This window comes from Mycolicibacterium sp. P4_G11, assembly GCF_056555145.1.
Genome location: NZ_JBFUJW010000016.1, coordinates 56,564 through 102,650, shown reverse-complemented (window position 1 = coordinate 102,650; position 46,087 = coordinate 56,564). Strand labels below are relative to the sequence as shown.

The following is a 46,087-nucleotide window of genomic DNA, read 5'->3' as shown; positions in this document are numbered from 1 at the left end:
CCGTGGCGTGATACCGCCACCCCTGCTCGAACAACGCGACAACCGCACCACGCTGCCCCTCGGTCAACGAACTACGAGGATGCAAAAAAGTACTCCCCAGAACAAGGAACTGAACTTCTCAGTCCAACTTCTGGGGAGCACTTCAAACCGTGCGGTTCAGGGGGTTTTGACGTCTGCTCACCCAATACTTGGGCACGCAACCGTGACGGTCCGATAACGCCACCACCGAACATCGACCGCGAGTCGTACCGTCAGTTCATGACGACTCAACTGGACGCCCGGCTCACCGCGCAGTCCCCCGCTGTCATCAGCTTGTTCCGCGTCGTCATGGGGTTCCTCCTGACGATCCACGGCGCGCAGAAACTGTTCGCCTGGCCGGTCGGCATGCCGAACAAGGCCGGTGAGCTCGTCGGCGCCGCGGTCCCGGTGGGCACCTGGCCGTTCTGGTACGGCGGCCTCATCGAGTTCGTCGTCGGTCTGCTGATCCTGACGGGCTTGTTCACCCGGATCGCCGCCTTCGTCGCGTCGGGCGAGATGGCCTTCGCGTACTTCACCCAGCACCAGCCCAAGGGCCTGCTGCCCATCGAGAACGGCGGCGAGCTTGCGGTGCTCTACTGCTTCGCGTTCTTCCTGCTGGTGTTCATCGGCGGGGGTGCCTACGCGCTCGACGCGATGCGCCGAAAAGGCTGACGCACATCTGTGCCATGTCTCGCTGCCCCTTAGGATCGAGCAATGGCTCAGACTGACATCGAATCCCGGCTCGACGCTGTCGCCCCACTCGTACTGTCCGTTTTCCGGATCGTCATCGGTTTCCTGTTCACGGTGCACGGTGTCACCACGTTGTTCAAGTGGCCTGTCGACACCAATCCCGGTGTGGCCGCACCGGCATTCGGCAGTTTCCCGGGCTGGTATGCCGGCGCGATCGAGCTGATCGTCGGGGTCCTGCTCGTCACGGGCCTGGCCACCCGCATCGCCGCCTTCATCGGTTCCGGCGAGATGGCTTTCGCCTACTTCATGGCTCACCAGCCGCAGGGTCTGCTACCCATCGCAAACGGCGGCGAGCCCGCCGTGCTCTACTGCTTCTCGCTGTTCCTGCTGGTGTTCACCGGCGGTGGTGCCATCGGCCTCGACGCGCTACGCAAACGCTAGCTAGAGGCCCAGGTCCGCGCGAAAGCGCTTGAGTCCGTCGATCTTCTCGGCCAGTGTGGCCGACGGACCGCTGTAGAACATCCACGGCATCGTGATGTTGCCGGTGATGCCGGCCTGCTCGGCGCGCGCGAAATGCTCCGGCAGGTAGGCGTCGGCCAGCGGCGTCAGGATCTCGAAACCTTCAAGCGGCAAGCCGTTTTCGGCGCGTATCTCGCGCACCCGCGTCGCCGCGGTGATGGCTTGGTCAGTGGTGATCAGGTCGCCGATCCAGCCGTCGTTGCGCGCCGCGCGGCGCAGCGCGATCTCGCTGAGTCCGCCGACGTAGATGGGCACCCGCGGCGGCGTCGGCTCCATTTCCAGCCGCGGCACCTGGTAGAACTCGCCGTCGAACGACGTCCACCCCGGCTGCCACAGCTGCCGGATCAACTCCAGCATCTCGTCGGTGCGCTTGCCGCGGCGCTCGAAAGCCTGCCCCATCAAGGCGAATTCGTCGGCGCACCAGCCCACGCCGACACCGAATTCGACGCGGCCGCCCGACAGACAGGCCGCGGTCCCGACCGATTTCGCCACCGAGAACGGGTCGCGCATGCCGGGGATGTACACCGTCGTCACGAATTTCACCCGGCTCGTCACCTGCGCCAGCGCGCCGACCAGCACCCACGGGTCCGGCCAGTGCGTGAACGGCTGCCAGCGCCGCTGCCCGTCGGGCGTGTACGGGTAGGGCGTGCTCAGCGTCTCCAGGTTCACCACGTGGTCCGGGATCGCGATGCCGTCGTAGCCGAGTTCGTCCGCGGCCCGGGCGATCTCGACCAGCTCACCGACATCCAAAAAGGCCAGGCTGACGTAGAACTTCACTCGCGCGCCCAGGACGGCCGGATGAAGATACCGTCGGCCTCGACGCTGACGCCGTCGACATCGGACAGCGTGCCGCGGGCGAATGTCTTGACGCCGTCGACGCGGTCGATCCAGGCCTCGGCCCGTACCGGCCCCTGTTTGGTGCCCCGCACGTAGCGCAGCGTGATGGTTCCGGTGAAGTGGGGCTTCGTCAGCCCGTCACTGGCCGCTTCGCCGAGAATGTGGTCGAGCACCAGGGCGCAGATGCCACCGTGCACCAGGCCGGGTGGTCCTTCATAGGGTAGGCCGAGTTCGAACTCGGCCCAGCACCGCCGGCCTTCCCCTTCGCCATCTTCGTGGATGATCTCCATCGGCGGCGAGATCGCATTACGCACGCCCACAGCAGGATTCGTGTAGGCCAGCGGGCGTCCCGTTTCCTCGTGCCGCAACGTCGAGGTGGTGACGCGTTGCACCGCGGTGAGCCGCTCGGTGACCGCTTCGATCGCGGCCTGCGCCTCGGCGATGGTGGCCTCGTCGACACCGGTCCGGATGCCCGCGTCGATCAACTTGCGCACCGCTTCGGTGAATGGCCGGTACATCGCCAGCTGTCGCTCGTATTCCGCACCGCTGATCGAGTCGACCGGGAAATCACTCACGTTGCTTACTCCCCAAACACCTTGCGTACCACCGTTTTGGCACGACGAGTCACCCGCAGGTAGTTGTCCAGGAATTCGCTGCCATCGCCGCTCGGCCACCCGGCGGCCACCGCGACGGCGTTGAGCTGACGGCCCGGCCCGGGCAACTGGTCGGTCGGCTTGCCGCGGACCAGCACCAGCGCGTTGCGCGCGCGGGTGGCGGTCAGCCAGGCCTGGCGCAGTGTGTCCGCTTCGTCGCCCTCGATCAGCTGCGCCGCCTCGATGGCATCGAGCGCTTCCAGCGTCGAGGTGTTGTGCAGAGTGGGAACCTTGTGCGCGTAACGCAATTGGAGCAGCTGCACGGTCCACTCCACGTCGGCCAGGCCACCGCGGCCCAACTTGGTGTGGGTGTTCGGGTCCGCGCCGCGGGGCAGCCGCTCGGCGTCGACCCGGGCCTTGATGCGGCGGATTTCGCGCACCGTATCCGCCGACACACCATCGGCCGGGTACCGCGTGCGGTCGACCATCAGCAGGAAGCGCTCGCCGAGTTCCAGATCCCCGGCCACCCGGTGTGCCCGCAGCAGGGCCTGAATCTCCCACGGCTGCGCCCACTGCGCGTAGTACTGCTCGTACGACGCCAAAGTCCGTACCAGAGAGCCATTTCGGCCTTCCGGACGCAATCCCGCGTCAACCTCGAGCGGTGGATCGCTACTGGGCTGCCCCAACAAGGTCCGCACCTGTTCGGCCACCCCGATTGCCCAACGGACCGCAGCGGACTCATCGGCTGCGCCCGCGCCTTCCGTGGGTTCACACACGAACATCACGTCCGCGTCGGACCCGTAGCCCAGTTCGCCACCGCCGAGCCGGCCCATCCCGATGACGGCGATGCGCGCCAACGGACCGTCGGTGCTCGAGTTCGCGCGGATCACCACTTCCAGCGCGGCCTGCAGCACCGCAACCCACACCGAGGTCAGCGCCCGGCAGACGTCGACCACCGGGAGCAGGCCCAGCAGGTCAGCCGAGGCGACCCGCGCCAGTTCCCGGCGGCGCAGGGTGCGCGCCGCGGCGATGGCCCGGGCGGGGTCTGGATGCCGGCCGGCCGAGGCGACCAGCGCGCGGAACACCGCATCCGGTTCCACGTCAAGCAGTTTCGGACCCTGCGGACCGTCGGCGTATTGCCGGATGACCTCCGGCGCCCGCAGCAGCAGATCGGGCACATAGGCCGAAGTGCCGAGCACCCGCATCAGCCGCTTGGCGACGGCGCCCTCGTCGCGCAGCGTGGACAGGAACCAGCGCTGGTCCCCCAGTTCCTCGCTGATGCGCCGGTACGCCAGCAGGCCCGCGTCCGGGTCCGGGGTGTCCGACAGCCAGTCCAGCAGCGTCGGCAGCAGCACCTGCTGCACGGTGCCGCGGCGACCGCTGGAACTGGTCAGCGCGGCCAGGTGGGTCAGCGCGCTCTGCGGTCCTTCGTAACCGAGTGCGGCCAACTGTCTTTCGGCCGCGGCGGTGGTCAGCCCCGGGCCGAACTGGTTGCCCACTTCCAGCAGTGGCTGATAGAAGAGCTTCGCGTGCAGACGGGACACCCGCGTGTTCTGCCGCCTCAGGTCCTCGCGCAGGACCCCGAGTGCGTCGTGCTGTCCGTCGGGCCGGATGTGCGCCGCCCGTGCCAGCCAGCGCCACGCCTCGTCGTCCCCCTCCTCGGGCAACAGGTGGGTGCGCTTGAGCCGCTGCAGTTGCAGCCGGTGCTCCAGCAGCCGCAGAAATTCATAGGACGCAGTGAGATTCGCGGTGTCGTCGCGGCCGATGTAACCGCCGGAGCCGAGTGCCGCCAACGCGTCTACGGTCGAGGCGACGTGCAGCGAATCATCGTTGCGGCCGTGCACCAGTTGCAGCAGCTGGACCGCGAACTCGACGTCCCGCAGACCGCCTTTGCCCAGTTTCAGTTCCCGCGTACGCACCCCGGCGGGCACCAGTTCCTCGACGCGGCGGCGCATGGCCTGCACGTCGGGCACGAAATCCTCACGGTCACAAGCGGTCCAAACCATCGGCATCAGTGCGTCGATGTACTGCTCACCCAGCTCCGGGTCGCCCACCGCAGCCCTGGCCTTCAAAAGTGCCTGGAATTCCCAGGTTTTCGCCCACCGCTGGTAGTAGGCGACATGCGACTCCAGGGTGCGGACCAGCTGACCAGCTTTACCCTCGGGTCGCAGTGCCGCGTCGACCTCGAAGAAGGTCTCGCCGGCGAACCGCATCATCTCGCCGGCCACCCTGGTGGTCATCGAGTCGGCCGCCTCGGCCACGAAGATGACGTCGACGTCGCTGACGTAATTCAGTTCGCGCGCACCGCATTTGCCCATCGCGATGACTGCGAGCCGCGGACCGGGATCGTCGCCGCACACGGTTCGGGTCGCGACGACCAGCGCCGCGCCGAGCGCCGCGTCGGCGAGGTCCGACAGGTGCTCCCCCACGGTGACGTACGGCAGCACCGGTTCGTTCTCGACCGTGGGCGCGACGTCCAGCGCCGCCAACACGAGGATCCGGTCGCGGTAGTAGGTCCGCAGCACGTGCGAAGCCCCTGCGGTACCGGCGACTTCGGCCGCCAACCGCTCGAAGTCGTCCAGCAGTTCGGCGCGGGACGGGAGCGTGACGTCGCCGTGCAGCAGGCGCCACGAAAGGGGGTGCGCCACCAGGTGATCGCCCAGGGCCAGCGATGACCCCAGCACGGCGAACAGCCGGCCCCGCAGGGACGTGTCGGTCACCAGTAGTGCGCTCAGCTCGGCCCAGTCGGCTTCGAGGGCGTCGGCAATGCGCACCATGGCGCGCAGCGCGCTGTCGGCGTCCGGGGCGCGCGACAGCGACCACAACAACGCCACGTGTGCGTCGGTGTTCCAGCCGAGCCGATCCAGGTCCGCCCGGGCTGTCGGCGCCACCAACCCGAGCCGGCCGACGCTGGGCTGCGTGGGGCGCTGCGTCGAGGGGTTGGGCACTACCCGACGTTAGCGCACTGTCATGCCGTTACAGCGACAGGTATTCCTTGAGTTCGAACGGTGTCACGTGGCTGCGGTAGGTCTCCCACTCCGCGCGCTTGTTGCGCAGGAAGTAGTCGAAGACGTGCTCTCCCAACGCCTCGGCGACGAGTTCGGACTTCTCCATCTCCGCCAGCGCCACACCCAGGCTGCCGGGCAGTTCCTTGTAGCCCATCGCGCGACGTTCCTCGGACGTCAGGTTCCAGACGTTGTCCTCTGCCTGCGGCCCGAGCTCGTAGCCCTTCTCGATGCCGCGCAGGCCGGCGGCCAGCAGCACCGCGAAGGCCAGGTACGGGTTGCATGCCGAGTCGGGGCTGCGCACCTCGATGCGGCGCGACGAGGCCTTGCGCGGCGTGTACATCGGAACTCGGACCAGCGCCGAGCGGTTGGCCGCACCCCACGAAGCGGCGGTCGGGGCCTCGCCGCCGTGCACCAGCCGCTTGTAGGAGTTCACCCACTGGTTGGTGACGGCGCTGATCTCGCTGGCGTGCGTCAGGATGCCGGCGATGAAGGACTTGGCGACGTCCGACAGCTGCAGCGGATCGTCGGCGCTGTGGAAGGCGTTGGTCTCGCCCTCGAACAGGCTCATGTGGGTGTGCATCGCCGAGCCGGGGTACTGGCTGAACGGCTTGGGCATGAAGGTGGCGCGCACGCCTTCGTTGAGCGCGACTTCCTTGACCAGGTAGCGGAAGGTCATGACGTTGTCGGCCATCGACAGGGCGTCGGCGTAGCGCAGGTCGATCTCCTGCTGGCCGGGTGCGCCCTCGTGGTGGCTGAACTCCACCGAGATGCCCATCGACTCCAGCGCGTCGATGGCGTGCCGGCGGAAGTTGGGCGCCGAATCGTGCACGGCCTGGTCGAAGTAGCCGCTGTTGTCGGCCGGCACCGGCACCGAGCCGTCATTGGGGCCGGGCTGCAGCAGGAAGAACTCGATCTCCGGGTGCACGTAGCAGGAGAAGCCCAGATCGCCGGCCTTGGACAGCTGACGACGCAGCACATGGCGCGAATCCGCCCAGGACGGCGAACCGTCGGGCATGGTGATGTCGCAGAACATGCGAGCCGAGTAGTGCTTGCCGGCGCTCTTGGTGGTCCACGGCAGCACCTGGAAAGTGGACGGATCAGGACGCGCCACCATGTCGGCTTCCGAGACCCGGGCAAAGCCCTCGATCGCGGATCCGTCGAAGCCGATGCCCTCCTCGAAGGCGCCTTCCAGCTCGGCCGGCGCGATCGCCACGGACTTGAGGTATCCGAGCACGTCCGTGAACCACAGCCGGACAAAACGGATGTCGCGTTCCTCCAGCGTGCGCAGCACGAATTCCTTCTGGCGATCCATGTCCGCAGCGTAGGCAGCGGCTGTTAAATCCGTGTTACCAAGTGGACTCTGTTCGGCATGTATCACCGGTGAGACGCTGTGGTCAGCACCGCAATCCCGCCGCCGGCAGCACCGACTGGGTCAGGAACGCCACCACGGCCGTGTCTACGCACCGGTCGCCGTTGAACACCACGGTGTGCTGGGTGCCCTCATAACTGATCAGCGAGGCGCCGAGTTCGCGCGCCAGGTTCACGCCGGCCTGGTACGGCGTGGCCGGGTCATGCGTGGTGGATACGACGATGACCTTGCCCGGACCGGGCGACGCCGGCGCGTGCGGACGGGACGTCGCGGGCACCGGCCACATGGTGCACACGTCGCGCGGCGCGTAGCCGGTGAATTGGCCGTAGCTCATGAACGGTGCCAGCTGGCGCGCCCGTTGGTCGGCTGCCGCCCACGTCGCGGAATCGGTCGGGAACGGCGCGTCGACGCACCGGATCGCGGTGAACGCGTCCTGCAGCGGCGCGTAGTGACCGTTCTGATCACGGTGCTGATAATCGTCGGCCAGCAGCAGCAGGTCGCCGGCGTCGCCGCCGCGCTGCAGGCCGAGCAGCCCGCTGGTCAGGAACTTCCAGTACTTCTTCGTGTAGAGCGCGTTGATGGTGCCGGTGATCGCGTCGGAGTAGCTCAGGCCACGCGGATCGGACGTCAAGCCCGGGCGCACGGCGAGCGGATTGACCAACTGCTGGTACCGCGCCACGAACTGCGTCGGGTCGGTGCCCAGCGGGCAGCCGGGCGCCTGCGCGCAGTCCGCCGCATAGTCGTTGAAAGCCGTTTGGAATCCGGCCAATTGGAGCAGGTTCTCGGTGACCGGGTCCGCGTTGGGGTCGACGGCGCCGTCGAGCACCATCGCCCGCACCCGGTCCGGGAACCGTTCGGCGTACGCCGCACCCAGCTCGGTGCCGTACGAGAAGCCCAGATAGTTGATCTGCGGCTCTCCGAGCGCGGCCCGGACCACGTCCATATCCCTTGCCGCCGAAGCGGTTCCGACGTTGGCGAGGAAGCTGCTGCCCATCTGCTGCAGGCAGTCCTGGGCCGTGCGGCGGCTGACTGCTTCGATGTGCGCCACCCCGGCCGGGCTGTAATCGACCATCGGATCCCGGCGATTGGCATCGAATTCGGCGTCGCTGCGGCACCGCAGTTGCGGCGTCGAATGCCCCACGCCGCGCGGATCGAAGCCGACCAGATCGAAGCTGCGGCCGATCTCGGTATCGGCCAGGACGGAGCCCATACCCGCGACGGTATTGACGGCCGACGCACCCGGACCGCCGGGATTGACCAGCAGGACACCCAGTCGTTGACCCGAGGCCGGGACCCGGATGACGGCCAGCTTCGCTTGCGGCCCTTGCGGATCCGCGTAATCGACGGGGACGCTGATGTTGGCGCACCGCGCCGTCGGCAGATCCGTGGTGTCACCGATGAACGGCTCGCAACCACTCCAGGCCGGCGCCTGTTCGTAGTAGGACTGCAGGGATTCGGGGGCCGCGTGCGCGACCGATCCCGGTGCGGCGCTGATGGCCACCAGCAATCCGACGACCCCTACCGCACACCGTCGTCCTCGACTGCCCGCCCGCAACATGGCAAACATGGTCGCACGGCGCACAGCCGAGTCGAAGCCTGGCCGGGGAGGGAGACAACCCGGCAATCAGACGGTGACCAAACAGTTATCTTGCGACGGCACTCGGCATTTCGCGACTCAGCATTTCGCGCCGGCGTCGGGCAGGGTCCCGTTGACCAGATAGCTGCTGGCATGGTCGTCGACGCAGCTGTTGCCCTGGAACACCACGGTGTGCTGGGTGCCGTCGAACGTCAGCAGACTGCCACCGAGTTCCTTGGCCAGGTCCACGCCGGCCTTGTACGGCGTGGCCGGGTCGTGAATCGTCGACACCACCAGCGGCGGGGCCAGGTCCTTGACCGAAATCTCGTGCGGCTTCGACGTCGGGGGCACCGGCCAGAACGCGCAGGTGCCCAGCGGGGCGTCGCCGGTGAACTGGCCGTAGCTCATGAAGGGCGCCACCTCGCGGGTGCGCTTGTCCTCCGCGATGACCTTGGTGCGGTCGGTGATCGGCGGCTCGTCGACGCAGTTGACCGCCACCCGGGCGTCGGTCGAGTTGTCGTAGTGGCCATCGGAATCGCGGCCCATGTAGGCGTCGGCGAGCCGCAGCATGATGTCGCCGTGGCCTTCCTTGAGCTCGGTGAGGCCCGCGGTGAGGTCCTTCCACATGGCCGGCGAGTAGAGCGGCAGGATGGTGCCGACCAACGCATCGCTGTAGCTCAGACCACGCGGATCCTTTGTGGCAGCGGGCTTTTGGACCAGCGGGTCGACCAGGCTGTGGTAGACGTCGTTGACCTTGGCCGGGTCGGTGCCCAGCGGGCAGTCCGGGCTGGTCGCGCAGTCGGCGGCGTAGTTGTTGAACGCGGTCTGGAACGCGGCCGCCTGGTTGATGTCGGCTTCGATCGGATCGGCGTTGGGGTCGACGGCGCCGTCGAGGATCATCGAGCGCACCTTGTCCGGGTAGTCCTCGGCGTACTGGGCGCCGATGCGGGTGCCGTACGAGTAACCCAGGTAGGTCAGCTTGTCGTCGCCGAGCGCGGCCCGGATGGCATCCAAATCCTTGGCGACGTTGGCGGTTCCGACGTTCTCGAGGAAGTCCTTGCCCATCTTGTCGACGCAGCGCTGCACGAACGCCTTGGTCTCGGATTCGATGTGTGCGACACCGGCCGGCGAGTAGTCGACCTGCGGGTCGGCGCGCTGCCGGTCATTGTCGGCATCGGAGTTGCACCACACCGCGGGCTTGGAGGACCCGACGCCGCGGGGGTCGAAGCCGACGAGGTCGAAGCGCTGCCGCACCGAGTCGGGAATGTTGTTGAGCAACGACACTGCCGCGCTGACGCCCGACTCCCCCGGACCGCCGGGGTTGATCACCAGGGAACCGATCTTGTCGCCGGTCGCCTTGATCCGCAGCAACGCCAGCTGCGCGACATCGCCGTCGGGCTTGCTGTAGTCGACGGGCACCGACAGCATCGCGCATTCGGCCCCCTTGGGAATGCGCGACTGCGAGTCCGGGGACGTGGTCTGGCACGGCGACCACTGCAGGGGCGCGCCCGGCTTCGGCACCGCGCGGATGGCGCGCCCGTCGATCACCGTGCTGCAGCCCGTCGCGAGCACCAGGACCATTGCCAGTCCCGATGCGCAGGCGAGACTCCCCCGTCTGAGGTTCATGGTCGACCATGGTGCCATGTGCCCAGGTCTGACCTGATGAGGGCGTTGCCGCGCGCCGTCATGCGGTGGCGGCAGCAACCAGCTCGTCCAACTCGGTGGCGAATTCGTCGGCCATGGCCCACAGGTCCGGAACCAGCTCCGGGCACGAGATCAGGCCGACGTCGAGCGTGCCGTTCAGCGACATCACGGTGATGTTCAACCCGGAGCCGTGGAACAGCGGGCCCAGCGGGTACATCGCCTTGACCTCGGCGCCCAGCATGTACAGCGGATCCTGCGGACCGGGCACGTTCGAGACGACGAGGTTGTGCACCGGCTTGGCCTCGGCCAGTTTGGTCACCGCGAGCACCCGCATCGCCGCGCCGAACACCGACGGTGCGGCGAACTGCGACCAGTCCTGCAACAGCGTCGCACTGATCGCCGAACTGTGTTGTTTGGCAACTGTGCTCGAGTCGGCGATGGCGCGCAGCCGCTCGGCCGGGTCCTCGATGGTGGTCTCCAATTTGGAGAACATGCCGGATACCTGGTTGCGGCCGGGGCGGTCGGATTTCCCGTGCACCGACACCGGGCACATGGCCACCAGGGTGGACTCCGGCAGCGCGTCCCGCTCCAGCAGGTAGCGCCGCAGCGCGCCGGACACCAACGCCAGCACCACGTCGTTGACCTTGACGTGGAAGTGGTTCTTGACGGTCTTGATGTCGTCGAGGTCCAGCTGGGCGAACGCCACATTGCGGTGCCCGGTGACGTTGACGTTGAACGCGGTCTTCGGCGCGGCGAACGGCGCCGCCATGGTCAGGCCCTTCGCGGCGCGGCGGACGGTGTCGATGACGCTGGTCGCCGTCGAGGGCAGCACATTGGCCAGCTTGAGCGGGCGGCTGAAGTACTTGACCGCGCCGCCGACCGCGATCTCGAGCTCGGAGGCGGTGCCGCTGCCCACGACGGGCTCGGGCGCCGGTGCGTCAGGTTCGAGGGTGCACAGCTGCGACATCAGGTTGGCGCCGGTGACGCCGTCGATTCCCGCGTGGTGCATCTTGACCATGACGGCCAGCCGGCCGCCGTTGTGAGCGTCGGTGCCCGCGATGTTCTCGATCACCCACATCTCCCACAGCGGGCGGCTGCGGTCGAGCTGCAGTGCCGCGATGTGCCCGCAGATCTCGGCGAGCTCGGTACGGCCGCCCGGGGCGGGCAGCCCGATCCGGTGCAGGTGCCGGTCGATGTCGAAATCCGGGTCCTCGACCCATACGGGGTGGTCGAGATTCAGCGGCGAGTCCGCCAGCTTCTCGCGGAACTCGGGCATGGCCGCGATGCGCTCGCCGAGCATCTGCCGCATCTTGTCGAAGGTGTAGCCACCCGGGATGGTCGCGGCATCCAGTTCCAGCACCGAGCACACATGCAGGGGCTGAACCGCCGTTTCCAGATAGAGGAAGCTGGCGTCGAGGCCGCTGAGCCGTTGGTATCCGGGCATGGGCGTGATCGTAGGCGGCCGTCTTGAACCAATGTGAGGCATTCCACTTCACGTGTCGTTCACCTTCGGGGTCTGGTGGTGGCAGACTTGACCCCGTCATACGTCCCGGGGACCCGATTTGGGCCTCGAGGTTCGAACCGACCAACACATTTGAGGACGACGATGTCTGATCAGCTTTACGGCGCTGCCCCGGAGTCTGCCTGTACGACCCCGCGCACCAAGGTCCGCACTCACCACCTGGCGAAATGGAAGGCCGAAGGCCACAAGTGGGCGATGCTCACGGCCTACGACTACTCCTCCGCCCGCATTTTCGATGACGCCGAGATTCCAGTACTGCTGGTCGGCGATTCCGCGGCCAACGTGGTCTACGGCTACGACACCACGCTGCCCATCACTATCGACGAGCTGATCCCCCTGGCCCGCGCGGTCGTCAAGGGTGCCCCGCACGCGCTGGTGGTCGCCGACCTGCCGTTCGGCAGCTATGAGGCCGGCCCGCAGCAGGCGCTCGCCACGGCGACCCGCTTCATGAAGGAAACCGGTGCCCACGCGGTCAAGCTGGAGGGCGGTGAGCGGATGGTCGAGCAGATCGCCGCACTGACCCGGGCCGGCGTCCCCGTCGTGGCCCACATCGGCTTCACCCCGCAGAGCGTCAACGGGCTGGGCGGTTTCCGCGTCCAGGGCCGTGGCGATGCCGGTGACCAGACCATCCACGACGCCATCGCGGTGGCCGAGGCCGGCGCGATCGCCGTGGTGCTCGAGATGGTGCCGGCCGAGCTGGCCACCCAGATCACCGGCAAGCTGACCATCCCGACCGTCGGCATCGGCGCCGGCGCCAACTGCGACGCGCAGGTGCTGGTGTGGCAGGACATGGCCGGTATGACGAGCGGCAAGACGGCGAAGTTCGTCAAGCGCTTCGGTGATGTCGGGGCCGAATTGGGCCGCGCCGCACGGCAATACGCCGCCGAGGTGGCCTCGAGCGTGTTCCCCGCCGAGGAGCACTCCTACTGAGCGCGACGGTGAGGGCTGTGCACGCAAATCCGTGAAGTTGCGTGCACAGCCCTCACACTCGTCAGGCGAATTCCGGCTTGCGCTTGCCGACGAAAGCGCCGACGCCCTCTTTGCCGTCGGCCGACGACGCACACTTGGCGATCAGCCGGCCTTCGCGCTCGAGCTGGGTCTCGTAGTCGGCGCCCCAGGTGGTCAGCAGCAGCTGCTTGACCGCGGCGTTCGAACCACCGGCCTGCGTGGCGACCTCGGCCGCCAGGGCGTCCAGCGCGGCGGGCAGCTCGGCGTCGGGCACGACGCGCGTGATCAGGCCCCAGTCGGCGGCCTCGGCCGCGGTGAGCACACGGTTGGTGATCATCAGTTCCTGGGTGCGTCGCAGGCCGATCAGCCGCGGCAGCACGTACGACGATCCGCCGTCTGGGCTCAGGCCGGCCTTGGTGTACGCCATGGTGAACGACGCGGACTCGGCGGCGAGCACCAGATCACCGGACACACCCAGCGGGAAGCCCGCGCCGGCGGCGACGCCGTTGACGGCGGTGATCAGCACAGCGTCCATGCGGGCGAAGGTGGACATGGCGCGATGCAGATCGTCGGCCATGCCTTTCACGAACACACCCGGGTCAGCGGCGGCAGCCATCGCCTTGAGGTCGCCGCCGGCGCAGAAGAATCGGCCACCACCGGTCAGGGTGACGACCTTCACCGCGGGCGTATCGCACAGCGCAGCTGCCACCGCCAGGTCGCGGGTGAGGACGTCGTTCATGCCGTTGGCCGCCTCGGGCCGGTCGAGCACGATATTCACGACGGCGCCGGACTGGGCGAACTTCAGTGTCTCGAATTCGGTCACGGGTCAAGACGTTATCGGCAGCCGGTCGCGCACTGCGATGTGGCACGCTAATGGCAGCGTTGGTACTGCCCGTCCCGGGTCGCAAACGAAGGTGAACATGGCCGCTGGCAAGCGTAAACCGTCCCGCCACACCGAGATTGAACGCAAGTTCGCGGTGGTCGACAGCACGGTATCCCCGTCGTTCGACGGCTTGTCCGCCGTCAGCCGGGTCGAGCAGCTGCCCGTCGCGCACCTGGACGCGGTGTACTTCGACACCCCGAACCACGATCTCGCGGCACACAAGATCACCTTGCGCCGCCGCACCGGCGGCACCGACGCGGGCTGGCACCTGAAGCTGCCCGCCGGCGCCGACGCGCGCACCGAGGTCCGGCTGCCGATCACCGCAGCGCGCGAGAGCGTGCCCGAGGAACTGCGCGACATCGTGCTGGCCATCGTTCGCGACCGCTCGCTGCAGCCCGTCGCGCGGATCGAAACCGAGCGCACCGTCTCCATGCTGCACGCGCCCGACGACACCGAGCTGGCCGAGTTCTGCGACGACCGGGTGACCGCCACCGCGGGCGAGTCGCTGCAGAACTGGCGCGAGTGGGAGCTGGAACTGGTCGGTGCCGGTTCGGAGGGCGCGGACTCGGGTGCCGAGCTGCTCGACCGGCTGGCCAACCGGCTCTTCGACGCGGGCGCGGAACCGGCCGGGCACGGGTCGAAGCTGGCCAAGGTCCTCGCGGCGGCCCGGGGCGAGGACGCGCCGGAGCCATCCCCCGAGCCGACGGACAAGGTGCACCGCGCCATCGCGGCGCACGTGTCCGAACTGATCGACTGGGATCGCGCGGTGCGTGCCGACACCTTCGATTCGGTGCACCAGATGCGGGTCACCATCCGCAAGATCCGCAGCCTGCTGCAGGAGACGGGCGATCTGGGCGACCGCGAGTGGGTGCTCGAGGAGCTGAAGCTGCTGGCCGGGATTCTGGGCACGGCGCGTGATGCCGAGGTGCTCGCCCAGCGGTACGAAGAAGCGTTGAAGGGACTCGCACCGGAGCTGGTTCGCGGGCAGGTGCACGAGCGGCTGGTCGACGGTTCGCAGCGGCGCTACCAGTCCGGGCTGCGGCGGTCGCTCACGGCCATGCGCTCGGAGCGGTACTTCCGGCTGCTCGACGCACTCGACGCGATCGTCGTCGACAACACCCAGCCGGCCGCCGCCGACGAGGACGCGCAGCCGGTGACGGTCACCGGCGCCTACCGCCGGGTCCGCAAGTCGGTGCGGCGGGCCGAGGCCGCGGAGGCTGCCGGCGCCGAGGACAGTGAGGAGGCGCTGCACCGGATTCGCAAGGGCGCCAAGCGTCTTCGCTACACCGCCGCCGCCATGGGCGAGTCGAAGGTGGCCGACTGCGCCAAGGACATCCAGACGCTGCTGGGCGATCATCAGGACAGTTACGTCAGCCGCGGACATCTGGTGCAGCAGGCCGAGGCCGCCCACGCCGCCGGCGAGGACACCTTCACGTACGGCATCCTGCATCAGCAGGAGGCGGAGGTCGCCGAGTACGCCCGGCTGCAATTGGATGCCTCGCTCAAGGCGCTGGCCCGCGCGATGCGCAAGGTGAAGAGGTAGCGGGGCGGACGAGCTGGCCTCTAAGCCGGATTCTGTTCCCCGCCACCATCACTGGTGGCGAGGCGGCGACCATCCATCTGGGTACACCGTCGCCGGGTACCTCGAGCGGCCTACCCGCAGGCTCGGGCGAGCAGCCCTCGGGCACCTGCGCAACCGCAACCAGGTTGCGGCCTTCTTGGCCTTGCTTCGGGTGGGGTTTACCTAGCCACTCCGGTCACCCGGAATGCTGGTGCGCTCTTACCGCACCGTTTCACCCTTACCGTCTTGCGACGGCGGTCTGTTTTCTGTGGCACTGTCCCGCGAGTCACCTCGGATTGCCGTTAGCAATCACCCTGCTCTGTGAAGTCCGGACTTTCCTCGAAACCTCTCGGTCCCGCGGCCGCCCGGCCAACTCGTCCGCGCCGATACCATATCAGCTGGTCAGAGCGCCGCGACCAGCGAGTCCAGGACGACGATCGCGCCGTACGCCAAGAGCACCTGTTTCAGCCATCGCGGCCCGTCGCGGCGGGTGCGGGCGACAGCCAGGCCGATGCCGAGGACCACGATCACCGGCACCGTGATGGCCCACTCGGACCACACCTGCCGCGGCCCGTACATCAGTAGCGCGGCAGCCGGTCCCAGCGACCAGTCACCGGAGGTGGCCAATGAGTTGCCCATGGCGTCGGTCAGAAGGTGGACCGCCTTGACGCTGCCCAACAACAGGCACAGGCAAGCGGTCACCAGCAGCATCGACTCGGCAACCAGCCGGATGTCGAGCCGGTGCTTGACCACCTGGTGACCTCCGATCAGGGCGTGCGGCGCAGGACAATCAGATTGTCCCGCAAAACGGCGGATTCGCCAGCAGGGCTGATCGCCTCGCGTTCCAGCGTACCGACGTGTTCCGTGTGCCAGCCGTCGTCCGCCAGACCGAGCTCGGCGACGACCTCGTCCGCGGACTGAAAGTGGTGGTCATGGATGTGTTTCGAGGCCCAGGGCGGCGCCTCACCGTGGTCGACGATCAGCAGTGTGCCGCCCGGTGCGACGGCAGCTGACGCGTGCTGCAGTATTTGCCGGCGCTCCAGATGAACCGTGGAATGCAGGAACTGCGCCGACACCAGATCGAAGCTGCCCGCCGGGAAGCTGTGGGACAGATCGTGGTGCTGGAAGTCGATGCGCTCGGCCACTCCCCTGTCCGCGGCCGCGGCGCGGGCCCGATCGAGGGCATTGGTGGCGATGTCGACCGCCACCACCTGCCAGCCCGCGGTGGCCAGCCAGATCGCGTCGGCACCTTCGCCGCATCCCAGGTCGAGAGCGCGGCCCGGGGTCAGGCCGCCGGCGACCGTCGCGAGATGGGCGTTGACCCGTCCGCTCCACATCTGCGGCTTCTCGGCGTACCGGCCTTCCCAGTGTTCCTGCGGTGTTTCAGTCGCGGACATATCAATCCTCCTGCTGATCGAAGACGGGCCAGGGCATGACGGGTAGGCCGAACTGGTCGTGCAGCAGACTCTGCACGATGGCCGCGGCGGCTGCGGAACCGGCGGCGATCGCCGACGCCACCTGGGGCATCTGCGCGCAGACGTCGCCCGCGGCGAAGACGCCGGGAACCGAGGTGCGGTTGATCTGGTCGACCATCACCGCGTCGACGACGGCCGGGCCGGGCGGCGCGATCCGCACGCCGAGTTGCGCCGCCAGGTCGGTACGCTGCCGCAGCGCGCTGGCGACCAGCACGCCCTGGCGCTTCAACTCGTCACCGTCGGCGAACACCACGGATGCCAATGTGCCATCGTGCGAGGCGAATTCGATGATCTTGCGGTCGTCAACGCGCACACCGACGGCGGTCAGCGCGCGGTATTGGTCGTCGTCCAGACCGGAGGGGCCGTTGGTCACGACGACGATGTCGTCGGTCCAGCCCCGCAGCATCAGCGCCATGTGCACTGCCCGGTCCCCGTCTGCGAGGACAGCCAGCGCCTGGTCGCGCGCTTCCCAGCCGTGGCAGAACGGGCAGTGAAAGACCGAGCGGCCCCAGTGCTCGTCCAATCCTGGGATGTCGGTGGTCTCGTACTGCATGCCACCGGCCAGCAGTATCCGCTGCGCGTGGTGCACGGAGCCGTCGGCGAGTTCCAGTCGGAACGTGGGGCCGTCGTCCGTGGTGGCGCCGGTGACCTGACCGTCGATGACCTGCACGGACGGATACTCGGCGAGTTCGCGGCGGCCGTCGGCGTAGAGGTCGGCCGGCGGCCGCCCGTCGTGGCCCAGCAGTCCCCCGATGCCGTGTGCCGCGCGGTTACTCTGCTCGCCGGCGTCGATGACCAGCGTGCGGCGGCGGGCGCGGCCGAGCACCAATGCGGCGCTCAGTCCCGCCGCCCCGCCACCGACGATGGCGCATTCCCATTCGTTGTTCATGACACCGACCTTGCCGGGTGGTGCCGAAAATGCCAAGCTGATTTGCCATGCAGGCAAACCCTGAGGACGACGACATCGAAGCGCGGGTCCGGCGGCGGTTGCGGGAGCTGCGCATCCAACGCGGCATGACGCTGGAAGACGTTGCGCGCGCGGCCGATATCGACATCTCGACGTTGAGCCGCCTGGAGTCGGGCAAACGCCGATTCGCACTCGACCACCTGCCCCGGCTCGCCGCGGCGCTGTCGATCAGCACCGACGAATTGATGCGCGCCCCCGAGGCCGAGGACCCGCGGGTCCGTGGGGCGTCACACAGCCGCGACGGGATCACCTATTGGCCGTTGACCCGCGGCGGCCCGGCCGGCGGTCTGCACACGTTCAAGATCCGCGTCAGCACTCGGCGTCGGACGCCACCTGCCGAGCTGCCGGTGCACGACGGCCAGGAATGGCTGTATGTGCTGTCAGGGCACCTGCGGCTGCTGCTGGGCGATCGCGATTTCACCATCAAACCCGGTGAGGCCGTGGAGTTCTCGACCTGGACACCGCACTGGTTCGGCACCGTCGACGGCCCCGTCGAGGCAATCGCGATCTTCGGGCCTCACGGCGAGAAGCTGCACGTGCGCAACTGAGATCTTCCTTGACGTCAAGGAAAGCTGACGGCCCCGAATCAAACATGTCCTGGAGACAGGTCCCCGACCCTCCGACATTGTCGGTGCCACAGCGCATACTTCCCGAAATGCCTGGGGAGGGACAGACATGGGTGGGCCATCTGATGATCCGTACATGCGGGAGTTGGGCCGTCGGGCACTGGTGGACCTGCTGGGCGAGGACGGTGCCCACCGAGCCCTCAACGGCCTCGACCTCGACTTGCCTGACGATGACCTGTTCGAGGAGCGCGAGCCGGAACCCGATCCAGTGTTGGCCGATTTCTACAGCGGAAACAGCTTGCGCGCCTTGGCCGAAGCCCGGGACGGGCTGGCCGCCGCGAAAGAACGCTACGACGCGGCCATCACGCAAGCCCGCAAGGCCGGCTGGAGTTGGGCCGAAGTGGCGCGGGTTCTTGGCGTCACCAAGCAGGCCCTGCACAGCCGGTTCCGGGACCGGGCGCCCGGTTGATTAGTTCGCCGGATATGCCGGCGGCGGGTTCACCCCGCGGAGGATCCAGGGGAACCAGGTGAAGAAGTGCTCGATCTCGTCGCTGCCGTCGTAGTCGGGGCTCGGGTCGAAGCCGTTGTTGCCGCCACCCTCCTTTTCCGACCGGTGCGGCGGTTCCGGCAGCTGACCATAGACGGCGACGACGACGGTGCGGTCCAGACTGTTCTCGGACCACACGCCCATCTGGTTGTTCGCGCAGTTGGCCATGATCGCCTTGATGGCGGGGTCGTAGTACCACTGGTTGATGAGCTCGACGCCGCTGATCGCGAGCGCCGGATTGGTGGCCACCGTCTGCGCCACCGACCCTCCGCGGTACCCCGCCTGTTCGGCCCGCATCTGCGGCGTGGATCCGTCAGAACCGATGTCCCCGTCCAAGTCCCGGTTGGCCATCATGTCTTTGGCCTGCCGCTCGGCGGCCTGCTGGAGCTGCGGGTTCACGGCGACGTCGTTGGTGCAACCGGCCTGGTGCTGCACGGTGTAGACGTTCGACACGACGGAATCGTTGAGCCGCTTGTTGTTCGGAATCAGAGTGTTCCCGTTGTCAGCGTGCGCGAGCGGCATGCAGAGCACAGCGCTGACGGGCGCAACAGCCAACGCAGATAGCACCAGCGGCCGGCATCTCATGTTGGAATCCTTTGCGTGAGAATCATTTTCATGGATGGACACCTGGCGGCGACTGGTAGTGCGCGGCTGACTTGCGCAGCTGCCAGATCTGCGCGGGGCACAGTTCGTTGACGGCCTGCGAAATCAGGTAGGACGCCTGGTAGTCATCGTCGGTACCGAAATCGCCTCGTACGTCACCCATCACCTGGCCGAACGGCTGCCCGGCTGCCACCTTGTCGCAGATGCCGTAGCCATAGCCCAGGGCGGCATCGGCATTCGGAAAGTTGTAGCCGGGCCGCACCGTCACGCCGATCAGATACGCGGTCGCGTCGGCATGCGACACCGGCGCGAACACCGTCGGCACGCTCACCACCGCCGCGGCGAGCAGCCCACAAGTCCACCGTCTGGTCATGCGACTCACATCGGATCGAATTGCGAGATGAGCCAATGCCCCTCAACCTTGTCGAGGGTCACCCGGACGCTCGACGCGGTGCTGGTCGGTGCGCTTTCGCCGATGATCATCGTCTGATCAACGAACAGCATCACCACCGCATGGTTCGGGGTCGCCTTGGTCCACGCCGCTGCGGGCACCGTGGCGACGGCTGAGATCTTCTTCTGCTTGGACCCGGGGATCACCACGTCGCGCGTGAGCGAGGTGTAGGAATTGAGGAAGTTGCCGGTCATGTACTTCTTGGCGGCTTCCAGATCCTTGTCGACGGTCTCGGGCTTGTAGGACAGCAGGGCGATGGTGCCATCGGTGGCCGCCTTGGTGGATTCCTTCTTGGCCGTGTCGGTCTCGCTCAGGGACACGTCTTTCCATTGCAGGTAGCCGGCCGCTCCGCCGAGCGCGAGGACGACTGCGGGCAGCAGGCCGTAGATCGCCACGCTCGCCCACGCGACGCGGCGCCGCCCGGCGGCAGGCGCCGCGTCGGTGGTCTCTGCGGCGTCGAACTCGACCGCGTTGTCGAGCTCGTCCACCGAAGCCGTTGCCTCGTGGGACTTTTCAGCTGCGGCGTTGTCGCCGCGGGACTTGATCAGTTTCACGGCACAAACTCCACGTTCGACACCTTCATCGCATCACCGACTTTCTGTACCGCTATCCGCATCCGCCACTCCCGTGGATCCTGGGCCGGCACACCGACATTCGCGGTCTTGACCGCAACCGCGACGAGCACCTGCGCCGCGTCGCCCGACTCCGATTCCAGCCCGGCCTCGATGATCGAGCCGCTGGATGTTGACTTCGCCTCCTTGACGACCTTGATGAAAGGTGCTGACCGCTTGGCGAAGTCGTCGTAGAACTCGCCCGTCGCGCTGTCGAGGATGCGCTGCACGTCGGCATCGGCGCGCTGCCAGTCGATGGTCGTCAGGTTGAGCGCGCCCTGCCTGGCGGCCTGGACGATCTGGCTCTGCCGGTCGTCGACCTGCGTCGCCCGGTGTGTCCGCACCACCAGCCAGCCGACCAGGGCGCTCAATGCGACCACCAGGATCAGCCCGAGCACCGCCACCAGCCGGCGAACCGACTTCGGCTTCGCGCTGTCCTCCACGACCTCGTCGGTACCGAGGTCATCCTCGGTCACCTCATCCAGGTCGTCGTCCACGTGGTCGCGGTCGCCGTCGAGGACAGCGACGCCACCACCTTCCGTCAGCTCCCCGGCTGCGGCGTCATCATGCTTTGCCATGTCTTCTCCTTCGGAGCTGTATTCGCCAAATCGGCTTGGGTGTAGGTCTTTCCGTCTGGACCGACGTATGTCCCGGACGCCGGGTCGTACTCGGCCACCGCGACCGGCGGCGGTGGTGCCCCACCAGCCGGCGGCGGCGAACCCGGCGGCAGTTGCGGTACGTCCTGCCCGGTCCAGGTGGCGTTCGGATCGCCTTTCCAGTTGTAGCCGTCGTTGAGCGGCACGTAGGGCTCGTTGCTCTCGCACTGCTTGACGGTGGCGGCACGCTTGCCGGGCACGGTCTCGCACGGCAGGTTCTTGGCACCGCGCACGTTGAACATGCCGTCCTGCGGAGTCCGGCAGTAGAGGTTGCCGGCCGGCAGCTCCGGATAGTCCTCCAATGCGGGATTGCGCATCTGCTGGGCCGGCAGGTAGCCGGTGCTACATACGGGCGGCAGGTTGACGTTCAAGTTGAAGCTCAGGTACGCACCCTTGTAGGCCTGCTTGGTATCTCGGTTCGCGATCGTGACGCCCTGGGCTGCTTCCGTCGTGCGCGGCAGGAGCACCAGGAGCTGTTCGAGGTTGGGTTGGTAGGTGATCGCCACCTTGTTGATGGACACCAGGTTCGCCAGCACCACCGGCAATGTCGGGCGCAGCCGGTTGAACAATTGCCCCATCTCACCGAACGCCGGACCGCCCTTGTCGAGAACCGTGCCCAGCGCCTTGTCCTGCGCCTGCAGCTCGGTGGTCACGGTGGCGACATTGGACGCCCAGGCCTGAATCGCGCCGGACGTGTTGGACTGTGAATCGAGCACCGGCTTGACCTGATCGATCAGCTTGAGCATCGGATCCAGGTTCGCGCGCGCATCGATGGCCAGCTGGCTACCACCCTTGACGATGTGCGAGAGCTCCGGCCCCAGACCACCGACCGCCGTGGCCGATTCATCGATGACCGTCTTGAGATTGTCCTTGGGAACCGCCTTGAGGCCCTTGGTCAATGAGTCAATCACGGTGTTGATATCCACTGGCACCGAAGTGTGAGCCAGCGGGATCACGTCGCCGTCCTTGAGCGGTCGCGAGTTCGCATCGCGTGGTGTCAGTTGCACGAACTGCTCACCGATCGCCATCTGGCTGTGCACGTCGGCCTGTACGTCCGATGGAATGTCGGTGCCCGAATTGAGCGACAGCTCCGCCTGCACGCCGGTCGGCGTCAGACCCACGGACTGCACCCGGCCCACCACGGTGCCGCGGTAGGTGACGTTGCCCGTCGCGTACAGGCCGCCGGTCTCGGGCAGCTCCATCTTCACCACGTAGCGACCGATGCCGAACAGCTTGGCGGGCAACTGCATGTAGATGAGGCTCATCATGGTCACCGCGATCAGGGCGATGAGGGCGAAGATCGCGAGCTGAATTCTCACGCGTTTGTCTAGATGCATTTACGGCCCCTGATCCCAGCGGTACGGAATGGTCAGCGGATTGCCCGGGTTGAACGGACCGCCCGCGGTACACGGGCTCGGGAACTGGCCGATGGTCCGGCCCCACTGCAGTTCCATCTCCGTCAGGTCGCACTCCCACCGAGTGCCGGTGAAGAACGCCTGATCGATGCGGCTCAGGGTGAGGTCCACCACCGCGGTGAGGTTCGCGAAGTCACCGCGCTGCCACTTCTCGATGGTGTCGCTCGGGAAGGGCACCGTGGGAATGAAGCTCAGCGCCCGGGTCATGGCGGGTCCGGCGTTGGCGAGCTGTTCCAGCGTCGGCCCCAACTCCCGCAGTTCCTTGACCAGATTTTCCCTTGACTTGGTCACGGTGTCCGTCGCCAGCGCGGCGAACTTGCTGAGCTTGTCCGCCGCGGTGACCAGGTTCTCGCGCTCACCGTTGACCACCGCCAGTGCTTGCGGGATGGTGTCGATCGCGCGATCGAGGACCGGCTGGTTCGCCGCGAGCTTGCCCACCACCTGGTTCAGGCTCTCCGACGCGGCGATGATGTCGGGGGTCTGGTCCTTGAGGTTCCCGGTGAATTGGTCGAGCTGCTTGATGAGGCTTCGCAGGTCTTCCGCCCGCCCATGAAATGCCGTGCTGAGCGCTTCGGTGATGTCCTGCACGTTGCCGATGCCACCGCCGTTGAGCACCATCGACACCGCGGAGAGCGTCTGCTCGACCGAGGGGAAACTGCCACTGTTCGCGAGCGGAATCACCGACCCCTGGTGCAGTTTGCCTTGTGGCCGAACATCTTTGGGCGGCAGCAGTTCGAGGTGCAGCGTGCCCAGCAGACTGGTCAGTCCAAGCTTGACGATCGAGTTCGCCGGCACGTCCACATCACCGTTGAGCTTCATGGTGACCAGCGCGTGCCAATCCTGCCGCTCGATCTTGGTGACCGTGCCGACGGTGACGTCAGCGACCCGGACCCGCGAATTCTCTTGCAGGTTGGTGACGTCCGTCATCTGGGCCTGGACTTCGAACGCCCCGGGTCCCCCGCCTTCGGTGCCCGGCAGCGGCAGGCTGTTCGCGCCGCGCCACCCCGAGCAGCCGGCCGAAGCAAGCAACGTCAGAGCGGCCAGGGCGCAGCCGGCCGCAGAGCGCAGACGGCGGCTCATGACCCACCTCCAGCTGTTGGCGTCATCATCCCGGCCAACCCGGCGTTGGCGTCGGTGGTCACTGTCGGGGCTGCCGGTGGCTCGGGCGCGGGAGCCGCCTGTTGCGCTACCGGAGCTGCTGCCGGCCGGGACGGTGGCACGTAGTCGGGCCGCATCCAGTCCTCGCTGTAGGTGACTTCGTTGGGCCTGGCCTGGGTGCCGACAAACAGGTTCTCGCCCAGCGGCGGGAAGTTGTATTGGCGGTTCTTGACGATCGGCGCCAGGTACTGCGCGCACAGCTTCGCGGACTGGTCTGCGCCGAGGCGGGACGCGGCCTGGATCGCTCCGCAGATGAAGCTGACGGGGTTGGCGAAGTTGTTGACCGCCAGGATGCCGGTCAGCGAGCCGACCGCCGGCTCGTAGATGTTGTTGAGATCGGCCAATGCCGTTGGCGCCACGTGCAATACCTGCTTGATGTCATCGAGGCTGCCAACGATCGCGGTGCTGATCGAGGCCAGCTTGTCCGACGCCGTTCCCGCGGCTTCCTTGTTGTCCGCGACGAAGGTCCGCAGATCGTCGGCGACCGAACCCATGTCGCTCAACGCCCGACCGATCTTGGTCGGATCGTCGGCGAGCAGTCCGGACACCTCGGCGAGGTTGCCGTTCAGCCGCTCCAGCAGTCCGGTGCTGTCCTGAAGCGCCGACACCAAGGTCGACAGATTCTTGAACGTCGTGAACAAGTCGTTGCTGTGGTCGCCGAGAATCGAAACCGCCTGCGACAGCTTGATCACCGACTCCCTGATGCTGGCGCCCTGCCCGCGCAGGTTGTCGGCCGCGGTGTTGATGAATCCGCCGAGGGTGCTCACCCCACCCGGCTGGTCCGGCTTGAGCAGCTCGGCGAGACGTTGCAGCTGCGACCGAACCTGATCCCATTCCACCGGAACTGCCGTCCGGCTCTGCGGGATGACGGCGCCGCCGCTCATTGTCGGCCCGCCCCGGTAGGGCGGGATCAGCTGAATCGCCCTGCCGGTCACCAACTGTGGCGACAGGATGACGGCCTTCGCTTCGGCCGGCACCTTGTACTTGTCGGCGAACCAGAAGGTGACCTTCACCCGCTGCGGCTGCGGCTCGATCTTCTCGACCTTGCCGACGGGCACGCCTTGGATCATCACGTCGTCGCCGGCGAACAGCTGATTGCTGTTGTCGAAGTAGCCGACGACCTCGGTGTGTGACATGCGGTCGAACGCCTGCAGCGCGAAGTAGCCGCCGCCGAGAACCAGGGCCACCACGGCTGCCACGATGAGCGCGCGTGTGGGCAGCTTGCTCATTGTTGTCCTCCTGCCCTGGGGATTTCAACCGGGTCCGACACGTTCACTGGCGGTGCCTTCGGTGGTTCCGGCATGGCTGTCTGACCAGGCGCCAGCGCCGGTGGTCCAGGTGGCGGCCCACCGGGAGGCAGTGCCGGTAACGGTTCGCGGTACGGGTAGCAACCGGGACCGGGCAGCTGGGGGCCGCAATTGGCGTCGCCGGGCTTACCGGTGATGGCGTCGGGGATGGTCATATGCGGCTCGCCGCCTTGACCGGTCCGCGGGAACGGCACCGGCAACGGCGGGGTGCCCGGCTGCCCGGTCTGCGGATCCTGAAGCTGCGACGGCAGTTTCGTGTTCGGGTCCACCCCGAGGTCCGAGAACGCGGCATCGACGAACGGCTGCACGAACTGACCGGGCAGCAGGTTGACGATGTACGCCTTGAAGAACGGGCCCGAACCGACCGCATCACCCAACGCCATGGCGTATTGACTGAGGCCCTTCATGGCCTGCGTCAGACGTTCCTTGCGGTTGTCGACAATCGCCAGCACCCCGTTGAGCTTGTCCAGCGCCGGCCGCAATTGAGCCCGGTTCTCGGCGATCAATCCCTTGAGTTGCTGCGAGACCGACGACAGGCTGTTCCACAGCTGGCTGACCGCGGCGCTCTGCGAACGCAGTTGCACCAGTAGCGCATTGGTGTTCCGCACCAAGCCCACCACCTGGTCGCTGCGCTTGGCCAGCACCGTCGTCGCCTTCGACGCATTTTCGAGCAGGGTGCGCAGTTGCGCGTCGCGGTCGTTGAGCGTCTTGGAGAACCGCGCGATGCCGTTCACCGCTTCCTTCAGGTCCGGTGCGGTGTTCGCGAAAGCCTCCGAGACGGTGGCCAAGGAGTCCGACAGCTGATGCGTGTCCAGTCCGCTGATGGCGGTGGTCACATCGCCCAGCGCATCGGGGAGCTGATAGGCCGACGTTGTCCGTTCCAGCGGGATGGTGCCGGTGAGGTCCCCATTGCCCTTGGGCAGGACTTCGAGCATCTTGCTGCCCAGGATGCCCTTGGTCTTGATCGCGGCCTCGGTGCGCTCCCCTAGGTGCACGTTGTCGTCGATGCTGAACTTGACCAGCACCCTGGGACCGTCAAGGTCGATGCTGGCGACCCGACCCGCCGGGAATCCCGAAATATCCACGGGCGCACCGGTATGCAGGCCACTGGCGTCTTCGAAATAGCCCGAGTACGTGGTCGTGCCACTGACGAACGGAATCTTCTGGAACAGGAGCGCAACCGTGGCGACCAGCACCACGGCGCTGATTCCTATGGCGCCCAGGGCGAAATGACTTCGCTCGGCAAAAGGTTTCATCTGGGCGTGCACCGTCCCGTGGTCTGGCTGGCGACCTTGACGTACATCGGTTGTCCGCCTTTGCCGTTGAGCTTGAGCACCGCATCACACAGATAGAAGCTGAAGAAGTCGCCGTAGATGCCCTGCCGGGACAGCGCGCGGTACTTGTCGGGCAGGGTGTTGAGGAAGTTGTCGAAGTACTCGTGGTCGGCCACCACGAGGCCCGCGACCCGGTCCACTTCGTGGACGGTTTTGGCCAACGGAGGCCTGGCCTCGGTCAGCAAGCCGGCGATCGAGTTGGCGGCCGCGTCGGTGTAGGCAACCGCGTTCGAGATGTCCGTCTTGCGTTGTGCCAGACGGTCAACCAGCTCCGACAGCGAGACCACGGCCTTGTCGAGCTTGTCGCTCTTGCCACCGAAAGCGGTGAGGACCGAGTTCAAATTGACGACGACCTCTCCGATCAACTGATCGCGGTCGGCCAACGTGTTGGTGACCACCGCGGCCTGCGCCAGGAACGATCCGATCGACGGTCCCTGCCCCTGCAGTGCCTGGATCAGCTGTCCGCTCAGATCGTTGATCTTGTCCGGGCTGAGGGCCTGAAACAGCGGACGGAACCCACCGATGACGGCATCGAGGTCGAGTGCGGGCTGGGTGCGGCTGACGGGAATCGTGTCGCCCGCGTTGAGCTTCTTGGTACCGCCGGCACCTTCCTCCAGAGCCAGGAACCGATCGCCGACCACGTTGTCGTACCGAATCACCGCACGGGTGCCCTCGGTCAGCACGACGGAACTGTCCGCACTGAATTCCACCGTCACCGTCGAGTCGCGGTTGATCTTCACGCTCTGGACCTGGCCGACTTCCACACCCGCGATGCGAACGTGGCTGTCCTTCTTCATGTTCGAGACGTTGGCGAACGTGGCGAAGTAGTTGCGGCCCTTCTCGAATCGCAGATCGGCGAAAACGGCCCAGAGAGCCACCGTGCCGAGCGCACACACCGTCAGGAAGATGGCCAGACGCACCATCGTGCCTTTAAGACTCTCCACGGCACTCCTCCTGTCTCGGTCGTTGGTTGATCGTCATGGTCAGTTCCCGCCCACCTCGGCCGGCAACGCAGGCGCGTCTACCGGCGGCGGGACCTCCGCCGCGGGTCCGGGAGCCGATTGTGGTTGTGCGTCAGCGGGATTGGGCGCCGCAGGCGGCACGCCCGGCCACAGCGGCACCCCGCCGGGTCCGTACAGCGCCGCGCCGTAGGGCGGCGCCCCGGGGTACGGGATAGGGCCGGGAGCCGGACCGGGCAGGCACTGCCGAACGCTGGGCGCTTCCGGCACGGCACGGGTGGTCTGGAACCACTGGGCGTAGCACGGGCTCCCGATGCCGGGGTTGGGCCTGATATCGAGCCCGGTGCCCCACCCGGTGTTGGTGATCAGTTGTCTCACCGGGAAGTTCTTGGCGATGTCGGGCAGTGAACCGCAACCCGGCTTTCCGCCCGGTCCACCCTTCGCCCCGTTGATCGGCAGGTTGTCGGGGAAGACGTACGGATTCTTGCCCGGCAGCAGCGTCGCGTCGAGGATCAGAGACCGACCGTCGTCGCCACCGAACACTCCCCAGGCACCCGAGTCGAGGAACTTCTTGGTGCCTTCCAGCCAGCAGGTGTATCCCGGGCTGTACTTCAGCAAGAGGTTCGTCGTGGGTTCCAAGGTGTTGATCGCGTCGACGAAGTTGTCCTTGCTCGGCCCCAGCAGGTCGGTGCCGGCCTCGGAGAATCCGATGACGTTCATCAGCAGGCTGTCGAGCGACTTGGACTTGTTCGTGACCGTGACGCTGGTGGTGCTGGCGGCATTCAAGATCTTCACGATGTTGTCCGCGGCCTGGCCATAGGTGTCGTTGAACTGTTTGAACGACCGCCAGTCGTCCTTGATCTTGTCCGAGCGAGCGTTGAGTGCGGTCAGCACCTCGTTGAGATCCGTTGTGGCCTGGCCCATTCGCTCGCCCTGGCCGCGGACGCCGTCGGCGACGGCGCTCAACACCGAGTTCAGTTTCGCCGGATCGACCATGTCCAACAGATTCACGATGTTCTCGAAGACCGTGTCGACCTCTGTTGTCGTGTGGACCGCATGCAGCACAGTGCCATCGGCAATGCGAGCGCTACTGGGTGTCTGCGGATACACCAGATCCACGAACTTGGCGCCGAACGCCGTCGTCACACTCACCTGGGCGCCGACGTTGGCGGGAATGTACTTCACCTGATCCGGATCGAGCTTGAGTTGCAGGGTCGCCCCCGACTTGTTCACGTCGATCTGGCTGACGCGCCCCACCAGCACGCCGCGCATCTTCACCTTCGCGTTGTTCTCCAGCACCAGTCCCGCGCGGTCGGCCATCACCGTCACCGGCACGTAGGACTTCGCCGCGCCGGTGAAGATGACCACGGTCACCACCATGAACATTGCCGTGAACACGACCAGCGCCAGTGCCCACCATGAGTTCGGGATCCGTCGATCTCCCTTGCGCGTTTCCACCCGCTAACCCGCCATGTTGAAGTTGCCGGTCTGCCCGTAGATGGCCAGTGAGATGAAGACGATCTCGATGGCCGCGATCACCATGGACAAGCGCACCGCACCGCCGACCGCCTCACCGACCCCGGCCGGACCGCCGGAGGCGTTGAACCCGAAGTAGGTGTGCACCAGCATGATTACGACCGTCATGGCCACGCATTGCGCGAACGACCACATCAGGTCGGTCGGGTTGAGGAACGTGTTGAAGTAGTGGTCGTACACGCCGGCGCCCTGCCCGTAGATGGTGGTGGTGCCCATCCGCGCGGCGAAGAACGCCATCATCACCGCCACGCAGTACAACGGGATCACCACGACCACCGCCGCCAGCACCCGCGTCGAGGCGAGATAGGTGATGCTGCGGATACCGATGACCTCGAGCGCGTCGATCTCCTCGTTGATGCGCATGGCGCCGATCTGCGCGGTGGCACCGGCCCCGATCGTGGCCGACAGCGCCACCGCGGTGGTCGCCGGCACGATCATCCGGACGTTGAGGAACGCCGACGCGAAGCCGGTGAGGGCCTCGAAGCCGACGGATGAGAACTGGTTGTAGCCCTGGATCGCCACGAGGGCACCGGTGGTCATCGTCAAGAAGCCGACGATCGCGACGGTGCCACCGACGACGACGAGCGCGCCCGTGCCCAAACCCGTTGCGGCGATGAGCCGAAGCAGCTCGGCGCGGTAATTCATCACCGCGTCCGGAATCGCGGTGATGGTCTTCACGTAGAACGCGGCCTCTTCGCCCAACCTGTTCCACCGATTGACCACGGTCTTGTTCAGCTTGTCGAGCCGCGGGTGCATGCGGCTGGGGACGTCGACAGTCATCGATTCACCTCACGACACCGTGTATTGGATCGCGACCGCAGTCACGATGACGTTGATGGCGAACAGCACCATGAAGGTGAACACCACGGTTTCGTTCACCGCGTTGCCCACGCCTGCAGGGCCGCCTTTGACGGAAGTGCCCTTGTAGCAGGCGATCAGGCCGGCCGCCATGCCGAACAAGGTCGCTTTGATCAACGCGACGATGATGTCCCCGGGGCCGGTGAGCAGGTCCAGCCCGCCGACGAACGCGCCCGCCGAGACGTGCTGAACCGCCACGCAGAACAGGAACGCGCCGATCAGACCCACGAGAATCACCGTGGCGGACAGGGCCAATGCCACCGTCGTCGCGGCCAGCACGCGGGGCACCACCAGGGACCGGATGGGGTTGATGCCCATCACGCGCAGCGCATCGAGTTCTTCGCGGATGGTCCGGGCCCCGAGGTCTGCGCACATTGCCGTGGCGCCCGCCCCCGACACGACGAGCACCGTGACGATCGGGCCGATCTGGTTCACCGTGCCGATCGCGGCGCCGGTGCCCGAGAAATCGGCCGCGCCGAATTCGGTCAGCAGAATGTTGAAGGTAAATGTCAGCAGCACCGCGAACGGCATTGTCAGCAGCAAGGCGGGCAGCACCGATACCCGCGCGACGAACCATGTCTGCATCACATATTCGTGCCACGCGAATGGCGGCTGGAACATTTGCACAAAGGTGTCGAAAGTCATGGCGAAGAAGCCCCCCAATGAGGTGACCGGCTTAGCCGCAGTGCGAGCAATCGCTACCATTTATCGCCTGCGCTTTCCAACCATTGCGCGTAATCCATTACATATGGTCGATAAGCGATCGCTGCGGCCAACATGAGTGGAGACGCTATCAATGCAGGTCATCGCCCGACACCTCCAGATGGAGGGATCTAGTCCTGTGAGGTACCCCCCATCGGAGGGACATCTGTGTCCTGCGCCACACCTTGCGTGCCGGAATCAGAATTCCGCGATGGCACCACAAATAATCCATATCAGGAAATAGCTGAATCCGCGACAGAAGGACCATTTTGCGCACGACTCGATTCACGACGTCGGCAAAAATTCACGGCATGCCGAAGAATTGCCACCACAGAAATTGGCGCGGGACTATTGCGCCTGTTCACCGAATCCGGATTGCGCGTCCATATAGAGGGTGATGGCTTCCAACCGATTGGCGGCGCCGATCTTTCGCAGGATCCGCTTGACGTGCGTCTTGACGGTTTCCACCGAAACGACGAGCTCATCGGCGATCTCCGCGTTGGAGTCGCCCAGCACCATCCTGGCGAACACGTCACGCTCGCGGTTGGACAACGTCGCGGTGAACGCGTCGACGGCCGCGACCGCCTCGAACCCGTCATCGTCGCCGCCGGCGTCGAGGCTGACGGCCGTTCCCGCAATGCGATCGGCTTCCTCGGCCAGCCGGGCGGCGGCTCCGATGATCGAGACCCGAAGTTGGTCCACCCGTTGGGAATTCAGCAATCGTTCGTAGACGAATGAGTACACCGACAGGAGCAGTCCGAGCGTGTCGACATCACCTTCGGCGATGGCGCCCCGGGCGCGCGACATGTGGACCAGTGCCACCACCTTCGCCTCGACGACGATCGGTGCGACCAGATAGTCCGGGGCACCGAGGATTTCGCAGAAGCCTTCGGTGGCGGGCACCTCACCGCCGTCGGCGTGGACGATCCGCCGGAACCTGACGCAGTCCTGTTCGGCGATGCAGGCGTTGCGCGGCAGCGGGTTTCCGGTGCCGCGCGTGCCGTGCGATGTCACGGGGATGAACTTGTCGGGCGCTATCGACGACAACACCGCGCTGCTGAATCCGATGGTGTGACACAACTCTGTGCACACCTGACGCTCGAGCGCCTGCATGGACGGGGCCGCTTTCAACCGCCTGATGCTGTCGATCACCGAACGCGCCGTCGCGCCGGAGTCGTCGCCGCTGACCAGGCGCGCCTCGACCTGCGCTTGCAGCGATGCCATCAGGAGCCGCTGAGCCACGGCCGGCATGAGGGCGATGCCTTCGCCGTCATCACCGAAGAGCACCTCCTCGGTCGTAGCCGCCGAGTTGGCGATGGCTTGCTCGAGAGTGGTCGCCTTGGTCGGCCGCGGCAGGTTGAGCACGCTGCGCAGGTGTCCGTCAATCTGGTTGAGTCTGGTCACCATCGCCCGGCGCGTCATCGTGGCCGTCCGCTCCCCACACCGGCGTCCATCGCCAGGTACATCGCCAGCGCCGCCGCCCGGTTGGTGGTGTTGAACTTCTCGGCGATACGTTTGAGGTGCGATTTCACGGTGCCTTCGGAAATCAGCAGGCACCGCGCGATGTCCCGGTTGGTGGCGCCGGTCGCGACGTAGGACATGACCTCCCGCTCGCGCGGGGTCAACTCGGGCGACGTGGGCTGATCACCGGCCTGCTGGGGCGCCGCGTCAGCGTCACCCGCCGCCGGCGCCGACGCACCCCCGGGCACCGATCGCGTCATGAGTTGATCCATCGTGGCGCACAGCTTGTCGACCTCGATGCGCTGCTGCAGTACCTTTTCCTCGAGTGCGGCCCGCTCGTACACCACTGCCAGGCACTCGGCGAACGCCTCGAGCAGATCGAATTGATCCATGACCGTGGTGTCGGGGGCCGCCGGGAAGTCGGCATGCAGCATCCCGATCACCGTGCCGCCCACGGTGATCGGCGCCGCGAGGTAGTCCTGCCGAGCGGATGCGGTCGCGCGGGACACGACGACCCCGTGTCGCCCTCGGACCAGGGCGGCCTCCGCCTCGGAATCCTCGAACCGGACGGGCACGCCCACCGAGAACCCCTGGAAGAAGCCAGATGTCGCAGCACGACCATGCAGATACCGTGGCAGCCAGTCGTGCTCACGAACGGTGGACACCATCACCCGGGTGAATCCGAAGTCCCGGCACAACAGCGTCATCGCGGTCTTGATGGTCTCCCGCGACGACGTGCCGCGCAGTGTATCGACGGCGTGGCGAATGGCATTCACGCGCCCGACCCCACGAGCCGCCCCACGACCATTGAGCTCCCGCCGGAGCCGCTGGACCCCGGCCAACAGGTCCTCGGTCGCGCCACCGGCAGCGCGCTGCCGTTCGAGGCGGTGCCGAAGGCAATCCAATTGACGATCCAACTGGCGATGCAGGCCAGATCCATGATGCTTGCGGACCGGCTGGACCAGGTGGTTTGCGTCTGTCGTCACCTCAGCGCGCCCGGCGATGACCGTGACCATTCACTCCCCTGCCTTGAGGTCGAATCATGACTGATGCCAACAAATTCCATGACGTCCATGGCCAAACGGGTCGGCAGCGCCGGCAGCTCTGCCCAGCTGCGGTCAAATCGCGTTCAACAACCGTTCGGAATGTTGCTACGCAGATTCTGCGCGGGCGACAGCTTTCGGACTATGTCCGCAACCGACGAAAAAACGAGAACTACCCGTCCCGCTCTGTCCTGACGCAACAAACCTGTGAATCAGCAAACCCCAGTGTTGTGCGGAGGGAGCGTCTACAGGTAGGCGGTTTGGTTGACCAGCCGCACCGCGGAGCCGCCATCGCCGAAGAACTCGGCGATGCTCAGCGACGCCAGGTCCAGGTGCAGGCGGTACAGGATGCCCGGCCCGGCATCGAGGGCCTGCCGCAGGATCGTCTTGATGGGCGTCACGTGCGAGACCACCAGTACCGTCGTGGCGCCGTGCTCGGCGATGATCCGGTTGCGGGCCCGGCGGATCCGGTGCGTCACCGTATCGAAGCTCTCGCCGCCCGGTGGCGCGACACTGGTGTCCCCCAGCCAGCGACTGTGCAGCTCCGGATCCCGTTTGGCCGCTTCACCGAACGTCAGGCCTTCCCAATCGCCGAAGTCGGTTTCGATCAGGTCATCGTCCACGGTGACATGCAGCCCGAGCGCATCGGCGGCCGCCTTCGCGGTGTCCAGCGCCCGTTGCAACGGCGAGCTGATCACGGCCGAGATTCCTTCGATACCACCGACATACGCGGCGGCCGCTGCGGCCTGCTGACGACCCAACTCGGTCAGCGGCGGGTTACCCCGGCCCGAATAGCGGCGGTGCACCGACAGCTCGGTCTGTCCGTGCCGCAGCAGCAGGAACCGGGTCGGCGCCCCCACGGCGCCGGTCCAACCCGGTGGGGACGGTTGTGCCGCAGCGGCTTTCGGCTCGGGAACCGAAGCAGCCGGAGCCGCCGCCGCGTCCATGGCCTCGTTGGCCAGCCGGTCGGCGTGTGAGTTCTGCGCCCGCGGAATCCACGTGTAGCTCACCTGCCCGAACCGCCGGGCCAACGCGGCTGCCTCCCGGTTCAACGGGATCAGGTCCGGATGCTTGACCTGCCAGCGGCCGGACATCTGCTCGACCACCAGCTTCGAATCCATCGACACGGCAACGTCATCGGCATCCAGGGCGGCTGCGGCCTCCAGGCCGGCGATCAACCCTCGGTATTCGGCGACATTGTTCGTCGCCACCCCGATGGAGTCGTTGCGTTCGGCCAGCACCTCGGCACGGTCGGCCGAAAACACCACGGCGCCATAGCCCGCGGGTCCCGGGTTACCGCGCGACCCGCCGTCGGCCTCGACCAGAACTCTCACAGACCCTGCACTCACAAATCACTAGCCCCGGCGCGGAAGTCCTTGACCCGCACCAGAATCACCCCGCACTCTGGGCAGCGCAGCACATCGTCGTCGTCGGCCGCGGAGATCCGGGACAGCTCGCCACGGTCCAGGTCGATGCGGCACGCACCGCAGCGGGCCCCCTGCAGCAGCCCGGCACCAGGGCCGCCCAGCTTGCGCTGCTTTTCGTACATCTCGGCCAGTTCTGGCGCCACCGAGCCCAGCAGCGCCACGCGGCGGTCACCTGCCACCTGACGGGCCTCGTCGATGGACACGAGTGCGTTGTCGCGCTCGACCTGCGCCGTGGTCAGATCACCCTGCAGCGCGTCGATCAGCGCCAACTCCTCGGCCTGCTCGCCCTGCAGCTCTTCACGACGCTGCATGATCTCCAGCTGCTGCTCCTCGAGCGCGGCCTGCCGGCGCTGCAGCGTCTCCAGCTCGTGCTGCAGTTCGGCCACCTGCTTGGCCCCGACCGAACCACTGTCCATCAGCTGCTCATCGCGGGTCTCACGCTGGCGGACCGCGTCGATCTCGGACTCGAACTTGGCGATCTGAGCGTCCAGATCCTCGACGGCGATGCTCAGCGCCGCCAGCCGGTCGTTGGCTTCGCGGTGCTCGGCCTGCACTGCGTCGAAGCGCTGCTGCTCGACCAGGTGCGTCGACCGGTGCGTCAAACGGGTCAGCGCGGCGTCCACTTCGGCCACCTCGAGCAACAAACGTTGTTGCGACACTTCAGCTTTCATGTTCACGTCTCTCAGCAGGTTATCTCGACGTTCCAGGGGTCGGTACGGATCTGGCTGACCAGCACCGGCAACGCATCACCGAATTGTGCACGCAAGACCCCGGCGGCCTGCTCGCACCATGGAAATTCACTGGCCCAATGCGCCACATCGACCAGCGCGACGTCCGATGCGCGGCGGTGCTCGTCGGCCGGATGATGGCGTAGATCGGAGGTCACGTAGACGTCGACGCCCGACCGGGTCACCGCGCCGAGCAGCGAGTCGCCCGCTCCCCCGCAGACCGCGACCCGCGACACCAGCGCGTCCGGATCGCCTGACGCCCGCACCCCCCACGACGTGGTGGGCAGGCCGCGCGCGACGCGGGAAGCGAAGGCCGACAACGGTTCCGGCTCGGGCAGCGAGCAGATTCGCCCGATCCCGACGTCCGACGGCAGCGGCGCCAGGGTGAGCACGTCGAAGGCCGGTTCCTCGTAGGGGTGCGCCGCGCGCATCGCCGTCAGCACTGCCCGACGCAGCCGGGACGGGGCGATCACCTCGACCCGGTCTTCGGCCACCTGCTCGATGGCACCGACCATGCCGATGGTCGGCGTCGCGCCCTCGTGCGGCAGGAACTGGCCGACACCCATCGTCATCCAGCTGCAGTGCGAGTAGTCGCCGATCTGGCCGCCACCGGCGGCGAACATCGCGTCCCGGACCGCATCGGCGTTCGCATGGGGCACGAAGACAACCCATTTATCCAGGTCAGCACGCGCCTCGGCGGGGTCGAGCACGCCGTCGACCTGCAGTCCCAACGCCTCGGCCAACGCGTCCGACACCCCGGGTGCGGCGGCATCGGCGTTGGTGTGCGCGCTGAACAGCGCCGCGCCGCGGCGGATCAGCGAGTGGATCAGCGCACCCTTGCCGGTGTCGGCAGCCACGGTGTCGACCCCGCGCAGCAGCAGTGGGTGGTGCGCCAGCAGCAGTCCGCCATCGGGCACCGACGCTGCGACGGCCGCGGTGGCGTCGACCGCGACGGTCACCGACTCCACGGCCTCGGCCGGGTCACCACACACCAGGCCCACCGAGTCCCAGCTGTGCGCCAGTGCCGGCGGATACGCCCGGTCCAGCACGGCGATCACATCGCGCAACGGCACACTCACCAGAGCACCTCCTGTAATGCCTCGACCAAGACGGGCCACTCGGGACGGACCGCCGCACGCAGGTAGCCGTCGGGCAGCCCGAAGAACGTGTCGCAGCGGCGCACCGCAATCCCCTTCTCCGCCAGGTGTTTCCGGGCCAGTTCGGCGTCCGGTACCGAGAACAGGACAAAGGGTGCGACGCCGTCGGCCACCGGAAAGCCGGCGGCCGTCAGACCCGCCGCCATCTCGGTGCGCAGTTCAGCCAACCGTCGCGCGCCGGTCTCGGCCTCGGCGACCGCGGCAGGCTCGCTGCACGCCGTCAACGCCTCCAGCTGCAGGGTGCCCAGCGGCCAGTGTGGCCGTTGGGCGGTCAGCCGCGCCAACACCTCGGGCGCACCCAGCGCGTAGCCGACCCGCAGCCCGGCCAGCGACCACGTCTTGGTCAGGCTGCGCAGCACCACGACGTCGGGCAGTGACCGGCCGGCCAGCGACTCCGGTTCACCGGGCACCGCGTCGGCAAAGGCCTCGTCGACGACGATGAGGCGTCCGGGGGCCCGCAGCGCCAGAATCTCGTCGCGGCGGTGCAGCACCCCGGTCGGATTGGTGGGATTGCCCACAACCACGAGATCGGCGTCGGACGGCACCGACGCGTTCGACAGCTGGAACGGCGGCCCCAGCACCACTTGGGCGACGGGCACCCCCGCGGTGTCGAACACGGCTTCGGGCTCGGTGAACGACGGCGCGATCAGCGCCGCCAGGCGGGGTCGCAGCTGCGGGAGCAGCGCGAACCCCTCAGCTCCGCCCGCCAGCAGGGCCACTTCGTCGAGGTCACGCCCGTGCCGGGCCGCCACGGCCGCGCGAGCGCCGGCCACGTCGGAGGAGGTCGGATAGCTACCCAGATCGGCCAGCCGGGCCGCGAGCCGGTCGGCCAGCCATTGCGGCGGGCCGGCACCGCGGACGTTCACCGCGAAGTCGAGCATGCCGGGCGCCACGGCCTGATCACCGTGATAGCGCGCCCCGGGTTCCACAGCTAGACCCTAGTGCGCGGCACAGCTCCCCAGGTTCATCGGGGACAATGACACCGTGACCCCCCAGTTGGTGCTGTTCGACCTCGACGGGACGCTGACCGATTCCGCCGAGGGCATCGTCGCCAGCTTCCGCCATGCGCTCGGCGCGATCGGCGCTGACGTGCCCGACGGTGACCTCGTCGAACGCATCGTCGGCCCGCCGATGCATGTGACGCTGGGTTCCCTCGGCCTTGGTGAGAAGGCCGAGGAGGCCATCGCCGCCTACCGCGCCGACTACACCACCCGCGGCTGGTCCATGAACCGCATGTTCGACGGCATCGAGGACCTGCTGGCCGACCTCCGGGCCGCCGGGGTGCGCCTGGCCGTCGCGACGTCGAAGGCCGAGCCGACCGCCCGGCGCATCGTCGAGCACTTCGGCATCGACGAGCATTTCGAGGTCGTCGCCGGCGCCAGCATCGACGGCACCCGGTCGGCGAAGGCCGACGTCGTCGCCCATGCGCTCGCCCAGCTGGCCCCGGTGCCCGACGAGGTGCTGATGGTCGGCGACCGCTCGCACGACGTCCACGGTGCCGCACACCACGGCATCGACACCGTCGTCGTCGACTGGGGTTACGGCGCAACCGATTTCACTGACGACTCGACGGTCCGGCGGGTCGCCACCGTCGACGAACTACGGGAGGTGCTGGGTGTCTGATCCCGTGCACGTGACATTCATCTGTTCGGGCAACATCTGCCGGTCGCCGATGGCCGAGAAGATGTTCGCCCACCAGATCAACGAGCGCGGGCTGGCCGACCTGGTCCGGGTGACCAGCGCCGGCACCGGCGGCTGGCATGCGGGTGACCCTGCCGACAGCCGGGCCGAGCGGGTGTTGCGCGCGCACGGCTACCCCACCGCGCACGCCGCGGCGGCCATCAGCGACGAGCACCTGGCCGCCGACATGGTCGTCGCCATGGGCCGCAACCACACCCGCATCCTCGGTGACCTGGGCGCCGACCCGGACCGGGTCCGCATGATGCGCTCGTTCGACCCGCGTTCGGGCGCCCACGCGCTGGATGTCGAAGACCCGTACTACGGCGGCATCGACGATTTCGAAGAGACCTTCGTGGTGATCGAGGCCTCGCTGCCGGGTCTGCACGACTGGGTCGACAAGCAGCTGGCGGAGCGAGGCGACTGATGCGCCGGCTCGGGTTCCTGTTCCGGCCGCAGTGGCTGGCCCTGTTCGTCGTGGTGATCGCGTTCGCCTATCTGTGCTTCACGGTCCTCGCGCCGTGGCAGCTGGGCAAGAACACCCGCACCTCGCGGGAGAACAACCAGATCGCGTCGTCGCTGAACACCGAGCCCGTGCCCCTGACTTCGGTCCTGCCGCACCAGGATTCGTCGGCCCCGGACGCGCAGTGGCGACGGCTGACGGCGACGGGCCACTACCGCCCCGAGGCGCAGGTGCTGGTCCGGCTGCGGACGGACGACGGCGACCCGTCCTACGAAGTCCTCACGCCGTTCGCGGTCGACGGTGGCCCGACGGTGCTGGTGAACCGCGGCTACATAAAGGCCGGCGAAGGGGTCCCGCCGTTCGCGGCGCCGCCGCCGGGAACGGTCACGATCACCGGGCGGCTCCGGGACGCCGAACCCGTCATGTCAGGCAAGGAACCGTTCAAACAGGACGGCATCACTCAGGTGTACTCGATCAGCACGACCCAGATCGCGCAGCTGACCGGCGTGCCGTTGACCTCGGAGTACCTGCAGCTCGTCGACGGTCAGCCGGGCGGTCTCGGGGTCATCGCGCTGCCCCACCTGGACGCGGGCCCGTTCCTGTCGTACGGCATCCAATGGATCGCGTTCGGCATCGTCGCGCCGATCGGCCTGGGCTACTTCGTGGTCGCCGAGATGCGGCAGCGCCGGCTGGAGAAGGCCCAATCCGGTGCGAGCACAGAGACTTCCGGCGGCCCCGACCCTGACGAACCGGCCGCACCGCTCACCGCCGAGGAGAAGATGGCCGACCGCTACGGCCGGCGGCGCTGAGCCCGACTGCCACCACCGCTGCCAGCGCCTGAACCCGGCGGGTAAGCCGCACAGCTCGTTTCAGATCCGCGACGGCCGGCGGAGGACCGTCGCCGAGCGTCGGCCGCAGCTCCAGACGGTGCGCGTACTGCGTCGGTCCCCCGAGCTGCACGCCGAGCGCACCGGCGAATGACGCTTCTGCCACACCGGCATTGGGGCTCGGGTGCTTGTGCGCGTCGGCCCGCCAGGCCCGCCACGCCGCGGCGGGCCGGCCGGACACCGCCAGCACGCACAGCCCCGTCACGCGGGCCGGCACGTAGTTGAGGACGTCGTCGAATCGTGCTGCCGCCCAACCGAACCGGGTGTAGCGCGGGTTGAGGTGCCCGATCATCGCGTCCAGGGTGTTGGCGCCGCGGTACACCAGCAGGCCCGGCACTCCGGCGATCGCGCCCCACAGGATCGGTGCGACCTGCGCGTCGGAGGTGTTCTCCGCGACCGATTCCAGTGCGGCCCGGGCCAGCCCGTCGGCGTCCAGGAACGCCGGGTCCCGCCCGCACAACGACGGCAGCAGTTCGCGGGCCGCGGTCACGTCATCGCGGTCCAGCCGGGCCGCCATGTCGGCGCCGGTACGGGCCAGCGACGTGCCGCCCAGCACCGTGTAGGTCGCCGCGGCAGTGACCAAGGTCTTCGCGACCGGACCCCGCGCGATGCGTTCCAGCCCGAAACCCAGTGCCCCCAGCCCGACCAGCAGCGCCGTGGTGTGACCGGCACCTGCCAGCCGGTTGTCGCGGTAGGTACGGCGCTCCAGGGCGGCGGCCGCCGTTCCGAACAGCGCTACGGGATGGCCGCGGCGGGGGTCGGCCCAGCACACATCGGCCAGGTAGCCGAGCGCCAGACCGGCCGCACGCGCGGCGCTTCTGTCAAACACGCCGGGCAGCGTCTCACAGGGTGTTTACTCGGCATCATGCGGCTCGGTCCTCCTCGGCACCCGAAGCGGGTTGTCGACCTCATCAACCCCGCGGCTGCCCTGGCACCGGCGGCCAACGTGATCATGCAACTGGCTCTGCCCGGAGTGGGCTACGGCGTGCTGGAAAGCCCCGTCGACAGCGGCAATGTCTACAAGCACCCGTTCAAACGCGCCCGCACCACCGGCACCTATCTGGCGGCCGCCGTGTACGGCACCGACGACGACCGCGCCCTGATCCGCCGCGAGGTGGACCGGGTGCACGCCCTGGTGCGGTCGACGGCGTCCAGCCCGGTGAAGTACAGCGCGTTCGATCCGAAGCTGCAGTTGTGGGTGGCGTCGTGCCTGTACCGCTATTACATCGATCAGCACGAGTTCCTGTACGGCCCGCTGAGCCCCGAGGCCGCCGACGCCATCTATCAGGACGCCCGCACCCTCGGCACCACGCTGCAGGTGCGCGAGAGCATGTGGCCGGCCGACCGGCTCGCCTTCGACGAGTATTGGAAACGCACGCTCGACCAGCTGCAGATCGACGAACCCGTGCGCGAACACCTGCACGGCGTGGCGTCGCTGGCGTTCCTGCCCACCCCGTTGCGGCAGCTGGCCGGTCCCTTCAACCTGTTCGCGACGACGGGCTTCCTGCCCGCCGAGTTCCGCACCCACATGAAGCTGGCCTGGACGCCCGCGCACCAGCGCTGGTTCGACCGGCTCATGACGGCGCTGCGGCTGGCCGACCGGGTGATCCCGCGCGATGTGTGGCTGTTCGGCTACCAGCTGTACCTGTGGGATATGCGGGCCCGCGCGCGGCGCGGAAAACCGGTGGTATGACCCAACATTCACAATCAGGAGGCATCTCATGGCGTTCGCAGCACTGAACCATGTCGCAGTGACGGTCAGTGACATGGCCGTCAGCGGTCCCTGGTATCGCGCCCTGATCGGCGACGACCCGGTGCTCGACGAGCACACCGATGCCGGCTACCGACATCTGGTGTGGGCACTGCCCGGCGGCACGTTGTTCGGCATTCACCAGCACGACCGCGCCATCGAGCCGGGCCAGTTCAGCGAGTTCCGGGCCGGCCTCGATCACGTCGGCTTCGGCTGCGCCTCCCGCGCCGACCTCGTCGACTGGGCCGGCCGGCTCGAGGAGCTGGGCGTCACGCACGGCGGCGTCATCGACGCGCCCTACGGGTCCGGCCTGAGTTTCCGCGACCCCGACGGCATCGCGCTGGAGTTCTTCGCGCCGCCGGGGTGATCGCTAGCGGTGCTGGTGCTCGCCGCCTCCGCCGCCACACGCACCGTTCATCGCGGGCCGCACCATCGCAAACGTGGCCTGCAGGACACCGCTGCCGTCCTTGGTACCGCGCGCGCCCAGACACATCCCTGCGGCGATCGCCTTCGCGTCCGCGCCGGCACTCTTGGTGTAGCGGGTATCGGGCGTCACCGTCACGGTGATCTGGCTGTTGTCGGCGTCGGTGACCGTGATCGTGTTGCCGTTCACCGAGGCGACCGTGCCGTTGATGCCATGTTCGCGCTTCCCGCCCTTCTCGCCGCATTGCGCGTTGCGCGGTTGGCCGACGAGGACGTTCGCGGCGGTCACCGCGGGACTGTTGTTGTTGTCGTTGCCCGTGACCGGGCGGACGGCGACGCACTCGCCGGCGGTGACGTCGGTCAGCTGGCCGGGGGCGAGCTGGGTGATGCGCGTCGAGGAGGTGATGTTCACGGTGCCCGGCCCGTCCTTCCCCGTGACCGACACGGTGCCGCCCGACACCGAGTTGACCAGCCCGGACACCCGGTCCTTGCCGCCCGGACCTCCGGGAGCCGGGCTGGCGGAGGGCGACGACGACGAGGTGCTGGCAGCTTTCGAGCTGGGCGCCGGTGTGTTCGATGATCCGCAGGCCGACAGGGAGAGCGCAGCGAATCCGGCGAGGGTGACGACGCCGTAGCGCCGCGCACGAGTTGTAGTGGACATGAGCCCACAGTGAACGGCCCAGCAATGAATCAGCTCAGATATTGATATGAAGACGCTGGGCGCGCAGCCGCGGTCAACTGGTACCGAGAAATTCATCCAGTGCGGTGAGCACGTCGTCCGGGCACTCTTCCGCCAGGTAGTGGCCGGCGTCGAGGCCTTGGCCACGCACGTCGCTGGCGTACCGCCGCCATACCTCCAGCGGCCGGTAGAGCTGGCCGACGACGCCGCGTGACCCCCACAGAATCAGCAACGGGCAGTCGACCGTGCGTCCTTCGTCCGCGGCGTCGTGGGTGAGATCGATGGTCGCCGCGGCGCGGTAGTCCTCGCACATGGCATGGATGGATTCCGGTGTGGCGAAGCAGCGTTCGTACTCGGCCATGGCCTCGGGGTCGTAGCAGTCAGTGCCACCGAAGGCCCCCAGAAACGCCTTGAGCAGCAGTGCGGCCGTCGGCTGCATCATCAGCTCGGGCAGCGGCGCGGGCTGGATGAAGAAGAACCAGTGGAAGTAGGCCGTGGCGAGCGCGGTGTCGGCGTGGTCGTAGACGTACTTGGTGGGAACGATGTCGAGCAGCGCAGCCCGGGTCACGACCTCGGGGTGGTCGAGCATCATCCGATGCGTCACGCGCGCACCACGATCGTGGGCGACGACGCTGAAGGAGTCGTGCCCCAGCTGGTTCATCACGGCGACCTGATCGGCCGCCATCGTCCGGAAGCTGTAGTCGGCGTGGTCGCCTCCGCCGGCCGGTTTTGAGCTGTCACCGTAGCCGCGAAGGTCGGTCGCGACCACGGTGAACCGCTCTGCCAGTCGGGGTGCGATGTGATGCCACATCACATGCGATTGTGGTGCGCCGTGGAGCAGCAGCAGCGGTGGACCCGACCCGCCGATCACCGCCTGAATCTCGACCCCGTTGACGGCCAGCCGCTCGTCGGTGAAGCCCGGGAAAAATCCCATCAGTCGAAGACGTCCGGCTGGCCGGCGACGATCTGTTCCCACAGCGGCCGGAACTGGAACCACGCGACCAGGTCACTGCCGATCTGGCCGTGCACCAGCTTGGCGGTGTCGTGGTCGATGACAGTAGGTGTGCCGGCAGCCATCGCGAGCAGCTGCGCCTGACATGACCGCTCCATCGTGACGAACCACCACGCGGCCGCCGAGACCGAGGTGCCGACGGTGATCAGGCCGTGGTTGCGCAGGATGGCGGCCTTGTTGTCACCGATCGCGGCGGCGATGTTCTTGCCCTCCTCCTCGGCGAGGACCACCCCGCGGTAGTCGAGGTAGAGACCCTGGTCCTCGTAGAAGGGGCAGGCGTCCTGGGTGAGCGGCTCCAGCGGGATGCCCAGCGCGGAGAACGCCTTGCCGTACAGCGAGTGGGTGTGGGCGGCGGCGACGGCGTCCGGCCGGGCGTTGTGCACCTGCGCGTGGATCGTGAACGCCGCGGCGTTGACCGGCCGGGTGCCGTGCACGACTCGGCCGTGGTGGTCCACGCAGATCAGGTCACTGACGCGAATGTGGTTGAAGCTCATGCCAAACGGATTGACCCAGAACAGATCCGGGTGCTCCGGGTCGCGGGCTGTCATATGCCCGGCGACGCCTTCGGAGAACCCGAGCTTGCCGAACACGCGAAACGCCACCGCGAGGTCGCGCTTGCGCTGCTCTCGTTCTTCCTCGAGCGACAGGCCCATGGGCGGAAGCGGCAGATCGCACGGATCGGGCAAGGGGCCCAGCGCGCGTTCCAGCAGTTCCCGCATTTCGTCGCTGATCGTGCTCACGTCCATTTCAGGCCCTTCCGCCGCGGTCGCCGAGCCCAGCATCACATGTCAGGCCCCGCGGGGAAAGACGGGATTTGCTAGCTGCCGGGCAGCGAAGCCGATGGGCTCGACGGCCAGACCGGAGGCGCCCAGCCAACACAACCGGACAGGACTAGATCGATGTCGAATACTGTTGCATTCCAACGATTTTGATCAATGCACGCAAAGCGGCACACGACCCGCACCGCAGGGCTATGGTCGTCACGTAGTCATGTGAGCGAGGACGCCGGGGGTGCGTTCGTTCCTCAGCATGTGTTGGATGCCGAATCGGCCCCTCGCGTCAGATTGTTGCGTCTGCACAACCCGAGGAGCTGTCATGAGCACAGCGGCCGAGCGCGCAGCCCAACTGGGCTTGACGTCCCGACTGAAATCGTCGTATCCGGAACTTCCCGACGCCCCCTACCCCGACATGCTCGACTCCGCCCGCATCGCGGCGTACCTGAAACCGGTCCACGATGTGGGCGGCGAGCCTGATGCGCCCATGGAGTACGTCAACAAGCAGTACGAACTGTGGGAACACATGACGTATGTGATCTGCGAGGTGCTGGCCTGGCGCGGGATCTGGCTGTCGGAGGAACGGCGCCGGATCGGCAACGTCGACGTGGGCCGCGCCGAATACCTGGGCCTGCCCTACTACGGCCGCTGGTTGTTGTCGGTAGCGCGGGTGTTGATCGAGAAGCACCACATCAGCCTCGGCGAACTCATGGAGCGGATGGCCGAGGTCAAGGGCCGGTACGAGGGCGGGCTCGACGGGAAGACCCTGGAGGCCAGACCGAAGTCCGAAGGCGACGGTTCGAACGTCAAACGCAACAAGCACCACATCGAGGCAGTCGGCATCGGCGATCCGCAGATCTATGCCGGTAAGGCGGGCACGCCGAAATTCAAGATCGGCGACAAGGTGACGGTGCGGGAGCTGCCCGTCATCTTCTACACCCGCACTCCCGAATATGTGCGCGGCGCGACCGGCACCATCGCCGCGCAGGCATACGAAAGCCCGGCGCCGGAGGACGAGACCTGGGACATCCCCGAAGCGCCTCCCGAGTGGTTCTACGTCGTCGAGTTCAACCAGTCCGAGCTGTGGCACGACTACACCGGGACGACGAAGGACACCTTGCGCACCGAAATCCCCGAACGCTGGCTCCAAGCAGCCACCTAGCTCAATTCACTATTGCCAGAAAGGATTTGCATGTCGGATCACGGCTCCGATCACCACCATGATCATGACCACGATCACGCCCGCACGGTGAAGCCCATGGTCGACGAGATCACCGACTTCGAGGTGCTCGAGATCGCGCTACGCGAATTGTGTATCGAGAAGGGCATTTTCACCGCCGAGGAGCATCGGCGCTTCACCGAGTTCGCCGAGCAGATCGGCCCCACCCCCGCTGCCCGGCTGGTCGCCCGCGCCTGGCTCGATCCCGAGTTCGCCGAACTCGCCGTCAACGACTCACTGGCCGCCAGCAGGGCTGTCGGCGTCGACTGGCTGGAGCCCACCGGCTTCGGCACCCCAAGCGATTTCGTCGCCTTCCAGATCCTCGCCGATACGCCCACGGTGCATCACGTCATCGTCTGCGCGCTGTGCTCGTGCTATCCGCGGCCGATTCTGGGGAACTCGCCCGAGTGGTACCGCACGCCCAACTACCGGCGGCGCCTGGTCCGCTGGCCTCGTCAGGTGCTGGCCGAATTCGGGCTCTACCTGCCCGACGACATCGAGGTCCGGGTCGAGGACTCCAACCAGAAGCATCGCTTCATGGTGATGCCGATGCGCCCCGAGGGCACCGACGGGTGGACCGAAGATCAACTCGTCGAGATCATCACGCGCGACTGCCTGATCGGGGTGGCGCTCCCCAAGCCGGGCGTGACCACCAACGTGATCGTGACAACCCGCCCGGCGATGCACCCGGGGACGGCCGGATGAGCGAGATCGCGCCACTGCGAGAGATCGTGGCACGCGACCAGGTCTGGTCGCGCATGGCCGCCAAGTGGGGCGTCGAAAACCCGGTTCCCCCATGGAAAACCAGCCTCGACGGCCTGTGCGACGCGCTCGACCATTCGGCGTGCGACACCGAAGTGCTCGGTTTCAAGGAACGCCGCGACGAGGAAGACGCCCTCTCTGCAACCGTGTACGCCGGCCTGCCGTACCCCGAGAGCCAGTTGGTCTCGCTCGCGCACTCGCTCGTCGCTCGCGGCGTCATCGGCGAAGCCGAGTTGCGGGAACGACTCGCGAGCGTCCGGGCCAGGCTGGAGGCCTGACACGCTGATCAGGACAACTTGATCCGGATGTTCTT

General features: G+C 67.2%; 49 protein-coding genes and 1 other RNA gene (1 of these 50 only partly in view). 15 read left to right on the top strand and 35 right to left on the bottom strand.

Features of this window, described 5'->3' with window-relative positions; translation table 11 throughout:
* Positions 1 to 258 precede the first annotated feature (258 nt).
* Together AC1U2B_RS27815 and AC1U2B_RS27810 are read left to right on the top strand one after the other, a co-directional pair.
* On the top strand, positions 259 to 690 hold the full coding sequence (locus AC1U2B_RS27815; protein WP_480219317.1) for a DoxX family protein: 432 nt from the start codon (positions 259 to 261) through the stop codon (positions 688 to 690).
* A 42-nt stretch (positions 691 to 732) separates the two neighbouring features.
* Positions 733 to 1,149 carry a DoxX family protein gene (locus tag AC1U2B_RS27810; RefSeq protein ID WP_043399687.1) on the top strand — a complete coding sequence of 139 codons (417 nt, stop codon included), beginning with the start codon at positions 733 to 735 and terminating at the stop codon, positions 1,147 to 1,149.
* Here AC1U2B_RS27810 and AC1U2B_RS27805 read toward each other — a convergent pair whose 3' ends face one another.
* The 7 genes from AC1U2B_RS27805 to AC1U2B_RS27775 all read right to left on the bottom strand — a co-directional run bounded on the left by AC1U2B_RS27805 (position 1,150) and on the right by AC1U2B_RS27775 (position 11,698).
* Complete coding sequence (locus AC1U2B_RS27805) at positions 1,150 to 2,004, bottom strand: TIGR03619 family F420-dependent LLM class oxidoreductase (RefSeq protein ID WP_480219316.1); 855 nt, start codon at positions 2,002 to 2,004, stop codon at positions 1,150 to 1,152.
* Positions 2,001 to 2,582, bottom strand: coding sequence for a PaaI family thioesterase (locus AC1U2B_RS27800; RefSeq protein WP_480219322.1), 582 nt, complete (start codon positions 2,580 to 2,582; stop codon positions 2,001 to 2,003). Before AC1U2B_RS27800 ends, AC1U2B_RS27805 begins: the two co-directional genes overlap by 4 nt.
* Before the next feature lie 62 nt (positions 2,583 to 2,644).
* Positions 2,645 to 5,605: a bifunctional [glutamine synthetase] adenylyltransferase/[glutamine synthetase]-adenylyl-L-tyrosine phosphorylase gene (locus AC1U2B_RS27795; protein ID WP_480219315.1), complete on the bottom strand. Its 2,961-nt coding sequence runs from the start codon at positions 5,603 to 5,605 to the stop codon at positions 2,645 to 2,647.
* Between the two features lie 28 nt (positions 5,606 to 5,633).
* Complete coding sequence (glnA, locus tag AC1U2B_RS27790) at positions 5,634 to 6,977, bottom strand: type I glutamate--ammonia ligase (RefSeq protein ID WP_043986488.1); 1,344 nt, start codon at positions 6,975 to 6,977, stop codon at positions 5,634 to 5,636.
* A gap of 82 nt (positions 6,978 to 7,059) precedes the next feature.
* Positions 7,060 to 8,601 (bottom strand): alpha/beta hydrolase, encoded by a 1,542-nt coding sequence (locus AC1U2B_RS27785; protein WP_480219314.1) that lies wholly within the window; start codon positions 8,599 to 8,601, stop codon positions 7,060 to 7,062.
* A gap of 108 nt (positions 8,602 to 8,709) precedes the next feature.
* Positions 8,710 to 10,236, bottom strand: coding sequence for an alpha/beta hydrolase (locus AC1U2B_RS27780; RefSeq protein ID WP_480219313.1), 1,527 nt, complete (start codon positions 10,234 to 10,236; stop codon positions 8,710 to 8,712).
* A 58-nt stretch (positions 10,237 to 10,294) separates the two neighbouring features.
* Positions 10,295 to 11,698 carry a WS/DGAT/MGAT family O-acyltransferase gene (locus tag AC1U2B_RS27775; RefSeq protein WP_480219312.1) on the bottom strand — a complete coding sequence of 468 codons (1,404 nt, stop codon included), beginning with the start codon at positions 11,696 to 11,698 and terminating at the stop codon, positions 10,295 to 10,297.
* Between the two features lie 162 nt (positions 11,699 to 11,860).
* Here AC1U2B_RS27775 and panB point away from each other — a divergent pair, with 162 nt between their 5' ends.
* Complete coding sequence (gene panB / locus AC1U2B_RS27770; RefSeq protein ID WP_480219311.1) at positions 11,861 to 12,706, top strand: 3-methyl-2-oxobutanoate hydroxymethyltransferase; 846 nt, start codon at positions 11,861 to 11,863, stop codon at positions 12,704 to 12,706.
* Positions 12,707 to 12,767: 61 nt separating this feature from the next.
* Here the strand turns inward: panB and AC1U2B_RS27765 are convergent, their stop codons facing one another.
* Positions 12,768 to 13,547 carry an enoyl-CoA hydratase/isomerase family protein gene (locus AC1U2B_RS27765; protein WP_480219310.1) on the bottom strand — a complete coding sequence of 260 codons (780 nt, stop codon included), beginning with the start codon at positions 13,545 to 13,547 and terminating at the stop codon, positions 12,768 to 12,770.
* A 97-nt stretch (positions 13,548 to 13,644) separates the two neighbouring features.
* Between AC1U2B_RS27765 and AC1U2B_RS27760 the strand changes: the two genes are divergently transcribed.
* The gene (locus tag AC1U2B_RS27760; RefSeq protein WP_480219309.1) at positions 13,645 to 15,150 is read left to right on the top strand and encodes a CYTH and CHAD domain-containing protein; all 1,506 of its coding nucleotides are present in this window, start codon (positions 13,645 to 13,647) and stop codon (positions 15,148 to 15,150) included.
* Positions 15,151 to 15,155: 5 nt separating this feature from the next.
* Here the strand turns inward: AC1U2B_RS27760 and rnpB are convergent.
* The 4 genes from rnpB to AC1U2B_RS27740 all read right to left on the bottom strand — a co-directional run bounded on the left by rnpB (position 15,156) and on the right by AC1U2B_RS27740 (position 17,532).
* Positions 15,156 to 15,545, bottom strand: an RNA gene (gene rnpB, locus AC1U2B_RS27755) — RNase P RNA component class A.
* A gap of 25 nt (positions 15,546 to 15,570) precedes the next feature.
* The gene (locus AC1U2B_RS27750; RefSeq protein ID WP_480219308.1) at positions 15,571 to 15,921 is read right to left on the bottom strand and encodes a hypothetical protein; all 351 of its coding nucleotides are present in this window, start codon (positions 15,919 to 15,921) and stop codon (positions 15,571 to 15,573) included.
* A 14-nt stretch (positions 15,922 to 15,935) separates the two neighbouring features.
* Entirely contained in the window at positions 15,936 to 16,565 is a 630-nt protein-coding gene (locus AC1U2B_RS27745; protein WP_480219307.1) for a class I SAM-dependent methyltransferase, read from the bottom strand.
* A 1-nt stretch (position 16,566) separates the two neighbouring features.
* Positions 16,567 to 17,532: an NAD(P)/FAD-dependent oxidoreductase gene (locus AC1U2B_RS27740; RefSeq protein ID WP_480219306.1), complete on the bottom strand. Its 966-nt coding sequence runs from the start codon at positions 17,530 to 17,532 to the stop codon at positions 16,567 to 16,569.
* A gap of 47 nt (positions 17,533 to 17,579) precedes the next feature.
* On the opposite strand from AC1U2B_RS27740, the gene AC1U2B_RS27735 reads away from it, so the two are divergent.
* Both AC1U2B_RS27735 and AC1U2B_RS27730 read left to right on the top strand, forming a co-directional pair.
* Positions 17,580 to 18,158: a helix-turn-helix domain-containing protein gene (locus AC1U2B_RS27735; protein ID WP_071289154.1), complete on the top strand. Its 579-nt coding sequence runs from the start codon at positions 17,580 to 17,582 to the stop codon at positions 18,156 to 18,158.
* Between the two features lie 127 nt (positions 18,159 to 18,285).
* The gene (locus AC1U2B_RS27730) at positions 18,286 to 18,645 is read left to right on the top strand and encodes a hypothetical protein (protein WP_480219305.1); all 360 of its coding nucleotides are present in this window, start codon (positions 18,286 to 18,288) and stop codon (positions 18,643 to 18,645) included.
* Here the strand turns inward: AC1U2B_RS27730 and AC1U2B_RS27725 are convergent, their stop codons facing one another.
* The 14 genes from AC1U2B_RS27725 to AC1U2B_RS27660 form a co-directional block, all read right to left on the bottom strand.
* A complete protein-coding gene (locus AC1U2B_RS27725) occupies positions 18,646 to 19,308 on the bottom strand; it encodes a CAP domain-containing protein (protein ID WP_480219304.1) in 663 nt (220 codons plus the stop codon).
* A 28-nt stretch (positions 19,309 to 19,336) separates the two neighbouring features.
* The gene (locus AC1U2B_RS27720) at positions 19,337 to 19,699 is read right to left on the bottom strand and encodes a DUF732 domain-containing protein (RefSeq protein WP_480219303.1); all 363 of its coding nucleotides are present in this window, start codon (positions 19,697 to 19,699) and stop codon (positions 19,337 to 19,339) included.
* 5 nt (positions 19,700 to 19,704) lie between these two features.
* Positions 19,705 to 20,331, bottom strand: a complete 627-nt coding sequence (locus AC1U2B_RS27715) for a hypothetical protein (protein ID WP_480219302.1) — start codon at positions 20,329 to 20,331, stop codon at positions 19,705 to 19,707.
* Positions 20,328 to 20,966, bottom strand: coding sequence for an Rv1363c family protein (locus AC1U2B_RS27710; protein WP_480219301.1), 639 nt, complete (start codon positions 20,964 to 20,966; stop codon positions 20,328 to 20,330). The genes AC1U2B_RS27715 and AC1U2B_RS27710 overlap by 4 nt, the downstream gene beginning before the upstream one ends.
* Entirely contained in the window at positions 20,930 to 22,381 is a 1,452-nt protein-coding gene (locus tag AC1U2B_RS27705) for an MCE family protein (RefSeq protein WP_480219300.1), read from the bottom strand. Before AC1U2B_RS27705 ends, AC1U2B_RS27710 begins: the two co-directional genes overlap by 37 nt.
* Positions 22,382 to 23,539 carry an MCE family protein gene (locus AC1U2B_RS27700; RefSeq protein ID WP_043399737.1) on the bottom strand — a complete coding sequence of 386 codons (1,158 nt, stop codon included), beginning with the start codon at positions 23,537 to 23,539 and terminating at the stop codon, positions 22,382 to 22,384. It abuts the gene before it with no gap.
* The gene (locus AC1U2B_RS27695; protein WP_480219299.1) at positions 23,536 to 24,846 is read right to left on the bottom strand and encodes an MCE family protein; all 1,311 of its coding nucleotides are present in this window, start codon (positions 24,844 to 24,846) and stop codon (positions 23,536 to 23,538) included. The genes AC1U2B_RS27700 and AC1U2B_RS27695 overlap by 4 nt, the downstream gene beginning before the upstream one ends.
* Complete coding sequence (locus AC1U2B_RS27690) at positions 24,843 to 26,180, bottom strand: MCE family protein (RefSeq protein ID WP_480219298.1); 1,338 nt, start codon at positions 26,178 to 26,180, stop codon at positions 24,843 to 24,845. Before AC1U2B_RS27690 ends, AC1U2B_RS27695 begins: the two co-directional genes overlap by 4 nt.
* Positions 26,177 to 27,181, bottom strand: coding sequence for an MCE family protein (locus AC1U2B_RS27685; RefSeq protein WP_166651555.1), 1,005 nt, complete (start codon positions 27,179 to 27,181; stop codon positions 26,177 to 26,179). Before AC1U2B_RS27685 ends, AC1U2B_RS27690 begins: the two co-directional genes overlap by 4 nt.
* Before the next feature lie 60 nt (positions 27,182 to 27,241).
* Positions 27,242 to 28,675: an MCE family protein gene (locus AC1U2B_RS27680; protein ID WP_480219297.1), complete on the bottom strand. Its 1,434-nt coding sequence runs from the start codon at positions 28,673 to 28,675 to the stop codon at positions 27,242 to 27,244.
* Positions 28,676 to 28,678: 3 nt separating this feature from the next.
* Complete coding sequence (locus AC1U2B_RS27675; RefSeq protein ID WP_043399748.1) at positions 28,679 to 29,533, bottom strand: ABC transporter permease; 855 nt, start codon at positions 29,531 to 29,533, stop codon at positions 28,679 to 28,681.
* A gap of 9 nt (positions 29,534 to 29,542) precedes the next feature.
* On the bottom strand, positions 29,543 to 30,316 hold the full coding sequence (locus AC1U2B_RS27670; RefSeq protein ID WP_043399751.1) for an MlaE family ABC transporter permease: 774 nt from the start codon (positions 30,314 to 30,316) through the stop codon (positions 29,543 to 29,545).
* Between the two features lie 345 nt (positions 30,317 to 30,661).
* Entirely contained in the window at positions 30,662 to 31,735 is a 1,074-nt protein-coding gene (locus tag AC1U2B_RS27665) for a response regulator transcription factor (RefSeq protein ID WP_480219296.1), read from the bottom strand.
* Positions 31,732 to 32,550, bottom strand: a complete 819-nt coding sequence (locus AC1U2B_RS27660; protein WP_480219295.1) for a LuxR C-terminal-related transcriptional regulator — start codon at positions 32,548 to 32,550, stop codon at positions 31,732 to 31,734. Before AC1U2B_RS27660 ends, AC1U2B_RS27665 begins: the two co-directional genes overlap by 4 nt.
* On the opposite strand from AC1U2B_RS27660, the gene AC1U2B_RS27655 reads away from it, so the two are divergent.
* The gene (locus AC1U2B_RS27655; protein WP_480219294.1) at positions 32,533 to 32,820 is read left to right on the top strand and encodes a hypothetical protein; all 288 of its coding nucleotides are present in this window, start codon (positions 32,533 to 32,535) and stop codon (positions 32,818 to 32,820) included. The two genes, AC1U2B_RS27660 and AC1U2B_RS27655, sit on opposite strands and share 18 nt — an antisense overlap.
* 242 nt (positions 32,821 to 33,062) lie before the next feature.
* Here the strand turns inward: AC1U2B_RS27655 and AC1U2B_RS27650 are convergent, their stop codons facing one another.
* The 4 genes from AC1U2B_RS27650 to cobC are packed head-to-tail and all read right to left on the bottom strand — an operon-like array spanning position 33,063 to position 37,058.
* Positions 33,063 to 34,151, bottom strand: a complete 1,089-nt coding sequence (locus AC1U2B_RS27650; RefSeq protein WP_480219293.1) for a bifunctional RNase H/acid phosphatase — start codon at positions 34,149 to 34,151, stop codon at positions 33,063 to 33,065.
* An 11-nt stretch (positions 34,152 to 34,162) separates the two neighbouring features.
* Positions 34,163 to 34,915, bottom strand: coding sequence for a zinc ribbon domain-containing protein (locus tag AC1U2B_RS27645; RefSeq protein ID WP_071289178.1), 753 nt, complete (start codon positions 34,913 to 34,915; stop codon positions 34,163 to 34,165).
* Positions 34,916 to 34,926: 11 nt separating this feature from the next.
* Positions 34,927 to 36,051 carry a Nif3-like dinuclear metal center hexameric protein gene (locus AC1U2B_RS27640; protein WP_480219292.1) on the bottom strand — a complete coding sequence of 375 codons (1,125 nt, stop codon included), beginning with the start codon at positions 36,049 to 36,051 and terminating at the stop codon, positions 34,927 to 34,929.
* Entirely contained in the window at positions 36,048 to 37,058 is a 1,011-nt protein-coding gene (gene cobC, locus AC1U2B_RS27635; protein ID WP_480219291.1) for an Rv2231c family histidinol phosphate aminotransferase CobC, read from the bottom strand. The genes AC1U2B_RS27640 and cobC overlap by 4 nt, the downstream gene beginning before the upstream one ends.
* Before the next feature lie 55 nt (positions 37,059 to 37,113).
* Here cobC and AC1U2B_RS27630 point away from each other — a divergent pair, with 55 nt between their 5' ends.
* The 3 genes from AC1U2B_RS27630 to AC1U2B_RS27620 are packed head-to-tail and all read left to right on the top strand — an operon-like array spanning position 37,114 to position 39,078.
* Positions 37,114 to 37,752, top strand: coding sequence for an HAD-IA family hydrolase (locus AC1U2B_RS27630; RefSeq protein WP_480219290.1), 639 nt, complete (start codon positions 37,114 to 37,116; stop codon positions 37,750 to 37,752).
* Positions 37,745 to 38,233, top strand: a complete 489-nt coding sequence (locus AC1U2B_RS27625; protein WP_418002643.1) for a low molecular weight protein-tyrosine-phosphatase — start codon at positions 37,745 to 37,747, stop codon at positions 38,231 to 38,233. Before AC1U2B_RS27630 ends, AC1U2B_RS27625 begins: the two co-directional genes overlap by 8 nt.
* On the top strand, positions 38,233 to 39,078 hold the full coding sequence (locus AC1U2B_RS27620; protein ID WP_480219289.1) for an SURF1 family cytochrome oxidase biogenesis protein: 846 nt from the start codon (positions 38,233 to 38,235) through the stop codon (positions 39,076 to 39,078). Before AC1U2B_RS27625 ends, AC1U2B_RS27620 begins: the two co-directional genes overlap by 1 nt.
* Here AC1U2B_RS27620 and AC1U2B_RS27615 read toward each other — a convergent pair.
* Positions 39,032 to 39,985 carry a cobalamin biosynthesis protein gene (locus tag AC1U2B_RS27615; protein ID WP_480219288.1) on the bottom strand — a complete coding sequence of 318 codons (954 nt, stop codon included), beginning with the start codon at positions 39,983 to 39,985 and terminating at the stop codon, positions 39,032 to 39,034. The genes AC1U2B_RS27620 and AC1U2B_RS27615 overlap by 47 nt on opposite strands.
* Before the next feature lie 36 nt (positions 39,986 to 40,021).
* Here AC1U2B_RS27615 and AC1U2B_RS27610 point away from each other — a divergent pair, with 36 nt between their 5' ends.
* A complete protein-coding gene (locus tag AC1U2B_RS27610; protein ID WP_043400639.1) occupies positions 40,022 to 40,849 on the top strand; it encodes an oxygenase MpaB family protein in 828 nt (275 codons plus the stop codon).
* A gap of 28 nt (positions 40,850 to 40,877) precedes the next feature.
* On the top strand, positions 40,878 to 41,273 hold the full coding sequence (locus AC1U2B_RS27605; RefSeq protein ID WP_071288149.1) for a VOC family protein: 396 nt from the start codon (positions 40,878 to 40,880) through the stop codon (positions 41,271 to 41,273).
* 3 nt (positions 41,274 to 41,276) lie between these two features.
* Here the strand turns inward: AC1U2B_RS27605 and AC1U2B_RS27600 are convergent, their stop codons facing one another.
* The 3 genes from AC1U2B_RS27600 to AC1U2B_RS27590 form a co-directional block, all read right to left on the bottom strand.
* Complete coding sequence (locus AC1U2B_RS27600) at positions 41,277 to 41,990, bottom strand: DUF5666 domain-containing protein (RefSeq protein WP_480219287.1); 714 nt, start codon at positions 41,988 to 41,990, stop codon at positions 41,277 to 41,279.
* 73 nt (positions 41,991 to 42,063) lie between these two features.
* Entirely contained in the window at positions 42,064 to 42,942 is an 879-nt protein-coding gene (locus tag AC1U2B_RS27595; protein WP_480219286.1) for an alpha/beta fold hydrolase, read from the bottom strand.
* Positions 42,942 to 43,766: a class II aldolase/adducin family protein gene (locus AC1U2B_RS27590; protein WP_480219285.1), complete on the bottom strand. Its 825-nt coding sequence runs from the start codon at positions 43,764 to 43,766 to the stop codon at positions 42,942 to 42,944. The genes AC1U2B_RS27595 and AC1U2B_RS27590 overlap by 1 nt, the downstream gene beginning before the upstream one ends.
* Positions 43,767 to 44,115: 349 nt before the next feature.
* On the opposite strand from AC1U2B_RS27590, the gene AC1U2B_RS27585 reads away from it, so the two are divergent.
* Genes AC1U2B_RS27585 through AC1U2B_RS27575 form a run of 3 tightly spaced genes read left to right on the top strand, consistent with a single transcriptional unit; the run spans position 44,116 to position 46,052 of the window.
* Entirely contained in the window at positions 44,116 to 44,955 is an 840-nt protein-coding gene (locus AC1U2B_RS27585) for an SH3-like domain-containing protein (protein WP_480219284.1), read from the top strand.
* A gap of 30 nt (positions 44,956 to 44,985) precedes the next feature.
* Positions 44,986 to 45,717, top strand: coding sequence for a thiocyanate hydrolase subunit gamma (gene scnC / locus AC1U2B_RS27580; RefSeq protein ID WP_480219283.1), 732 nt, complete (start codon positions 44,986 to 44,988; stop codon positions 45,715 to 45,717).
* Positions 45,714 to 46,052: a thiocyanate hydrolase gene (locus tag AC1U2B_RS27575; protein ID WP_480219282.1), complete on the top strand. Its 339-nt coding sequence runs from the start codon at positions 45,714 to 45,716 to the stop codon at positions 46,050 to 46,052. Before scnC ends, AC1U2B_RS27575 begins: the two co-directional genes overlap by 4 nt.
* Before the next feature lie 8 nt (positions 46,053 to 46,060).
* Here AC1U2B_RS27575 and AC1U2B_RS27570 read toward each other — a convergent pair whose 3' ends face one another.
* Positions 46,061 to 46,087 carry the 3' portion of an aldehyde dehydrogenase family protein gene (locus tag AC1U2B_RS27570; protein WP_480219321.1) on the bottom strand. It continues 1,434 nt past the right edge of the window, so only the last 27 of its 1,461 coding nucleotides appear in the window; its start codon lies beyond the right edge, outside the window; it ends in the stop codon at positions 46,061 to 46,063.

Bases quoted from the DNA above. Each gene is read 5' to 3' on its own strand.
- AC1U2B_RS27815 (WP_480219317.1), top strand. From the start codon at position 259: ATGACGACTCAACTGGACGCCCGGCTCACCGCGCAGTCCCCCGCTGTC.
- AC1U2B_RS27810 (WP_043399687.1), top strand. From the start codon at position 733: ATGGCTCAGACTGACATCGAATCCCGGCTCGACGCTGTCGCCCCACTC.
- AC1U2B_RS27800 (WP_480219322.1), bottom strand. From the start codon at position 2,582: ATGTACCGGCCATTCACCGAAGCGGTGCGCAAGTTGATCGACGCGGGC.
- glnA (WP_043986488.1), bottom strand. From the start codon at position 6,977: ATGGATCGCCAGAAGGAATTCGTGCTGCGCACGCTGGAGGAACGCGAC.
- AC1U2B_RS27785 (WP_480219314.1), bottom strand. From the start codon at position 8,601: ATGTTTGCCATGTTGCGGGCGGGCAGTCGAGGACGACGGTGTGCGGTA.
- AC1U2B_RS27780 (WP_480219313.1), bottom strand. From the start codon at position 10,236: ATGAACCTCAGACGGGGGAGTCTCGCCTGCGCATCGGGACTGGCAATG.
- AC1U2B_RS27775 (WP_480219312.1), bottom strand. From the start codon at position 11,698: ATGCCCGGATACCAACGGCTCAGCGGCCTCGACGCCAGCTTCCTCTAT.
- panB (WP_480219311.1), top strand. From the start codon at position 11,861: ATGTCTGATCAGCTTTACGGCGCTGCCCCGGAGTCTGCCTGTACGACC.
- AC1U2B_RS27760 (WP_480219309.1), top strand. From the start codon at position 13,645: ATGGCCGCTGGCAAGCGTAAACCGTCCCGCCACACCGAGATTGAACGC.
- AC1U2B_RS27745 (WP_480219307.1), bottom strand. From the start codon at position 16,565: ATGTCCGCGACTGAAACACCGCAGGAACACTGGGAAGGCCGGTACGCC.
- AC1U2B_RS27740 (WP_480219306.1), bottom strand. From the start codon at position 17,532: ATGAACAACGAATGGGAATGCGCCATCGTCGGTGGCGGGGCGGCGGGA.
- AC1U2B_RS27735 (WP_071289154.1), top strand. From the start codon at position 17,580: ATGCAGGCAAACCCTGAGGACGACGACATCGAAGCGCGGGTCCGGCGG.
- AC1U2B_RS27730 (WP_480219305.1), top strand. From the start codon at position 18,286: ATGGGTGGGCCATCTGATGATCCGTACATGCGGGAGTTGGGCCGTCGG.
- AC1U2B_RS27725 (WP_480219304.1), bottom strand. From the start codon at position 19,308: ATGAGATGCCGGCCGCTGGTGCTATCTGCGTTGGCTGTTGCGCCCGTC.
- AC1U2B_RS27720 (WP_480219303.1), bottom strand. From the start codon at position 19,699: ATGACCAGACGGTGGACTTGTGGGCTGCTCGCCGCGGCGGTGGTGAGC.
- AC1U2B_RS27710 (WP_480219301.1), bottom strand. From the start codon at position 20,966: ATGGCAAAGCATGATGACGCCGCAGCCGGGGAGCTGACGGAAGGTGGT.
- AC1U2B_RS27705 (WP_480219300.1), bottom strand. From the start codon at position 22,381: ATGCATCTAGACAAACGCGTGAGAATTCAGCTCGCGATCTTCGCCCTC.
- AC1U2B_RS27700 (WP_043399737.1), bottom strand. From the start codon at position 23,539: ATGAGCCGCCGTCTGCGCTCTGCGGCCGGCTGCGCCCTGGCCGCTCTG.
- AC1U2B_RS27695 (WP_480219299.1), bottom strand. From the start codon at position 24,846: ATGAGCAAGCTGCCCACACGCGCGCTCATCGTGGCAGCCGTGGTGGCC.
- AC1U2B_RS27690 (WP_480219298.1), bottom strand. From the start codon at position 26,180: ATGAAACCTTTTGCCGAGCGAAGTCATTTCGCCCTGGGCGCCATAGGA.
- AC1U2B_RS27685 (WP_166651555.1), bottom strand. From the start codon at position 27,181: ATGGTGCGTCTGGCCATCTTCCTGACGGTGTGTGCGCTCGGCACGGTG.
- AC1U2B_RS27675 (WP_043399748.1), bottom strand. From the start codon at position 29,533: ATGACTGTCGACGTCCCCAGCCGCATGCACCCGCGGCTCGACAAGCTG.
- AC1U2B_RS27670 (WP_043399751.1), bottom strand. From the start codon at position 30,316: ATGGTAGCGATTGCTCGCACTGCGGCTAAGCCGGTCACCTCATTGGGG.
- AC1U2B_RS27665 (WP_480219296.1), bottom strand. From the start codon at position 31,735: ATGACGCGCCGGGCGATGGTGACCAGACTCAACCAGATTGACGGACAC.
- AC1U2B_RS27645 (WP_071289178.1), bottom strand. From the start codon at position 34,915: ATGAAAGCTGAAGTGTCGCAACAACGTTTGTTGCTCGAGGTGGCCGAA.
- AC1U2B_RS27620 (WP_480219289.1), top strand. From the start codon at position 38,233: ATGCGCCGGCTCGGGTTCCTGTTCCGGCCGCAGTGGCTGGCCCTGTTC.
- AC1U2B_RS27610 (WP_043400639.1), top strand. From the start codon at position 40,022: ATGCGGCTCGGTCCTCCTCGGCACCCGAAGCGGGTTGTCGACCTCATC.
- AC1U2B_RS27605 (WP_071288149.1), top strand. From the start codon at position 40,878: ATGGCGTTCGCAGCACTGAACCATGTCGCAGTGACGGTCAGTGACATG.
- AC1U2B_RS27600 (WP_480219287.1), bottom strand. From the start codon at position 41,990: ATGTCCACTACAACTCGTGCGCGGCGCTACGGCGTCGTCACCCTCGCC.
- AC1U2B_RS27595 (WP_480219286.1), bottom strand. From the start codon at position 42,942: ATGGGATTTTTCCCGGGCTTCACCGACGAGCGGCTGGCCGTCAACGGG.
- AC1U2B_RS27590 (WP_480219285.1), bottom strand. From the start codon at position 43,766: ATGGACGTGAGCACGATCAGCGACGAAATGCGGGAACTGCTGGAACGC.
- AC1U2B_RS27585 (WP_480219284.1), top strand. From the start codon at position 44,116: ATGAGCACAGCGGCCGAGCGCGCAGCCCAACTGGGCTTGACGTCCCGA.
- scnC (WP_480219283.1), top strand. From the start codon at position 44,986: ATGTCGGATCACGGCTCCGATCACCACCATGATCATGACCACGATCAC.
- AC1U2B_RS27575 (WP_480219282.1), top strand. From the start codon at position 45,714: ATGAGCGAGATCGCGCCACTGCGAGAGATCGTGGCACGCGACCAGGTC.